The organism is Vibrio sp. 10N.222.49.C12, from assembly GCF_041475025.1.
GTDB classification, from domain to species: Bacteria; Pseudomonadota; Gammaproteobacteria; order Enterobacterales; family Vibrionaceae; genus Vibrio; species Vibrio crassostreae_C.
The window spans coordinates 128,316-185,986 of record NZ_JBFRVF010000001.1 but is presented as its reverse complement, the minus strand read 5'-3'; the positions used below and the strand labels follow the sequence as shown (position 1 = coordinate 185,986).

The window sequence follows — 57,671 nt, the reverse complement described above, 5'->3', positions numbered from 1 at the left end:
ACAGCGTTCAAAGAAGAGGTGGTTGCACCTGTATCAACACGAGCATCAAAGCTTTGCTTGATAGAGTCGATAAACACTTTTTCGATGCCGCCAAGGATAGTCGGTTGTGATATAGGAGCGATAGGAGCAACGGCAATAGCGACCGGTTCCTCTTCCTCTAGCTCTTCAATAACCTTGTGTTCCATGCTCGTTAGATGGGTATCTAATTGACTAGAAAGGGTAGTAATTTCGTCTTCTAAGCTTTCAATATAGTCACTTTGATTGCTTAGTTGCAGTTCAAGATTTTGAACCTTATTTGCGATGTTTGTCTCTGAGCGGGAAATAGCGTCGAGAGTTTCTTGGTGGTAGGTAGCACCATTTGTAAGAGTACAACCAGAGAGCAAACCAACCGCCACAATAGGCGATAATCGCTTAAACATAAAAAAACCTTTGAGAATTAGAGAATAGTTCAGACTATTTAGAAGTTTAGCCCACAAAAAAGGATGCGTGAAGCATCCTATTGTAAGAGTCTGGTCATATTGAATCGCAATGTGAGCGCTACGCCAATTATTGCTATTTGGAATAGCTCACTTATTAAACACAAGTCAATTTTTGTTCAATTATTAAGCTAAGGAAGCAAGGTTCACCGCGAAATTAACAGTGGCTTTTTGACCATGCAAGCAATTGTTTTGCTGCCTTAATAGGCTTGTGCTTTATTTACTCAATATGCCACTGCTTTGTGGGCAGTAAATCTATGGCTTTGTTGCTACCAGAATCGCACGTCTCGGTGCAGGGTGACCTTCAACCGTTTTACTTGGATCGTTCGGATCGAGGTAATCTGGAAGAGAGTTGTGTGTCATCCATTCTGTGGTGCGTTGTTCACCAATTGTCGTGACATTTTCGTCAACGATTCGTACGTCTTCAAAACCAACTTGTTCTAGCCAGCGTTTCAGTGCGCGAGCTGAAGGGAAGAAGTAGACGTTTCTCATTTGCGCGTAACGGTCAACCGGAACTAATACTGCGTTCTCATCGCCTTCAATCACCAAGGTTTCAAGAACCAGTTCACCGCCAGACACCAATTGGTCTTTCAGTTGAATCAAGTGGTCCAGTGGTGAACGACGATGGTAAAGCACGCCCATGCTGAATACCGTGTCGTAGGCTTCTAGCTTTGGGAGCTGCTCAATACCTAGAGGTAATAGGTGAGCTCGTTGGTCATCGCCCATCAACTTACGAATTGCTTCAAACTGAACCAAGAATAGGTGGGAAGGATCGATACCAACCGTTAAGCGAGCACCTTCACCCAGCATGCGCCACATGTGGTAACCATTGCCACAACCTACATCGAGAACCGAACGGTTTTTTAATGGAGATATATGTGGAAGCACACGATCCCATTTCCAGTCACTGCGCCACTCTGTATCGATATGGATGTCGTGAACCGTATAAGGACCTTTTCTCCACGGGTGGAAAGTCTTCAATAAGCTTTCTAGCTTTTTCAGTTCGCCTGTGTGGTATGGCGTAGAACTACCAATCGTCACTGAATTTTTCAGGTCAACTTGATCTGGCACGTCTTGTGGAATCTTGTTTAGTGCACGTAGCCAGCGGTCAAAGTCACCGTGCTCTGCATTTTGCCAATCGGTCAGTTGCTGTGGCAGGACATTTAGCCACGGCTGAAGGCGAGTATCTTGGGCAATAAGTTGATAAAAATTGGCAAAATTAAACATAGGTTTTCACTGAGTTGGTGGTGTAGAAATTAAATTTGTCACTCCATTAAAAGTGTGGACAAACATGCTAGGGAATCTCGTTTATCGTGTTTGATAAGAGATCCCCAATTCGTTTGTTCCTCGCTCTTGAGGATGACATTTTAGTACGTGCTAACGGTGTCGCGACGGTTACGTAATCTAAAATGTTTACTTTATCGCGAACATTGAACCAAAGTTGAAACATTGGAACCAGACTTCGCTGCTTGAGAAGCCAATCTTATCAAATCGCTCTCTGTGAACAGGGATCGAATCCGGGCGCATCACGTTTTCAATTGCGCTACGTTTCTGACTTACTTCTAGCTCGCTGTACCCGTTAGCACGTTTGAAATCATGGTGCAGGTCGATAAGCAGTTCATTTGAGCTTTCATCTTCGAATACGTATTTTTCTGACAGGATTAAGATCCCGCCTGGGCGCAGGCCAGCATGAATTTTCTCAAGCAGAGCGTATCGATCGTCTGGAGAAAGAAATTGCAGCGTAAAGTTAAGCACCACAACAGAAGCGTCTTTGATTTCCACTTCACGGATGTCGGCTTCAATCACTTCTACCGGTGTGTCACTGCGGTAAGCATTAACGTGCAATTTGCAGCGCTCAACCATGGCTTCTGAATTATCGATCGCGAAAATCGTGCAGCCTTCTTGCTGAATGTGACGACGCATAGAAAGTGTCGCAGCACCAAGCGAGCAGCCAAGGTCGTAAATATTTGAGTGTGGCTTTACAAAGCGCTCAGCCAGCATGCCGATTGCAGAGATGATATTGCTATAGCCAGGCACCGAACGTTGAATCATATCCGGAAATACTTCAGCAACCCTTGCATCAAAGGTGAAGTCTCCAATTTTATCAATAGGAGCGGAAAAGATATTGTCTGTGTTGCTCATAGCATTTTCTCTCGACAGTCAGCGTAATTGGCACAAAATTCGTACCAAATAAAAGGGGGCGTATTTTACGTAAAAAAAACGCCACTGTCACGAAAACTGAGATTTAGCTCAAGGTTCGAAGCTACTTACAAGTGAGAGGTTAAAACATCGAGATTTGGTGATTGCCTTTTTGAGCTGGAAACTGAGCCAGTTCGGGCAGTAATAATGAAGTATTTTCAGAGACTTGCTTTTGTAGCCTCTTATAAATAGCAATCGCAAGTTCAGGTGCGTGGTTATTGTCTGGGGTGTGGATCATTAAATAGGGCTGCTTGCCTTCATTAAGCCAGTTTGGGATTTTGGCAAACCAAGGCTTAAAAAACTCAATATTAGGTTCTTGGTCTGGGTGACCAATAAATCGAATCATCGGGTTATTGGCGGTAGCAATTGCATGAACAGGAACACGCGGTTTTTTCTGATGCGCATCGATCACCGCTTCTGTGGTGGGTGGCGCAGAGAAAACGGGGCGGCTGTCCATAATGATGCGATTGATGCCTTCCTCAACCAGCCATTGGTTGAAGCGTTTTTCCGCATCGCCCTTATCAAAGAAACCTAAGTGTCGAACTTCGACGCCAAGCTGCATATCTTTTGGGAATAAGGTGCAAAACTTTTGTAGGGCAGGCAGCATGCTGGGCTCAAAACTGTGCGGCAGCTGAATCGTCCATTGACCAATACGGTCATGCAGTGGCGACATCGTCATCAAGAACCCTTTGAGTTCGGCTTGGCAGTGTCTCAGTTGTTGCTGGTGGGTGATGAATTTGGGCAATTTGAAGGTGAACTTGAAATCATCGTGACTGGCGGCTTTCCAATTGTGAACGGTAGACATACTTGGCGTAGCGTAAAAGGTGGTGTTGCCCTCAACGGTATGGAAAACTTGGGTGTATTTTTCCAAGCGTTCGGCAGGCTTGGTGCCTTTACCGTAGAACTGACTTTGCCACTCAGAATGAGACCACATAGTTAATCCAAGTCTTAGAGGTAAAGTTTCTGTTGTTATTACACGATTATCCATCTATTACACCGTTATCCATCACGCCATCAGTCATTACAAAAAGTTTTTGGGTTGAAACGAAAATCTACTTTACGAGAGTTTTGCTGATTAAGGTACTTTCGAGATATAATTATCGCAATTTTTTCGGTTTTGATGAATCTTTGCGCACTTGATGGGCTAAAAAGCAGCAAAGCCAGATAAAACACAATAAATTCGAATGTGGAAGGTCGATTTTAAGCGAGTTTCCGCGTATAAATGTTCCTTTGCTCTGTTGTGTGGAATGACCACTGACAGCTTGGAAATTAGTAAATAATTAAGAGATTGGGAAATTCATTATGCGTACCCATTACTGTGGTAACCTGAACAAGTCCCTGGCGGGACAAACTGTAGAATTGTGCGGCTGGGTAAACCGTCGCCGTGATTTAGGCGGTCTTATCTTTATTGATATGCGTGATCGTGAAGGCATCGTTCAGGTTGTTGTCGATCCAGATATGAAAGATATCTTCCCGATCGCTAACCAACTGCGTAATGAATTCTGTATCAAGTTTACTGGTGAAGTACGAGTTCGTCCGGACAGCCAAGTAAATAAAGACATGGCTACTGGTGAAGTAGAACTTTACGCGACGGGTCTAGAGATCATTAACCGTTCAGAAGCGCTTCCACTAGACTTCAACCAAACGAACTCTGAAGAGCAGCGTCTTAAGTACCGTTACATCGATCTTCGTCGTCCAGAAATGAGCGACCGTATTAAGCTTCGTGCACGTGCTTCTAGCTTCGTTCGTCGTTTCCTAGATGAGAACTTATTCCTAGACATCGAAACGCCAGTACTAACGAAAGCGACACCAGAAGGTGCTCGTGACTACCTAGTACCAAGCCGTGTTCACAAAGGTAGCTTCTACGCACTTCCTCAATCTCCTCAGCTGTTCAAGCAACTGCTGATGATGTCTGGTTTTGACCGTTACTACCAAATCGTTAAATGTTTCCGTGATGAAGATTTACGTGCTGACCGTCAGCCTGAATTTACTCAAATCGATATCGAAACATCTTTCATGACTTCTCAAGAAGTACGTAACGTGACTGAGAAGCTTGTTCACGATATGTGGAAAGAACTTCTAGATGTTGAACTAGGTCAATTCCCAGTAATGCCTTTCTCTGAAGCGATTCGTCGTTTCGGTTCTGATAAGCCAGATCTACGTAACCCACTAGAGCTAGTGGACGTTGCTGACTTGGTTAAAGATGTTGAATTCAAGGTATTCTCTGGCCCAGCTAACGACGAAAAAGGTCGCGTAGCAGTTATCCGTGTTCCAGGTGGTGCTAAGCTAACTCGTAAGCAAATCGACGGCTACGCTGAACACGTAAACATCTACGGCGCGAAAGGCCTAGCTTGGATGAAGGTTAACGACCGTGCTGCAGGCATGGAAGGTATTCAATCTCCAGTTGCTAAATTCCTAAGCGAAGACGTAATCAACGGTATTCTAGATCGTACTCAAGCTGAATCTGGCGATATCATTCTGTTCGGCGCAGACAAAGCGGGCATCGTTGCTGAAGCAATGGGCGCACTTCGTCTTAAACTAGGTACGGATCTAGAGCTAACAGACACATCTGCATGGGCTCCACTGTGGGTTGTTGACTTCCCAATGTTCGAAGAAGACGGCGAAGGTAACCTACACGCAATGCACCACCCATTCACATCACCACTAGGTGTGAACGCGGAAGAGCTAAAAGCGAACCCAGCAGCAGCAAATTCTGATGCATACGACATGGTAATCAACGGCTACGAAGTAGGCGGCGGTTCTGTACGTATCCACAACGCAGAAATGCAAACAGCGGTATTTGGTATCCTAGGTATCGAAGCACAAGAGCAACAAGAGAAGTTCGGCTTCCTACTTGAAGCGCTTAAGTACGGCACGCCACCGCACGCTGGTCTAGCATTCGGTCTTGACCGTCTAGCAATGCTGCTTTGTGGTACAGAGAACATCCGTGACGTTATCGCATTTCCGAAAACAACAGCTGCAGCATGTCTACTGACAGACGCGCCAAGCCTAGCGAACCCAGCATCACTGGAAGAGCTAGCAATCGCAGTTAAATTGGCAGAGAAAAAAGAGCAAGCGTAAGCCTGTTATCTTTTCTTGTTGATGAAGAGATCCTAGTTGATAGAGAGCTCTCAATTAATTAGCCAAGACTTGCCAGTAAATTAGAGAATGCCCGTTAATTTGACGGGCATTTTTTTTTGCGTTCGATATACTAAGCTCATAAAGCATGTATAAATAATCAGTATTGAAGTTATGTCTATTATCTTAGGAATTGACCCTGGCTCGCGTATTACCGGCTATGGCGTGATTCGTCAAAATGGTCGCCATCTATATTACTTAGGTAGCGGTTGTATTCGCACCTCTGAAAAAGAACTGCCGGGCCGACTCAAACAAATCTACGCCGGTGTGAGCGAAATCATCACTCAGTTTCAACCGGATGTGTTTGCGATAGAACAGGTCTTCATGGCGAAGAATGCGGATTCTGCACTTAAGCTGGGACAAGCGCGTGGCAGTGCGATAGTGGCAGCGGTAAATGCTGATCTCCCCGTTCATGAATATGCGGCTCGTCTAATCAAACAAGCGGTGACAGGTAATGGTGGTGCAGATAAGTCGATGGTTCAGAACATGGTGATGAGCATGCTTAAGTTACCCGCTAAACCACAGGCCGATGCTGCCGATGCTCTAGGCGTAGCGATCACTCACGCCAACACCAATAAAACTTTGATAGCGCTTGCGGGTAAAGCAACAGGCGCGAGAAAAGGGCGCTACCGATAACCTAGGCTATGGCGTTTCTGAAGCCAGAATCATTCGGTTTCTCAAGCTAAGCAAGCTTAAATAAATCATCCCAATAAACACAAAGAACTGGATAAGCATCCAGTTCTTTTATATTCTGTCCCTCAAATTATATTCCATCAAGAGAGTGAATTGTGATCGGACGTCTACGCGGTACATTAATAGAAAAACAGCCACCAGAATTACTAATCGAATTGAGTGGCGTTGGCTATGAAGTTCAAATGCCAATGAGCTGTTTTTACGAATTACCAAACGTGGGCGAAGAGGCAATCATCTACACGCACTTTGTTGTACGTGAAGATGCGCAGCTACTTTATGGTTTTAACACGGTTAAAGAGCGTGCGCTGTTCCGTGAAGTGATCAAAGCGAACGGTGTGGGCCCTAAGCTAGGCCTTGGCATTCTTTCAGGCATGACGGCTAGCCAGTTTGTTCAAAGTGTTGAACGTGAAGACATCTCGACGCTGGTTAAACTTCCGGGTGTGGGTAAGAAAACCGCTGAACGTCTGGTTGTTGAAATGAAAGACCGCCTGAAAGGGTGGGGCGCGGGTGACTTGTTTACTCCAGCGACAGATGCAGCTCCGATTGATTCTATGCCAACCGTTCACGACGCGGAAGAAGAAGCGGTAAGTGCGCTACTTGCATTAGGCTACAAGCCGACTCAAGCTTCCAAGGTGGTTTCTCAAGTGGCTAAAGATGGCATGACCAGCGAACAGTTGATTCGCGAAGCTCTGAAATCGATGGTTTAATACCCAATATACTTGTTCGACAAAATAGACTCATTCACTTTGCCTTTACACAGAGTCAAGAAGCGCAGAGTCAACAAGAGCATAGTTAGGAATAGCAGAATTTATGATTGAAGCCGATCGCCTTATTGCACCGGATAACCCAGTATTCAAAGATGAAGATGTCATTGATCGTGCAATACGCCCTAAAGCACTGGCTGACTATCAAGGTCAGGATCACGTTCGTGGCCAGATGGAGATTTTCATCAAAGCGGCACAACTGCGTAACGAGGCGCTCGACCATCTGTTGATATTTGGCCCTCCAGGCTTGGGTAAAACCACGTTGGCGAACATTGTTGCCAATGAGATGGATGTCAACATTCGTACGACTTCAGGCCCTGTTCTAGAAAAAGCAGGCGACCTAGCGGCGTTACTGACCAATCTCGAAGAAAATGATGTCCTGTTCATTGATGAGATTCACCGTTTAAGCCCTGTGGTTGAAGAGGTGTTGTACCCTGCAATGGAAGACTACCAATTAGATATCATGATTGGTGAAGGCCCAGCGGCACGCTCTATCAAGATTGACCTTCCTCCTTTTACTTTGATTGGCGCAACCACTCGTGCTGGCTCACTGACATCGCCGTTACGTGACCGTTTTGGTATTACTCAGCGTCTTGAGTACTACAAGGTTGAAGATCTACAAAACATCGTTCAGCGCAGTGCAGATTGCCTTGGTCTTTCTATGGAGTCCGAAGGGGCGCTAGAAGTTGCTCGCCGAGCTCGTGGTACGCCACGTATTGCTAACCGTCTACTGCGCCGTGTTCGTGATTATGCGGAAGTAAAAGGCGACGGGCATATTTGTCCGGAGGTTGCTGACAAAGCGCTAAACATGTTGGATGTCGATGCTAAAGGTTTCGACTACATGGATAGAAAGCTTCTGCTGGCGATTATGGAGAAGTTTGGTGGTGGTCCGGTAGGTATCGACAACATGGCTGCCGCGATTGGTGAAGAGAGAGACACTATTGAAGATGTGTTAGAACCTTACTTGATTCAACAAGGTTACCTACAAAGGACGCCAAGAGGTCGAATCGCGACCGACAGAGCGTATTTACACTTTGGAATAGATAAACCCTCCAATCGTTAAATTATTCATTTTTAAAGATCCCAGTTGCATAAGCGCTGGGTTTTTTTGCTTTTTACTGAATAACAACTCTTTGAGCGAGTCGATAAAAAGATCGAAAAGGGAGCTTCAAAAATGGAAACTTTGATTTCAGGTTTGATTTAGATAACAGGAAATGAAATAAGTTGTCATATTTTTTGTTAATACTTTATAGGTAGTTGTAATTCGGATGTTGAGGCGGTGCTGAGCATTTGTCACAGATATCATGCGCTGTTATTAAGACAAGCATAATTGGTGTGATTTTAATCATAATTGTACAAAAATAACTCTAATTTGCTCGAATAAATTTGATACAAATCAACGCAGGGTTCTCCCATAAACCTTTTGAAACATACTGATTTTACCAGTAATATTAGCGCCAGCTATATTAGCTCATGCTTAACAATAATCTAACTATAACGGTACGTTTTTGCTACAAATTTCAACTTGTAATAACAATTGCATAAATTGTTTTAACATGGATTTTTGCGGTGAATAATCACACAAGTGTCATTCAGCCGACACAAAGGAGTTACCATGATTGATGTTGTTGATCTGTCGCGATTGCAGTTTGCATTTACAGCGATGTATCACTTCCTATTTGTTCCACTGACTTTAGGTATGGCATTTCTACTTGCCATTATGGAGTCAGTTTATGTAATGACTGGCAAGCAAATTTACAAGGACATGACCAAGTTCTGGGGTAAATTGTTTGGTATTAACTTTGCTCTTGGTGTAGCGACAGGCTTAACCATGGAGTTCCAGTTTGGTACTAACTGGTCTTACTATTCTCACTATGTTGGCGACATTTTTGGTGCTCCGCTAGCTATCGAAGCGCTTGTTGCATTCTTCCTAGAGTCTACTTTTGTTGGCCTATTCTTCTTCGGTTGGGACAGACTGTCAAAGCGTCAGCACTTAGCGGTAACTTGGTTAGTAGCACTTGGCTCTAACTTCTCTGCGCTTTGGATCTTGGTAGCAAACGGCTGGATGCAAAACCCAGTGGGTGCGGAATTTAACTTTGAAACTATGCGTATGGAAATGGTGAGCTTCGCTGAAGTTGTACTAAACCCAGTAGCACAAGTTAAATTCGTACACACAGTAGCGTCTGGTTACACAACGGGTGCAATGTTCATCCTTGGTATCAGCTCATACTACATTCTTAAAGGTCGTGACCTTGCCTTTGCTCGTCGTTCTTTCGCGATTGCAGCGTCTTTCGGTATGGCGGCGATCTTGTCAGTAATCGTACTAGGTGATGAATCTGGTTACGAGCTTGGTGAAGTTCAAAAAGTGAAGCTCGCTGCTGTAGAAGCGGAATGGCACACTGAAGAAGCACCAGCAGCATTTACTGTTTTTGGTATTCCGAACCAAGAGACAATGAATACTGACTACGCAATTAAAATTCCTTACGTAATGGGTATCATCGCAACGCGTTCGCTTGATACTGAAGTAACGGGCCTACGTGACCTACGTGATGACCACGTTGATCGTATCCGTACTGGTATGTACGCGTACGAGCTGCTTGAAAAGCTACGTGCAGGCGATAAGTCTGAAGAAAACATGGCTGCGTTCGACGAAGTGAAAGGTGACCTAGGTTACGGCTTGCTTCTTAAGCGCTACACAGACGACGTTGTTGATGCAACTGAAGACCAAATCCAAATGGCTGCGGATGATTCTATCCCAACAGTTTGGCCTCTATTCTGGTCATTCCGTCTGATGGTTGCTTGTGGCTTCATCATGCTGTTTGTATTCGGTGCTGCGTTTGTTCAAACGTGTCGTCAGAAAATCGAACAGAAACCATGGGTACTTAAAGCTGCGCTATTCTCAATCCCACTTCCTTGGATTGCGATTGAAGCAGGTTGGTTCGTTGCTGAGTTTGGTCGTCAACCATGGGCGGTTGGTGAAATCCTACCGGTTAACGTTGCTGCATCAGCACTGACTATTGAACAGCTTTGGACTTCTCTATTCGCTATCCTGGCACTTTACACAGTGTTCTTGATTGCTGAAGTTTACCTAATGCTGAAATTCGCACGTAAAGGTCCAAGTAGCTTGAAGACAGGCCGTTACCACTTCGAACAAAACGATAACTCTGTTGAAGACAAAGTTAGCCGTTCAGTTGAAGTATAAGTGAGGGAATATTATGTTTGATTACGAAAGCTTACGACTTATTTGGTGGGTATTGATCGGTGTTCTACTGGTTGGTTTCGCCGTAACTGATGGCTTTGATATGGGTGTTGCCGCTCTGTCACCTGTTATCGGTAAGAGCGACACTGAACGTCGTATTATGCTAAACACGATTGCCCCTCACTGGGATGGTAACCAAGTTTGGCTTATCACTGCGGGTGGTGCATTGTTTGCTGCATGGCCACTGGTTTACGCGACGTCTTTCTCTGGTTTTTACTTCGCAATGTACGTAACGCTAGCTGCACTTTGGTTACGTCCACTTGCTCTTGACTACCGTTCAAAGATCGAAGATCCAAAATGGCGCAAAACTTGGGACTACGCACTTTGCTTTAGTGGCGCAGTACCACCAATCATTTTCGGTGTGGCATTTGGTAACCTACTACAAGGTGTTCCATTTGAACTGAACGAATTTATGATGTCTAAGTACCATGGTACGTTCTTCGCTCTGCTTAACCCATTTGCATTGCTTTGTGGTGTGTTGGCTCTGATGTTGTTCGTGATGCAAGGTGCAACATGGCTTCAAATGAAGACAACAGAAGCGCTGCACGCTCGTGCTCGTAACGTTGCTCAGATCACTGGCCTAATTGCTATTGCTCTATTCGTTATTGGTGGTTTCTGGGTTCAATCTATCGAAGGCTATGTAATTACGAGCACTATCGATACGTTTGCTGACTCAAACCCACTAAACAAAGAAGTATCACTTCAAGTGGGTGCTTGGATGACAAACTTCGAAACTTATCCAGCAATGTGGGCTGCGCCGATCCTTGGTGTAGCAATGCCACTGCTTGCTGTGATTGCATCTCGCTTTGAGCGTGGTGGTTTCGCATTCTTGTTCTCAAGCCTATCGAACGCTGGTGTTATTCTAACGGCTGGTTTTGCAATGTTCCCATTCGTAATGCCATCAAGCCTGAACCCTAACCAAAGCTTGACTATGTGGGATTCAACAGCGAGTGAGCTAACGCTTGGTCTTATGACTGTCGTTGCGGCGGTAATGGTTCCTGTGATTCTTGGCTACACAACTTGGACATACTACAAAATGTTCGGTCGTCTAGATAAGAAACACATCGAAGATAACGACGTTTCAGCTTACTAAGCTAGAAGTTAAATAACTTAGGAGAAATTTTATGTGGTATTTCGCATGGATTTTGGGTGTACTTCTAGCATGTGCATTCGGCATCATCAATGCTCTATGGCTAGAGCATTCAGAAATGATGGACAAAGACAGTGAGTAATCTCGCAGAGCAAATCGCTAAGCTGCATCAACCAATGGATAAGACTCTGCTTAGAGCCTTAGCCCTAGTATTGGGTTTCATGCATGTGGGTTTAGTGATGTGGGATCCTGAAGCGTATGCGACAAGCATCGGTGGCTTTAACGCGATCATCGGGCCAATGTTCATTTGGGCAGTATGCTCAAGCATGGTTTACGGTATCGGATTTAAGCCAAGAGCTTGGATGTGGCAGCTACTGTTTAGCCCATATGTTTCACTCACAATTTTGCTCTACCTAACGACGCTGCGCCTTCTATAAAAGGCAAAGGATTTAGGTTCATAACAACGTGAGCCTTTATACTTGTTGGGTTTTCAGCCAAAAAGAGGTCATCTTATACAGATGGCCTTTTTTTTCGTCTCTCAAATCAAAAAATTCACAGCGATATACTATTAATGATAAGGAGTTAGGTTATAGTGAGATCTTTATCGTTTTGGATTGTGGTAGCAAATTGCAGGGATTATCTAAGCTATTTACGTGGCCAGTGACTGTGTATTACGAAGACACCGATGCGGGTGGCGTTGTATACCATTCAAACTATCTTAAGTTTTTCGAACGCGCTCGAACTGAGATGTTGCGCTCAATTGGCGTTTCTCAGCAAGTATTGTTAGAACAAAACATCGGTTTTGTAGTCCGACATATGGACATTGATTTTATTCAAGGCGCGCGTCTTGATGATTCTTTACAAGTCATTACAAATATTTACGAGTTGAAGCGAGCTACCTTGGTCTTCTGTCAAGAGATCGTAAATCCTGATGGCAAGGCATTGTGTAAAGCAATGGTTAAGGTAGCATGTATCGATAATCAAAAAATGAAACCCAAAGCAATGCCAACATTTATTCTCACGGAGCTAACGAATAGTGACTGCTGAAATCTCAATCTTAGGCCTAATTTTAGAAGCTAGTTTACTAGTTAAGATGGTCATGCTGACTCTTATGGGCATGTCTGTTGTTTCTTGGGCGATGATCATAAAAAGAAGTAAAGTGTTATCTCAAGCTTCTAAACAAACAGAAGTGTTTGAAGACAAATTTTGGTCAGGCGTTGATCTTGCAAAACTGTACCAAGAGAGCAACAAACGCAAAGACGAGCTTTCTGGTACTGAAGAAATTTTCTACGCAGGCTTTACTGAGTTCGCTCGCCTTCGTAAATCGAATGCAACATCACCTGACTTCATTATGGAAGGCACTGGCCGTGCGATGCGCGTTGCCGTTGCTCGTGAGGTTGATGAACTAGAAACTAACTTACCTTTCTTGGCGACCGTTGGCTCTATCAGCCCATACATCGGCCTATTTGGTACGGTTTGGGGCATCATGCACTCATTCATCGCATTAGGTGAAGTGAAGCAAGCGACGCTCGCAATGGTTGCTCCTGGTATTGCAGAAGCACTGATCGCAACAGCAATGGGTCTATTCGCTGCGATTCCAGCGGTAATGGCGTACAACCGCTTCAGCAGCCGAGTAGGCAAGCTAGAACACAACTACGCGACTTTCTCTGAAGAGTTTCACAGTATTCTTCACCGTCAAGCGATGGCTGGCAGGGAATAATAGATGGCTGGATACCAACCTAAAAAACGCAAAATGACAGCAGAGATTAACGTTGTACCTTACATCGACGTTATGCTTGTTTTGTTGATCATTTTTATGGTGACTTCGCCGTTTGTTACTCAAGGCGTTGACGTTGAATTGCCTCAGGCTTCAACGGCTAAATCGGCACAAGACCTACTGGGTGACGACAATGCAAGTTTCATCATCGTTGAAGTGAACAAAGACGGTGAACTTGGCTTGAGCGTTAATGACGAAGAAGTACAGCGTGGCTTATCAATGGAAGATATTATCGTCCGTGTGAAAGCCGAGTTGTCTCTGAAGCCAAACTCTCCAGTGGCGGTTGGTGGTGATGCCGCAACGCCATACGCTGAAGTGGTTTTATTACTTGATGAATTAAGCCGTGCAGGTGTGCCAAAGGTTGGCCTTTTAACGGATATAAGGGAATAGCTCCGTAGCATTCATGAAAGCGAATAATAAAAAATCCAATAATTTCAGATCACCGCTTCTTATTTCTCTTGGGCTGCACGTCATTTTATTCGTTGCGCTCATTTGGGGGGCGGATTTCACGATGTCAGAGCCAAAGCCTACAGGGCAGATGGTTCAAGCAGTGGTGATTGATCCTCAGTTGGTTCGCCAGCAAGCTCAACAGATTCGTCAACAAAGAGAAGCGGCAAGCAAGAAAGAGCAAGAGCGTCTTGACAAACTAAGACGTGAAAGCGAACGACTTGAAAAGAATCGTAAAGCTGAAGAAGAAAATATTCGCAAGCTAAAAGAACAGCAAGCGAAAGAAGCTAAAGCAACTCGTGAAGCTGAAAAGCGTCGAGTTGAGAAAGAGAAACAACGCAAAGCTGAAGAAGCGCGTTTACAGCAAGAGCAAAAGAAAGCCGCTAAAGCCGAAGCTGACCGTAAGCTAAAAGAAGCTGCGTTAGTGAAAGCCGAGAACGAGCGTAAAGCCAAAGAAGCGGCAATCGCAAAAGCTGAACAAGAACGCGTGGCAAAAGAAAAAGCAGCGAAAGAGGCAGCAGACAAAGCTCGTAAAGAGAAAGAAGCCGCTGAACTCGCGGAAAAGCAACGCATAGCGAAAGAGAAAGAAGCGGCAGCCGCAGCAGAGAAAGCCCGTAAGGCAAAAGAAGCTGCAGCAAAAGCAGAAAAAGAGCGTAAACAACAAGAAGCCGCATTGAACGATATCTTTGCTGGGCTTGAAACGGAAGCGACTCAAAACTCTTCAGCAAGACAGCAATTTATTACTGATGAAGCACAGCGTTACGGTGAAATCTACAAACAAATGATACAAGGCAATTTACGTGTTGAAGATAGCTTCTCAGGTAAATCATGTAGAGTTAATTTACGTCTACTTGCTACAGGTTCAAGTGCTATCGTTAAAAGCGTAAGTGTTTTGAGTGGAGATAGTCGCCTTTGTGAAGCAAGTAAACGCGCAGTTGCTCAAACGGGAACATTTCCATTGCCGTCTGACCCTGCAATCGTTGACAAACTGAAAGACATCAATTTAACCGTTGAGCTATAAAGGAATGTAGTGTGTTTAAAAAACTATTATTAACTCTGAGTATTTTACTGTTTAGCGGTGTTCAAGTCGCAAATGCAGCTCTAGAGCTTGTCATTACAGACGGTATTAACTCTGCAAGACCTATCGCTATTGTACCTTTCCGTTGGGAAGGCTCAGAGCCATTGCCACACGATGTATCAGCGGTTATCGCTTCTGACTTACAGCGCAGTGGTAAATTCAGCCCAGTTGCGACAAGCAAAATGCCTCAAACGCCTTACAGCGAAACTGAGGTTAACTTTGATGCTTGGACTAACCTAGGTGTTGACTCATTGCTTACCGGTAGTATCACTAAAAATGCCGAAGGGCAGTATGTGGTGAATTACCAATTGATCGACATTGTTCGTGGTCAACTGACCAAAGGACAAAGTCGTGCGCTGAGTGATGAAGGCCAATTAGTGCTTTCTAAAGATCACGTTCTATTCAATAAGAAGGCTACGGTTCCTGGTAATCGCTTGAGAGAGTACGCACACCGTATCTCAGACCTAGTGTATGAAGAGCTAACTGGTGAGAAAGGCGCGTTCTTAACTCGTATCTCTTACGTGGTAGTGAACGATAAAGACAAGTACCCGTATCAACTTCGTGTTGCTGACTACGATGGCTTTAACGAGCGTTTAGTACTTCGTTCTAAGCAGCCTCTCATGTCTCCAGCATGGTCACCAGACGGCAAAAAGCTAGCTTATGTGAGCTTCCAGAATGGCCAAGCTGAAATATTCATCATGAATATTTACACGGGTGAACGTGAGAAAGTGACGTCATACCCTCGTCACAATGGTGCGCCAAGATTCTCGCCAGATGGTAAAACATTGGCATTGGTATTGTCGAAAACGGGCAGCCTTCAGGTGTACACACTTGACCTTGCTAGCCGTAAGCTGACTCAAATTACCCGCGGCCGTTCGAATAATACTGAACCATTCTGGCACCCAGATGGCAAGTCTCTTATTTTCACATCGGATCGTGGTGGTAAACCACAGATTTATAATGTAAATTTGTCCAATAATTCGACTTCTCGTATTACTTGGCAAGGTAGCCAAAACTTAGGTGGCCAGATCACTCCTGATGGTCGATTCATGATCATGGTGAATCGCAGCAACTCAGGTTTTAACTTGGCTAAGCAAGATTTGGAAACCGGTGCGGTTCAGGTACTAACAAAAACATTGTTAGATGAGTCTCCAAGTATTGCACCGAATGGAGGTATGGTTATCTATAGCTCTATTTACAACAAAACAAATGTACTATCGATGGTTTCTATCGATGGACGTTTTAAAGCTAGATTACCGGCAACTAACGGACGCGTAAGAGCGCCCGCATGGTCACCGTTCCTCTAGGGAAAATTACATATTCTTTTAGCTATTGATAGTGTTAACTATTGTGGCATTTAACTATCTATAGCACTCTTAGTCGCTGTAGAAACTAAGTTTGATAACGTAAGGAAAAAAAGATGCAACTTAACAAAGTTCTTAAAGGCTTGATGATTGCACTACCAGTGATGGCAGTAACGGCATGTAGCTCAACTGATGAAGCAACATCTGCAACATCTGGTACTGAAAGCAACCAAACAACTTCAGGTTCAGAAGGCAATGTAGACACAACTGTTGTAACGCCAATTGACGCTAACGGTCAACTGTCTGAACAAGAGCTTAAAGAGCAAGCGCTACGTGAAACTCAAACAATCTACTTCGCATTCGATAACTCTACTATCGCTGGCGATTACGAAGAAATGCTAGCAGCTCACGCAGCATACCTAGTTAAGAACGTTGACATGAACGTTACTATCGAAGGTCACGCTGATGAGCGCGGTACTCCTGAGTACAACATCGCACTTGGCGAGCGTCGTGCACAAGCTGTAGCGAAATACCTACAAGCTCTAGGTGTTCAAGCTGACCAAATCTCTATCGTAAGCTACGGTGAAGAGAAGCCACTTCTTCTAGGTCAATCTGAAGATGTGTACGCTAAAAACCGTCGCGCAGTACTAGTTTACTAATTTTAGTAGACTATATAATTGAGGAATTGCCTCATGTTCAGTAACACAAAGCGAGTCATTTTGCTTTCGTTACTGGCAAGTGCAGCGAACACCGCGTTCGCTGCACCAGCTCCAGTATCCGATCTCAATAGCACCGCAACCAATTCATCATCTTCCTCTCGATCAGCATCTAACGAATCAGATATTGAGCGTTTAGAGCGCCTGCTTCAAAATCGCAATCTCGTTCAGCTTCAAATGCAACAGCAAATCGACGACATGGCACTGGAGATCAGTGAACTTCGTGGTGATCTGGAACGAAACAGCTACGATATGAAGCAAATGCTAGAGCGTCAGCGTGAACTGTTCATTGAACTGGATCGCGTAAGAGGCGAGGTGAAAGCAGCAGGAACAGCAACGGTAGCAGTGGCGGCGAGCGAAGGCTCTAAAGACGCTTCTGGTACGTTCAGTACTGATGTGGATGAGCAAACTGCTTATCAAAATGCTGTAGATATGATTCTAAAGCAACGAGACTACACGGGTGCTATCGCTGCATTCCAAAAGTTTCAAAAAGACTTCCCAGATTCTACCTTCACACCTAACTCACATTACTGGTTAGGTCAGCTTTATTTCGCTAAGAAGCAAGATAAAGAAGCCGTGAAGAGCTTCTCTGCTGTTGTGTCGTACAAAGACTCAAACAAGCGAGCAGATGCACTGGTTAAGCTTGGTGACATAGCAGCGCGCAACAACAACGCGACGCAAGCTAAGAAATATTACCAACAAGTCGTAACCGAGCACCCAAACAGTGCTTCGGCTAAAGTGGCCAAAACCCACTTATAACCAAAATAGGGGTGCTTAGGCGCCTCTTTTTTATACCTGTTCACTTCCGTTTAGTGTTTACTTCTCTTGCTAGTGATGACAACACATCGCCTTGTTTATGCGTTTTAAGCATTAGCTAGTCACCGCTTGCAACCAATCCTTTTTGATCCCAATCGCTGTCCTGTGTAGAATACTCGGATTCTCGGAAGAAGTTGCGTAGAGCAAGAGCAATGAGTCATATACTAGATAAAATCGATACAGTTTACCCGTTTCCGCCTAAGCCAGTTCCATTGAGCGACGCTCAGAAACAGGCCCACATCGCAAACATCAAAAAACTACTTCAAGAAAAAGATGCAGTTCTAATTGCACACTACTACACCGATCCTGAAATTCAGGCTCTGGCAGAAGAAACTGGTGGTTTCGTTGGCGATTCATTAGAGATGGCTAAGTTCGGTAACCGTCACTCAGCAAGCACTTTGATCATCGCTGGTGTTCGTTTCATGGGTGAGTCTGCAAAGATTCTTACTCCTGAAAAACGCATTTTAATGCCAACACTTGAAGCTGAATGTTCGCTTGATCTTGGCTGCCCAGCTGACAAATTTACAGAATTTTGTGATGCTCACCCTGACCACACTGTGGTTGTATACGCGAACACCTCTGCAGCTGTTAAAGCTCGTGCAGACTGGGTAGTTACGTCGAGCATCGCTTTAGAAATCGTTGAAAGCCTAGACGCTGAAGGCAAACCCATTATTTGGGGGCCAGACCGTCACCTAGGTTCTTACATCGCAAATCAAACTGGCGCTGACATGTTGCTTTGGCAAGGTGAGTGTATCGTTCATGATGAGTTCTCAGCTGATGCTTTGAAGAAAATGAAATCGGTATACCCAGAAGCGGCTATCTTGGTTCACCCAGAATCACCAGCAAGCGTGGTTGAACTGGCTGATGCTGTAGGCTCAACAAGCCAACTGATCAAGAAAGCAAAAGAGCTGCCTCATCCACAGATGATTGTTGCGACAGACAAAGGCATCTTCTTCAAGATGCAGCAATTGGTTCCTGAAAAAGAGCTGATTGAAGCGCCGACAGCGGGTGCTGGTGCAACGTGTCGTAGCTGCGCACACTGTCCTTGGATGGCAATGAACGGCCTTGAAGCGATTGAAAACGCGCTTGAGAATGGTGGTGAGCAACACGAAATCTTCGTTTCTGACGAATTACGCGTGAAGTCTCTTATTCCATTGAACCGCATGCTAGATTTTGCAGAGCAGTTAAATGTGCAGGTAAAAGGTAACGCGTAAGTCGTTCTTTTATCTAACCAATAAAAAAACCAGCCAATAGCGCTGGTTTTTTTGTATCTGCGTATAGGCCGCCAATATCAATCTTGTGGTCATGTATCTTTTTCTGATGATACATCTTGTTGATATCGCGTATTTTTTCTAGCATGTAAGTAAGAGGAAAAGATTAGAGGCTCGAATGATAATCTGGTTACAACTCAAACGCTGGATCAAAGCAAACATCTTTGTTTTGAATGGCAAAAACTTACTGTTCACTTTTCTTGGCTACATCGCTTTATCGTGGTCGATGCTGTATTTGGCGGGTGAAACAGATTTAACCAGTTCGGTTACCGTATTCGCTTACTACTTGGTGGTGACGGCTTCTACGGTTGGTTATGGTGATTTATCACCGACCACGGTAGCGGGGCAGTGGATCGTTATTCTATTTGTGATTCCAGGCGGGTTGAGCCTTTTTGCCGCGTTGCTCGGTAAAGTGGCGACAGAAGGTGTTGAATATTGGCGAGCGGGCTTGCTAGGAAAAAGGAGAGTTAGAGTGGACAACCACATTTTGATGTTGGGGTGGAATGAGCAAAGAACCATTCATCTCATCCGCATGCTACAACACGAAGAAACGGGTAAACGACCAATCGTGCTATGTACGCGTTCAGATATCGAGAACCCGTTACCCGGTGAAATCAATTTCGTCAAAGTAAACAGCTACACCGATGGCAAAGAGATGGAGAAAACGGGCATTGAGTCTGCAAGTTGCATCCTGATTGATAACCCAGAAGACGACATTACGTTATCTGCGGCGCTTTACTGTGCCAACCGAAACCCTAAAGCGCACCTTCTTGTTTACTTTAAAGATGAAGCGCTGAGCGATTTGTTACACAAGCATTGCCCTAACTCAGAATGTATTCCAGCGGTGGGTGCTGAGATGCTAGCAAAGGCTGCGGTAGACCCAGGTTCCAGTGCGCTTCACCAAGAATTATTGAGCTCAACAAGAGGCATGACACAGTATTCAACGTATTTCCCTGAAGACGCTGAGTCTGTCACCGTCGCGCCTATTTTCTCAGTGTTTAAAGAGAAGTATCAAGCAACTCTGATCGCCATTGATACGGGGAGCGGTATTGAACTCAACCCAGAGTTAGATCAAGTGGTCAGCAGTGGCACTAAGCTGTTTTATATTGCTGATGAGCGAATTGATGACTTCGATTGGAAAGGCTTCTAAAGCGACTATTTTATTTCGTCTGAAAACTAAAAAAGGCCTCATAATGAGGCCTTTTGGCTTGTATAAAGCTAACTGTTATTGAGCTTCAGCCAGTGCAATGCCACGCTGCGTTAGTCCGCAAAGCATCACAGGAACAGCGTTAAAGATCTCTTCGAACTGCTCTAGGCCTTCGATGCCTTGCTCTGCAAGCGTAGCAATTGACGTTTCTGGATCGTAAAGCATGCTCAGTGACAGCAGGACACCGCCAACGAGTGCGTTATCTTCGCTCTCTTCAGGCATTAGTGTTTCCCAATCGTCGCGAGCAATCTGCCAGCCTTGAAGCAAGCCTTCACAAAAATCACGAGCGGCAGTGTTCACCACTTCTTCGTCGTCTAATTGACAAGCTTCAGGCCAAACCCAAGTCCCTTCAATCAGTTCTGGGCGGGTTTTATTCCAAAGCTCGATGATAACTTCAATGTAGCTTTCTAGCTGTTCACCATCCGTAAAAGGTGCGACTTCTTCGCCACCCCATAAGAACGGTAGCCACTCATGCGGGGTTAACACATTCGGTGCCGCTGCCATTGCAGTGACAAAGCCCATTGTTTTGTGTTCTGTGATTAGCTTTCCTTCCAACTCTGGAAGCGCAAGAATATCTTGTAAAGTCAAAGTGAGGTACCGTAAAAGGGAACATATTTGCGCTTATAGTACCAATGAACTTGTGCCAATCAAGCTTCAATCTAAAAAGGCTTGATGTCATGGATGATAAACACTAGGTTTAACAGAAAAGAAAACAATAAAAGAATTATGCAGATACGGTCGTCTTTAAAGAAAAAAAGCATGGTAGCGCTTGGATTATACCTTGCGATGTTTATTGCCATTGTCGGTAGTGTGACGTATTACGTCGTAGAATCCCCTGTGCGCGCCAAATTACAACAAAACCTCGACTTGCGTACGCAACTGTTATCCGCATTGATTACAGAGCCACTCAGTAGTTCTCGAGGCTTCGTAGACAGTCTCGTTGGGTTTGCTCAAGCGCATCGTAACGGTGATGATGTTATTCCGCTCTTTAAGTCCATGTTGGCGGCGAGCGACGATACGATTGTCAGTGCCGGTATTTGGCCCGAACCTTATGCGCTTGATTCTAAAAAGCTTCTCAACAGTTACTTTTTTAATAAAGCCGACGATGGAATAATCGACCAGATATATTCTTACAACAACCCCCAAAATGCCCCTTATCAAGAAGAGTATTGGTACACATCTGTCGTCAACCAAAAACAAGGCACGATCTCTTGGAGCGATGTGTATATCGATCCATACACACACGTTCGAATGATTACGGCGTCTTCCCCTTATTATTACGACGGTACTTTTGCCGGTGTTGCCACGGTGGATCTCTCGCTCGAAGAGCTGCTTGGTTTTATCAAGAACCACGCCGAAGAATACAACCTTGGCATTACGCTCAGAGATAAGCTTAACCAAGTGTTGGTTTCGCATAACTTTAATATCGTTGAAGGCATTTACATCAGTAGCAATCAATTTGGTGATTTCGGCTGGCAAGTGGATGTGGTGAACTCCAAATCACGAGTAGAAGACGAAGTGTTTCGTCAGGTGATGAGCATTGAAGGCGGTATTGTTCCGCTATTGCTACTTTGTGTCATGGCGGGGTATTACTTATTGAACCGTTATTTGATTAGTCCAATCACAAGGATTGCAGCACAGGTTGATAGTTCGAAAGCCGGCGAAATCATTGATGTGGATTACTCGAGTGATGACGAAATCGGCCATTTGATTAAAACCTTCAACGAAAAGACCATTTATCTCGAAGCGGAAAAGGTTAAAGCTCAGGCATCCACCAATGCAAAAACCGCTTTCCTTGCGACCTTGTCACATGAAATTCGCACTCCGATGAATGGGGTATTGGGTACCGCTCAAATCCTATTAAAAACGCCTCTAAATTCTGAACAAGAGAAGCATCTTAAGAGCTTGTATGAGTCCGGCGATCATATGATGACTCTACTCAACGAGATCTTAGACTTCTCGAAGATCGAGCAGGGCAGGTTGGATCTTGATGAAACGCGTTTCCCGCTTGATTCGATCATCGGCAGTATTAACAGTGTTTACTACACATTGTCTTCCGAGAAAGGGCTTCAATTCAAAGTGTACTCTGAGGTGACTTCGGGTCGTTGGTACTTCTCAGATAAAGCTCGCCTTCGCCAAATTTTGTTTAATCTATTGAACAACGCGGTGAAGTTCACCTCCAGAGGCTTTGTTGAGGTGTACCTGAAAGAAGTTGTAGAGGGGAGTGACACCTATCTGAGCATTCGAGTTCGTGATACCGGAATTGGTATTTCTAAAGAAGCTCAGAAGCGTATTTTTAAACCGTTTGAACAAGCGGAGTCTTCGACCACAAGGCGTTTTGGCGGTACTGGCCTTGGCCTCGCGATTGTGAAGAAAATTGCCCAGTTGATGGATGGCAGTATTACCGTCACCAGTGAAGAAGGGATAGGCACGAGTTTTGATGTTCGCTTGAAGATTCAGCCATGTCAGCCAGGAGAAATCGAGAGTTTGCCACATAAGAAGTTGGACTACTCTGGCTTAAAGGTACTGATCGTCGAGGACAACCGAACTAACACGGTGATCATTGAAGCCTTCATGAGCAGTAAAGGCTTTACCTGTAAGAGCGTCGAAAACGGTGAACTTGCGATACAAGCCGTGGTTGCTGAGCGCTTTGATTTGGTGCTCATGGATAACCATATGCCTGTGATGGATGGCGTTGAATCAACCACTGCTATTCGTGCTTTGATAGGCGATGTGTCATCGGTATTGGTGTTTGGTTGTACGGCTGATGTCTTTAAAGAGACTCGTGAGCGTATGTTGGGGGCAGGTGTGGATTATATTATTGCTAAGCCGATTGACGAGCGTGAACTGGATGATGCCTTGTTCCGCTATTCAAATAAGCTTTATCAATACCATGAAGTAAAAGCGGATGAGCTCGAAAGCCAAGACGTAAAACCACACGATTCGAAAAGTAAAAGCGAGTCACTGCCTAAACCTGATCTTCGCAACAAAGATAACACTGAAGAGCTGTTAGTGACGTTGTATGTGGCGCTAGAAGACAACAACCTAGAACTGATTCAATTTGCACTAGAGAGCCTACGTGTCCACGTTGAAGCTATGAACAACGCGGAACTTACTGAACAAGTCGATAAAGCGTTAGAGCAGGTTGCTTTAGGATCACCACCTACACAAGATGTCATTAATATCATTACTGTAAATCTACCTATGGCTTAAATGTTGTTTAATTACGGTTAGTAAATGACGAACTGTCCAATATTTGACCTTGGTTGGATTTTTTGGTGAAAGTGACTGCTTTTAAAGTGGTTTTTGGTTGTTAATTTACAACTTGATTTTTAATTTGGAGTGTATGACTACTAATCTTGTGATTTAATAGCGACATTATCTGGTGAGGTGCAAATGTGCCTTGTTTATATGTTACTAAATCACTAATTAAGCAGTGATATATTTTAGGTTTGTCGTCAATGAAGTCTCGTGGTCCATTTTGTATTCGAAACGCAGCTGCGGATACATTTGCTATGGTCGTTTTCTGTTTTATTTCTGGCATGATCGTAGAAGTGTTTATTTCTGGTATGACGTTTGAGCAATCTCTTGCTTCTCGAACGTTATCTATTCCTGTAAACATTGCTATCGCTTGGCCTTATGGCGTTTTTCGTGATTGGTTCTTACGCAATGGTGCAAAACTTTCAGAAAGCTCATTGATGAAAAACTTGTCTGATTTGATGGCATACGTGTTATTCCAGTCTCCAGTGTATGCGGGTATTTTGTTGGCAGTGGGTGCTTCAGGCGACCAAATCGTTACGGCTGTAACCAGTAATGCAGTTATCTCGTGCGGTATGGGCGTACTTTACGGCTACTTCCTCGATATGTGTCGTAAATGGTTTCGAGTTCCTGGCTACTATCAACAAGCTTAAGAAAAGCAACAAGCGTAAGTGCAGCGAAAGAATGAAATTTGGTTTGTTTTTGATCTAATGAGTTAATTTGTAATCGAACAAACCGAAAAAGGCACTTTTTTTGAGAATGCCCCTTGACCAAAGCAAGCAGAATCAATAAAGTAGCGCCTCGTTGAGTGACATGCTCAACACACAATTTGTGGAAGGATGGCTGAGTGGCTTAAGGCGCTCGCCTGGAAAGCGAGTATACGTTTATAGCGTATCTGGGGTTCAAATCCCCATCCTTCCACCACTATTCAAAACCCTAGCAGAAATGCTGGGGTTTTCTCGTTTTAGAGCCTCTATATCCCACCTCATCTGTATACCTCCCTAATATCCGTTCCTTTAATCATTGCTTTATAGTTATAATCTCTATTAATACCGTCACAGAATTAACCATATTAGGTGTTTTTATCATAGATAATCGCTTGATTTTTTGGCGTGAACCTAGATTATTAATAGTACGCAATATTATGAATAATCTAACTATTAGGAATCCATAACCTCATGACAGAAACCCTAGTTTCTCCAATGCTCTCTTTTACGATCGCGATTTCATTACTGTTTATCGGTAAAGGTTTGATCGAGCGATCTGAAGTATTAAGAAAGTATTCACTGCCAGAGCCTGTGATTGGTGGCTTTGTCTGCGCAGCGACCGTAGCGGCGCTTTACTATATTTTTGAAATCCAAATCACTTTTAGCCTAGATGTCAGAGACTTTTTGCTTGTCTACTTTTTTGCTGGCATCGGGCTCCAAGCGGATATTAAAACACTGATTAAAGGCGGGCGACCGTTGTTCATCCTACTGTGTCTTGCTGCCATTTTTATCGTGTTGCAAAACGTAGTCGGAATGGCAGTCGCTTCTGGCTTTGGAATGGATGCGAAAGCAGGCTTGCTATCTGGGTCTGTTAGCTTGATAGGCGGCGTAGGCACAACGTTAGCTTGGGCGCCAATGTTTGTGGAAGAGTTTGGTATTGCTAACGCGCTCGAACTTGGTGTCGCTTCAAACACGGTTGGTTTAATTGCAGCGTGTGTGATTGGTGGTCCGATTGCGAACTACCTGCTCAATAAACACAAAGTAAGCCCTTCTAATGAAGAAGAGGTTACGGTTGGTGCATTCCAAGAGAGTGAAACAAAAACAGAGCTTAGCCACTACGGCGTTCTGTGGGCGTGGTTGATTCTTAACTTAACACTAATGCTGGGTTACAGCTTGAGTGAAGTTATCGACTCGATGGGCCTAAAACTGCCGTTATTCGTTAGCTGTTTGATCGCAGGTATCCTAATCGGAAACGTTGGTCGCGCACTGTTTAAGAAACGTCGTACACAAGAGAAAATCGCTCAAGGCCGCAAAGGCTTAGCGATGATCTCTGATATTTGTTTAGGCATGTTCTTGACCATGGCATTGATGGGGTTGCGTATCTGGGATCTCGATGGACTGTTTGGCTATATCTCTGTTGTCATGAGTATCCAGATCTTGCTTTCCCTGTTGTTTACTGTGTTTGTCGTTTATTACTTGATGGGAAGAAACTACGATTCTGTGGTGATATGTTCAGGCTTCGGTGGTATCACTCTAGGCTCGACCGCAACAGCAATTGTGAACATGACCGCAGTAACTCACCGCTATGGCGCAAGCCCACAAGCGTTCATTGTGGTGCCATTAGTGTGTGGTTTCTTTGTTGATTTGATTAATGCGCTAGTGATCAGTTTCTTTGTTGGTCTGTAGTGAAGTGACCGGTTATTGACTGCTTGAGGTTTACATCGGGATAATGACCACAAAGGCGATGACGAAAGTTGTCGCCTTTGTGTTATCTACAGCAAAAAATACACGTATATCAACCTTTGATGTAATGCCTTGAAGTGACTCGGTGCACAAGTTAGAAAGTGCAATTACAATCTTGATAAATTGGGATATATGTTCGTAGTAAAATTGTGAGACGCTTGATCAAGTGTTAGTCGAATCACAAGGAAGTTGAATGCACCACTTTAATATCCGTGCTCTTGAGTATTTAAATGCGTTGTCAAAATATGGGTCGTTACGTAAGGCATCTAAGATGATGAACGTTGACCCTGCCGCGATGAGTCGGATGTTGACACAGTTAGAAGCGCAAGCGGAAATGAAAGTATGGGAGCGCAACAACCGCCAATCACTGTTAACCGAAGCGGGTAATGAACTGCTGAATTACTACCGTTCCATTGTTCGTGGAGAGGCCGCTGTACTTGCTCGACTAACTAAGCTTAAAAACCTCAAAGGAGGCAATGTCAGCATTGCTATCGGTGAAGGATTTATTACCAACTTGGTGTCAAAACCGATGCAAACCTTCATGACTCGTTATCCTGATATCAATCTTTCTATTGAGATCGCAGGGGCATTGGATGCAGTCAAGATGTTGGAAGATCAACAGATAGACTTTGCGATAACCTATGCGTCTGCACCGCACCCTAAACTGCACTCCCACGTTGAACGCAGCCATCCGCTCGAATTGATTGCTCCGAAGGGGCACTTCCTTACGATGAAAGAAGCACCAGTGGTAATGCAAGATATTCAAGACGCTTCTCTCGCCTTGATCGATAACTCGACCGGTATGGGGAGGCTAGTAAAGCAGGCTGAACAAATTTCCCATCTTACCTTGCAGCCAAAACTTCAAACTAACTCAGTCACGGCACTGACTAACTTCGTTTCAGCAGGGTTGGGCGTCACCTTTATGCCTAAGCTCACTGTGATCGATGAAATAAAGTCAGGGCAGATTGAAGTGGTTGCGACCGAGTTGGAGATGCTATCGAAGGCGACGGTTAAGGTTCAATCTTTGAAAGGCCTTGCACTTACGCTACAAGCCGCAACCTTGTTGGATTTCTTACTCGAGAACGCCACTTTCTTAAGCCATGACGCTTACAATATCTAGGCTTAGTTGATTTACTTAGCGACTCCTACCTAAGCTTTCAAATACCACCAATATCACACTTTCAAACTGCCGAATTCGTTTTTAAGTCGAATTGAGTTTTTGTCAACGCTCTCTCTATTGTTAAGTCAACACGTGCGGAATAAGTTACAAACCATTAACGAAACGAGTTTTACACTGACAGTTGTGTTCGGCTGGTTTTGGCTTTGTCGGGCATTAGGGGAAGAGAATGGAAGTAATTGTAATTGGCAGCGGTGTGATTGGCTTGACCAGTGCTTGGTATCTGGCGAAAGAGGGCCACTCGGTGACGGTTATCGATCGTCAAGATAGCAGTGGCAAAGAAACCAGTTTTGCGAATGCCGGGCAAATTTCTTACGGTTATTCATCACCATGGGCGGCACCGGGCATCCCTTTGAAAGCGATGAAATGGCTTACCCAAGAACATGCTCCCCTAAAAGTGAAGCCTTCTCTTTCTCCAGAGTTAATGTCTTGGGCGACTAAGATGCTTGCCAACTGTAATGAAGCCAAGTACGCACAGAATAAATCGCGGATGTTGCGAGTCGCTAACTACAGCCGAGAGTGTCTGACTCATCTAAGAATCAGTGAAGATTTGGCTTATGAGGGCCGGCAGAAAGGCACCTTGCAAGTATTCAGAAGCGAAAAACAATTGGACGCTATTCAGCAGGATATGAAGCTATTAACAGAGAGTGGAATCGAACACTCGCTGTTTGATGTTGAACAGTGTCTGTCAGTGGAGTCTGGTTTAGCAGACGTTAAAGACAAGCTGGTGGGCGGCCTGTATTTACCACACGATGAAACCGGTGATTGTCATCAGTTCTGTTTAACCTTGACCGAAAAAGCCAAGCAACTCGGCGTTCAGTTCGTGTTTAATACCGAAGTGGTTAGGCTCAATCATCAGAATCAAACCATTGAGAGTATTACAACGACTCAAGGCGAGTTCAAAGCGGATGCTTACGTGGTCGCTTCAGGAAGCTATTCTCGAGAACTGTTGAAGCAAGTCGATTTGTCGATCCCGGTTTATCCAGTGAAAGGCTATTCGCTAACACTGCCGATCGTGAATGCAGATAAGTCACCAACCTCGACTGTGATGGATGAAACTTACAAGGTAGCGATGACGCGATTTGATGATCGTATTCGCATTGCAGGGACGGCAGAACTTGCGGGGTTTAATTACCTTATCCCTGAAAAACGCAAAGCCACGATTGATATGGTGATTAAAGATCTTTTCCCACAAGCGGGTGACTTTTCTAAGGCTGAATACTGGACTGGGTTAAGACCAATGACGCCGGATGGTACGCCTATTATCGGTAAGACGCCTATCAAGAACCTATTTACAAATACTGGACATGGGACATTAGGTTGGACAATGGCATGTGGCTCAGGAAAGATCTTGGCAAGCGTGGTCAGTGGCTCTGATTGCGATATAAAAGCAGACGACTTGAGCATCCATCGTTACATGTAGTTCATCCAAATCCTTGGTCATACGAATTAGCCCATGTTTATTAAGCATGGGCTAATTTGGTTTGAGTGTCGCGGCTTATCGGGTGGTGGTTTCTAACACATGAGTGAATCGTTCCCACGATTTTTGGTCAGCTTCATGTTGATAGTTATTCGATCCGAATACTGTGAAGGCGTGTGGCGCACCACTATAAGTGATCATTTCATGCGGAACTTTGGTTGATTCAAGTTGAGCGGCGAGGCTTCCAAAGTCGTGCATTGAAATCATGGCATCAGCCGTGCCGTGGAACACGACTACGGGAGCTTTAGTCTGCGAGTAGTCTTGGCCTTTTGGTGTTGATAAACCGCCATGGAAGGTGACATAAGCCTTCGAAGGAATGCCCGCACGAGCGGCTTCCAATACAGCTGCTCCGCCGAAACAGTATCCCATCATTACGTTGTTATCTAAGTTGCCGCCAAGTCTTTTCGCTTCCATGGCACCAGCTTTGAGCAACGTACGCATTTTTTCTCTGTCTTTATACAGCTCGCCTGTATGTTGCTTTTTATCTTTCACTTCCGTAGGGCGAATGCCTTTACCAAATAGGTCGATGGCGAACACGTTGTAACCGAGTTCGTTGAGCATCTCAGAACGTTTCTTTTCGTAATCGGTTAAGCCATCCCAATCGTGTATTAGCAGTACCAAAGGCGCTTGGTCACTGGCTTCACTCCAATAACCTTCGTAATCCATCCCATCGACTTGGTAAGTGACGTTTTCTCCTGATATCGCAGAGAAGGGCAGTAAAACTGAAAACAGGCCGAGCGTAGTGAGTTTTCGCATGCGTAATTCCTTTCGATGACAATTGACGTTCCAATCGAAAGTATAGATAACGCGATGATTCTCGCCAGATTTCTGTCTCTAACTTGAAATGTCTGGCAGGGATAGCAGGTGGCTATTACTGATAAACAGCCATCGAAAGGGAGTGCGATGGCTGTTCATGATGCGCTGAGAAATTCTCAGTTCGCAGAAACGCGGGGCATTAGAGTAGAAAAGAACGGATTACTACCAAGTAGCGTTATCAGCGGTGTGGCTACTTCGAAGTTCTGGGTACTTACGTTGATAGCGCGGCAACATCGACTCATTACCTAAGATGCCACCTTGATGGATATAGATGACGGTTTTGGTTGGGTTCTCTTCTTGCCATTGCTCTAAGCATTGCCACATTAATGGGTCGTAGAGCAGGTCGAATTCAATATCAGTTTGTTCTTGTAGATCCAACCAAGTTTGATAGTCCTGCTGGTACAACTTACCAAAGTGGTGTTTGGCTTTAAGCGGTAATATCTGCGGGTGATCGGTTTCGCCAAGCTCGTTGAACTGTTGCGTTAGGTAATCACTGCCGCCAACACATGCACAGGTTAATACCGGGATGTTGTGTAGTTTTAAATGCTTATGTAGATACAGAGCCGTGCTGCCTGTGCCTGCTGGCAGTGCCACCACGAAATCGTGTTTGCTTTCGAAACGCGTCCAGCTGAGTATTTCAATGGCTAGTTGTTTCACGCCGTATTCAGAAAGCTGAGAGCGTCCACCTTCTGGTAACACAATGCATTGTGAGTCAGGTTGTCTTACTTGCTCAATATACTCTTGTGGATGAAGATCAGAGCCTGTTTCTTTGACTGAAATAACCTCAGCCCCGAGATCGATAGCGCCACGGTAGTTGCCGAGTGGGCGTTCTTGTAGCCATCGAGGTAGGTGATCAACGTAAAACTCAAGCGTCCAACCTTTGATTTTTGCAAGTGCGGCTAGCGAGAACAATGAGTTGGCTTGAGCGGAACCATAGCTTATTAGGGTGGTAGTGCTTGGGTGCTCGTCTTCCAGTAGCTTCATGAACTTTCTGGCTTTGTTGCCGCAAAAGTGGGAATGAAGCTGATCGTCACGCTTTAAGAAAAAGGTGTGGTCGTTGTATTGATGTTGAGTTACAGGGCTATTATTTAGTTTCATCGCACTTAGACAAAATGCTGACTCAAGAGCCAGCATTTATAGTTCAAATAGGACTAGCGAGTATCTAGTAGCTAGGGACCGCTGTAAACCAACTAAATCAAGTTTTCGTTCGATATTGAGCCGTGATCTACGAATTCATTTGCTCTGGGATTGATGAGGATAGATCGGTTTGAAAGGTGATTTTAGCGGTACATCCACCACAGCTGCGATTGACCAATTCAAAGCCCCACTGGAAGCGTTGACACAAGTCCTCGACAATCAATAAACCTAATCCATGACCATTCGGATTGTATTGTTCCTGAAGGCCTTCACCTTGGTCTTCAATCACAATACTCTGTTCGGACAGGGTAACCGTGACAGTGCCACTATTGGTCGCTGCAATGGCATTCCTCAATAAATTGCCGACCAACATATTCATGATCGCGCTGGTGGCTTGAATGGTCGGCTCTGATTGAATGTGTAAGGATATCTCGACTTGCTTCTCATCCGCCTGTAATGAATTCTTGGAAACGATAGCTTCTAACTCTTGCTGACTAAACAAGCGCAGCGGTGCATCGTCACTGTTTCTTTCATAACGAACCAGACCAAGCAGGGCATCGACCATTTCAGACATTTGAACAATGGCTTCATCAATACGTTCAACCTGACGAGATTGAAATTCGGTTGTTTCGCTTCTCAGTAACAGTTTGTTGGCACCACGAGCAACAGTCAACGGAGTTCTTAGTTCATGACTTGAGTAGCGTGCGAAAGCTTGCTCGCGTTTTACTAGAGAATTGATTTCTCTTCTGTATTGATTGAGTTGATCCGTCAACTGACGAAACTCCACCGCCGCATCGTCATTCACTCCAAATTCTTCGTTTAGATTGAGCTTATTGGATTCAAGCTGTTCAGACAGGGAGTTGAAGGGCTCAATCAGCCGTTTAGACAACCGATAGAGCAGAGCTCCGAAGCTGAATATTAGAATAGAGAGAAGGGCTAATACAAATGTGGTGGCATAAACGAGCTCAAAGACACTAAGCTCGACACGGTCTATTTCAGAAAGCAGAACAATAGGGTGAGTTCTACCTTCATGAGTATACTCGCCTACATAGACCATGCGAGATTCTGGATCTTCACCGACCTCACCAATGAAATTTTCTTTGCCTTCAATATACTTTAAATACTTTTTCGGTAGATAGGAAAGATCGTTGTAAGCGATAGTCAGGTCATCAATACGAAGCTCTCCACTTTCACCTGACTGGAATAACCCGACTGCATAGTTGCGGTCAATTAGGATGCGTCTTTCACCCACGCGGTCTTCCGACAAGTACAGGGCTGTGATAAATACCACATAGACAAATGCCGACACAATTACGGCCATTAACCCAAAGAAAACCGCTAAGCGGCCCGTTAGGGTTTTTGTGCTTGTAAGAACATTTGAAATCAATTCGATGGCTCCAATCGGAAGCCAACTTTAGGCACCGTAATTAACATCTGAGTGTCGAAAGGCTTGTCGAGTTGATTACGTAACTGATAAATGTGACTGCGCAACACATCATTGTTGGGTTCGTTTTCTTCCCATAACTTGTAGGAAATAGCTTCACGAGTGACTACTTCAGGTGCGCTTTGGCACAGCATCTCAAGTATGGTGTAAGTGGTTGGGTTGAGCGCTAGTAGTTTATCTTGGCGGTAAGCTTTACGGGTTTTTTGGTCGATGGTGAGTTCATCGAACTGAAGTTTTGAAGAGGCGACTTTTCCGCGGTAACGACGGACTAACGCGTTCATTCTTGCTTCTAGAATATCCAAATCAAATGGCTTGGTGAGGTAATCATCGGCACCGTGTTCAAAGCCTTTCAGCATATCTTCTCGGCTATCTAAGGCGGTCAGCATCAAAATAGGTGTCGCGTTACCTTGGTCTCGCAGTTTATTACAAACCGTTAGGCCGTCCATTCTCGGTAACATTAGATCCAATATGATGATATCAAATGAGTTTTCCAACGCGAGTTGTAGGCCAAGTTCACCGTTGTCTGCGTAATCGAGTTCCATGCCAATACACTCAAAATAATCAAACAAGACACCTGCAATTTCACGGTTATCTTCGACTAATAGAACTCGTTTCATTTTGATTCTCATACAGAAATAGACAGTAACATTATCCTGAGTGAGCGTGAAAAATATGTCAATAACATAACTTTCACTTATGGGAGGGTAGATTGGCTTCAGATTAAAAAATAGAAGAACGTATTATGTCTGAACTTCATATTAGCCGCCCTAAGATATCTACATCGCAGATCAATCCTGCGGTCTCTTTGTCTATCATTGTGCCTTTTTACGATGAACAAGAGGTATTGGAAGAGTTCCACTCTCGCCTTACCAAGGTGCTTGATAGCTTACCGATCACGAGTGAGATTGTTTATGTCGACGATGGCAGCAAAGACAACAGCTTGGACTTGGTGAGTTCATTCACTTCAATCAACAGCTCAATCTCGGTGATTGGTTTAAGCCGTAACTTTGGTAAAGAGTCAGCGATGAGTGCTGGTCTTGAGCATTGCCGAGGACAAGCGGTGATCTTGTTAGACGCAGACCTGCAAGATCCGCCGGAGCTGATCCCACAAATGGTTGCCAAGTGGCGCGAAGGCTATGACGTTGTGAATATGCAGCGCAGCCAGCGTGATGGTGAAACGTGGTTTAAGAAGTTTTCAGCAGCAAGCTTTTACAAAGTCATGAACGTGGCAGCGAAGATCGATGTTCCTGAAAATGTCGGTGATTTCAGACTGTTGAGCCGTGAAGTCGTCGACCATATCAATCAACTTCCTGAACGTAATCGCTACATGAAAGGTATTTTCTCATGGCCGGGTTTTAGGCAAGCAACGATTCAGTTTAAGCGCGATGCTCGCTTCTGTGGCGAGACGAAATGGAACTACCTGAAACTCATCGGATTGGCGATGGATGGCATCACATCATTTTCTATCCGCCCACTGCGTATTGCGACGGCCGTTGGTGGATTAGTGGCGCTTACCGCTTTTGTGTATGGCGTCTTCATCGTGTTCAAAACCATGATGTTTGGTGAGCCTATTACGGGCTACCCGTCAATGATGGTGGTTCAACTTGCCCTTGGCGGCATTCAACTTCTGAGTATTGGTTTAATGGGGGAATACATAGGTCGTATTTTCATCGAAACCAAGAACCGTCCTTTGTATCTGATCCAATCGGTGGTCGATACCCCTGCATTAAAAACGCATTTTAAATTAGAGGAGTCAGCATGAGCCTGAACCGAACGCACCTATGGTATTTGTTGGCTTTTGCATTGGTTCTAAGGCTCTTATCTCTGGCGACATACCCTTTAATGGACACTACGGAAGCGCGCTACGGTGAGATGGCTCGCTTGATGGTAGAAACCGGCAATTGGTTAACCCCTCAATTTGATTACGGCATCCCTTTCTGGGGTAAGCCTCCGATGTTTACCTGGATGAGCGCGATTGGCATTGAGCTGTTTGGTTTGAGTGAGTTTGCTGTGCGTGCGCCACACTGGTTAGCAGGTTTTGCGACGATTTTGTTGGTTGCGTACATGGCTAAGCGCACCGGACAAAGTGCCTTGGTGGCGGCCGTGGTATTGGCGACATGTGGGATTTTCTCTATCGCGGCGGGTGCTGTTATGACTGACATGGCATTAACGTTAGCGATGACCATAGCCATGTTAGGTTTCTACCTATGTTGGTTAGGAGGAGAGGGTTCGAAGGGAGAAGGGAGCGCGAAGACTAATCGGTCTTGGGGCTATGTCGGTTTCATTGGCTTAGCACTAGGCTTGCTGGCAAAAGGGCCGGTAGCGATTGTGATTATGGGTATCGCCGTTTTCCCTTGGTTAGTATTGCAACATGGATTTTTTGGCGCTTTTAAAGTGTTATGGCAACGCTTTCCACTGTTGTCAGGCTTAGGCGTGATGCTAGCGATTGCTTTGCCGTGGTACATCATGGCTGAAATGGCAACACCGGGTTTTATTGATTACTTTATTGTTGGCGAGCACTTTAAGCGTTTTGTTGTGAGTGGTTGGGAGGGCGATTTATACGGTTCTGCCCATGACCAAGCAAGAGGCATGATTTGGATTTTCTGGATTCAAGCGGCTGCGCCGTGGTCGATTGTGTTGCCTATTTTGACTTTTGCTCGTCGTAAGAAAATCGCAGAAGTTAACGCTGAACATAATGGGTTATTTTCATTCCTTGTGTGTTGGTTGGTCTCTCCTCTAATTCTTTTCACTATGGCGGGTAATATTCTTCCAGCTTACGTCCTACCGGGTATTCCGGCGCTTGGTTTGCTGGTGGCAATGCTTGTGGTAGAAAAAGATAAGAAGTGGTTCTCGAGTGTGGCTTTAGTGTTACCTGTGTTGCTAATGATTGCGATGGTCTACCTCAACCTAGGCAAAGCGAACGAGAAAAGTGACCGTATTATCTTCGAGCAGATCACGGATGAAGCGCCGAGCTTTTACATCGGTAAACGACCGTTCTCCGGGCAGTTTTACAGTCATGGACAAGCGAAAAAGCTACTTGATGTTAAGCAGTTAGATGGTATCGACAAGTTCTATCTGATTGGTAAAAGAGCGGAAGTGGAAACCAAGATTAAAGACAATGCGTTGACCTGTATTTTAGAGCCGACGGTGAAGATCAAGCGCGCTCTATTTAGTTGTCATAGCCAAAACATCAAACCAAATCTATCGTTGAGCCATATTCGAAGTGATGGCGATGTTCAATTTTAACTCGTCATCGAGACTGTTTAGCCACAAGTTCGACGTGCTAAACCAAAAACTACAACCTCATCATAAGATGATTAAATTCGCTATGGTGGGGTCGGGTGGCTTTGTTGTCGATTGTGCCGTGTTTGCGTTGCTGCATTACGTTATTGGGCTGCCGTTAATGAGTGCTCGAATTGGCTCTTTCATCGTTGCAGCAACGACAACTTGGTTTGGAAATCGAGTGTTGACCTTTGAATTCAAAGGGCAGGGGAATTGGTCCGAAAAGCTGATTCAATGGCAAAAGTTCATGTTCTCTGCATCAATATCGGCGATACCTAATTTGCTGTGCTTTAAGTTGATGACTGAATTGCTGCCTGCATTTACAGGGGCAGTGTTTATCGCAATGGCGGTTGGCATCTTGGTGGGCATGGTCAGTAACTATTTGCTTAGTCAGTATTGGGTGTTTGCTCGTTAGGCTATCTTGTAACAGACACAAAAAAGCGCAGCTAAATAGCTGCGCTTTGTGTTTTTACGATAGCGAAGTAAATTGGCTCGCGATATTAGCGTTGTGCTGCGCGCTGGCGGTTCTTGCCGTTACCCGCAGGTTTGCCACCTTGACCATTGCCCGTTTTGTTACGGTTTGGTTTGCCATTTCCGCCGCCATTACCTTGCGATTGCTGACCTCCAGGGCCTTTCTTAATAAAGCCAGCCGCTGGTTTACGACCATTGCCATTACCGCCACCTTGGTTAGCATTGCCTTGGCTACCGTTGCCGTTACCAGTCGGCTTCTTGCCACCCGGTTTCTTACCAGAGTGGTTACGTGGGCTTTCGCCACCAAGACCTGGCTGAGACTTGCTGTGCTTGGTAGCAAAGCGCTGTGAACCGTGACGACCAGACTTACGACGTTGTGCTGGTGTTTGTGCATCAAAGTCTTCTGCTGGTACTAGGCAGTTTGCTTTGTCACCAATTAGGTGCTGTTTACCCATGCTGATCAGTGCTTCACGGATGATTTTCCAGTTTTCAGGATCGTGGTAACGAAGCAGTGCTTTATGCAGACGACGTTGACGATCACCTTTCGGCACAGGAACATCTTCACGCTTCTTATATTTCACGCGTTTCAGAGGGTTAGTCTCTGAGTAGTACATCGACGTTGCATTACACATTGGCGATGGGTAGAAGTTCTGTACTTGGTCACACTCGTAGTTGTGCTTTTTCAGCCACATTGCTAGGTTAAGCATGTCTTCATCTTCTGTGCCCGGGTGAGCAGAGATAAAGTAAGGAATTAAGTACTGTTTCTTACCGGCTTCAGCGCTGTACTTCTCGAACATCTCTTTGAAACGATCGTAAGTGCCCATGCCCGGCTTCATCATCAGATCCAGTGGGCCTTTTTCAGTATGCTCTGGAGCAATCTTCAAGTAACCACCAACGTGGTGAGTCACAAGCTCACGAACGTATTCTGGAGATTCAATCGCTAAGTCGTAACGTACACCAGAAGCGATCATGATCTTCTTAACACCCGGTACTTTTCTCGCAGAGCGGTACAGGTCGATAGTGTGTTGATGGTCTGTGTTTAGCTTTTCACAGATTTTCGGGAACACACATGATGGACGACGACAGTTAATTTCAGCTTTTGGATCTGAACAACCTAAACGGTACATGTTCGCCGTTGGGCCGCCCAAGTCAGAAATAGTACCTGTGAAGCCCGGTACTTTATCTTTAATGTCTTCGATCTCATCCAAGATAGATTCTTTCGAACGGTTCTGAATGATGCGACCTTCGTGCTCTGTGATTGAACAGAAAGAACAACCACCAAAACAACCACGCATGATGTTAACCGAGGTTTTGATCATGTCGTATGCTGGGATTTTCGCTTTGCCGTACATCGGGTGCGGAACACGCTTGTACGCAAGGCCAAACACGTAGTCCATCTCTTCTGTCGTCAATGGAATGGGTGCTTGGTTAACCCAAAGTTCGCGATCACCGTGACGTTGAATCAGAGCACGGCCTGAGTACGGGTTTGTCTCTAGGTGTAAGATACGGCTTGCGTGAGCGTAAAGAATACGGTCGTTGTTAAGCTTTTCGAACGCAGGTATACGAACCGCTGTTGTTTTCGCATCGTGACGAGAAGGGCGAACAGTAATTGGCTGTGCTTTGACTTCTTCTTTCTCATCTTTCTTAGTATCACATTGCGTTTCCACTTCGTACGGGTTTACTGGTACGTAAGCTTTATTTGGCTTTTCGATACGAGAAGAGTCAATGATCTTGAAGCCTTCAGGGGCCGCAGGAAGATTGATAGCAGTACCGCGGATATTGGTCAGCGTAGACATGTCTTCACCATCGGCAATGCGGTGTGCTACTTCAACCAGTGCACGCTCAGCGTTACCAAAAAGAAGAATGTCAGCTTTTGCATCAAACAATACAGAGCGGCGAACTTTATCTGACCAGTAGTCGTAGTGAGCTACACGACGTAAGCTCGCTTCAATACCACCAAGCACGATTGGCGTGCCTTTGTAAGCTTCACGACAACGTTGAGAATAAACCAGAGTTGCACGATCAGGACGCTTGCCACCTTCATTGTTCGGAGTATAAGCATCATCGTGACGTAATTTGCGATCAGAGGTGTAGCGGTTGATCATGGAGTCCATGTTACCCGCTGTGATGCCGAAGAATAGGTTAGGTTTACCTAGCTTCATGAAGGCATCTTTATTGTCCCACTTTGGTTGAGCAATAATGCCCACGCGGAAACCTTGAGCTTCAAGCAGACGGCCGATGATAGCCATACCAAAGCTCGGGTGATCGACATAAGCGTCACCAGTTACAATAATAATATCACAGCTATCCCATCCAAGAGCATCCATCTCCTTTCTACTGGTAGGCAAAAAGGGTGCAGTTCCGTAGCACTCGGCCCAGTATTTTTTGTGTTCGTGAATAGGAGTGATATCGCTGTACATATTTCAACCTCTGATTTTTGAGGCGGGAATTATAGCGGCATGAGCCTAGACTAGCCAGTAGAACATGCCCCTGTTAGTTCTGGTGTCTTTCGTCTTTTTACGGTAAATGGCGATAAAAGAGCCATACAACAGCATAGTTGAAGCCTTGAATAACGTCGCTAATTTGTGATTTTGATTAGTGTTCGCAGCAGTTTTTGATATTATTCGCGAAAATAAGTCTGAAGAAGTAGATCCACAATGGTCGAAACGTTATTAGTACAATTTGCTCCGATGCTTTTAGGAGCCCAACTGATCTTAACCCTCATCTTGGTGAAAGGGGATATTTGTCCGGGGCAGCGTGGTCGGATCCACAAGATGTTACCTGCGATTGGCGTGCTGTGGCTTGCCGTCGCTTCAGTAAAAATTGAAGCCTTTCTGGTCGTGTTTGCGATCTTTTATTTCTATTCTCAAGTTCAAACCAAGAAGACACGTGATTCCGGCCCTATTTGGGTGATGTACTTAGCTTGTGGTTTGGCATTGTCTTACGTGGCTATTCAAGCGACTGAACAAGCAACTACTGTCGGCATCATAACTACTGTATTGCTAGTGGCACTGTTAGGCTCAGCGTTTGGCCATTTACTGCTGACGATTGCAAGAACACGCTTACAGGCATTTCACCGTGTTCTGCCTGTTGTTGGTGTTTTGACGGGCATGTTGGTGGTTTTGGCAACAGTCGTGAGTGTCTATTCTTTGTCTGAAGCTCAACTAGAACCAGTGATTTCAACGCTACTGTTCAGCTTTGCTTTGCTAATCTCAGCTATCGTGGTGTGGTGTTGGCATCTACTGTTCGTTAAAACCCCGGAAAAACTTCAACTGACGGTTTCGTTACTGATGTTATTGGCTGCGGCTGTGGGTTTAACGCCAGTGTGGGCACTTTAATCGCGCACTTTCATTAATTACGTGCGCTCATTAATCACGCATTCTCTTTAAGAAGTGTGATCAGTTTTTTAGCATGGCCTTGGTAAGCGTTCTAAACTTAATTCTAGTCGGTGTGTTCGTAAGGAGTACGAGATGGATTTAAGCAACGTAAAAGGTTTCGATAGCATTATCTTGCTGGGAATCGTTAATGAAAAACTTCGCCTAGAGTGCGATAGCTTTGAAGAGCTGATCAGTATGTATGAAATGGATATAGAAAGTGTTGTGGGTAAGCTGGATATGCTTGGCTATCAATACGACCCATTGACTAACCAGTTTAAGTCTTATCCAAGATAGTCTATTTTCGCGAATCAACAGATATCGAAAATCATCGGTACTGAAACTAAAAAGTCACAGATTATCTGTGACTTTTTTTGTTTCTGGCGTTTGTCTATCCGATTTAACAAAGGCTTAAGCGAGCCCAATAATGAACCTCTTAAACGACCTCAATGCCATCTAAGTGACTCTTACTTTGCTGTCTTGCTGTGCTAAAGAAAGCCTGCAGGTAACGTTTGTCTTTTTCTGAGTTTCTTACTGCGGCAAACAGTCTTCTTGAAAGCCCTTTACCTAACGGCTTGCTGGCTATCAAACCTTGTCTTGAGAACTCACTGATCGCCCAGTTTGGCAATGCCGCCACACCTAAACCCGCCGATACCATTTGCACCAACATCAAGGTGTTGTCTGCTTGTTTCCACTTCTTAGGTTCTACGCCTGCAGGCTGCAAAAAGTGTTTCACGACGTCTAAACGCTGCTTTTGAACTGGGTAGGAGAGCATGGTGAGATCGCTAAGATCTTGTGGATCTATACTTGGCTTCTCAGCCAAAGGTGAGTTAATTGCAGTGATCAATCGCATCTCGAAATCGAAAAGTGGCTCATAGTGGATCTCGGAGCGAGGCTGAATATCTGAGGTGATCACTAGGTCCAACTCGCCAGCCATTAGCGCAGGTAGCGGCTCAAACCCAAAGCCTGACGAGAAATCTAGCGTTACGCTTGGCCAAGCCACTTGATATTCCTTCAAAGCAGGCATTAACCATTGGAAGCATGAGTGACATTCAATCGCCATGTGCAAACGACCATTCACATCCTCTTTCAGGCTCGCGAGTTCGTTCTCCGCTTTAGCTATTCTTGGCTGTATCTCATCGGCAAGCCTAAGCAAAATCTCACCTTCAGAGGTGAACTTAACTGGTCTAGTTTTACGTAGGAAAAGCTGACCACCGATACGCGCCTCAAGGTCTTTCAGTTGGTGAGAAAGCGCCGACTGAGTCAAGTGAAGAGAAGTTGCCGTCGCTGTTAGCGAGCCGCTGTCTCTTAAGGTAGTCAATGTTCGAAGGTGTTTAAGCTCTATCATGAGTTTTCCTCATATTCCCTAAGCCAATTCAATATTTCTTAATAATCACCCTACGGGGTTTTCTTTCATTTGTAAACGTCTAGATGTCCAGATGGATTTAATTTTTCAGCTTTAGATTATTCAAGATGAATATTTTTAATAAACAAGATGAATATTTGGACGTTGTTCATCGTTCAGATTAGGGAGATAGTTTAGCCATCTAGACGCCTTGTAAAGAACTTAAACCATAAGCTAGGCAGTTTGATCGAACACTAAAAATTATTGAATAAGGAACAGGTTCATGACTACGACAACGCATATTTTAGGCTACCCACGTATCGGCGAAAAACGCGAACTCAAATTCACTTTAGAAAAATACTGGCGTGGTGAAATCAACCAATCAGAACTCAAACAGTTAGGTAGCGAGCTTAGAAATCGTAACTGGAATGTACAAGCTGATGCGAATCTAAGCTTTGCAACTGCGGGTGACTTCGCATGGTACGACCATGTTCTAACAACGACGTTACTTCTAGGTCATGTACCTGAGCGTCACGCTGGTGGATCAGAAGGTGAAAAAGCCTTCCCAGATTTAGATACCTTGTTCCGCGTTGGTCGCGGTCAATCTCAAACTCAAATACAATCTCAAAGGCAGCCAACTTGTTGTGGCGCTAAGCACGGCTCTGAAAGCGCTAAAGATGGTGCAGCAGCATCAGATATGACGAAGTGGTTCAACACTAACTATCACTACATTGTTCCTGAGTTCAGTAAAGACGACACCTTTGAAGTGAGTTGGCCACAACTGTTTGACGAAGTGAGTGAAGCGATTAAAGCGGGGCATAAGGTGAAGCCAGTTCTTCTAGGTCCATTATCTTATTTATATCTCGGCAAGGAAGTAGAAGAGGGCTTTGACCGTTTAACTTTGCTTCCACGCTTGCTTACCGCTTACCAAGCGATTCTGGCAAAACTGGCCAAGTTGGGGGTTGAGTGGGTTCAAATTGATGAGCCAATTCTTGCCCTCGAGCTTGAAAAACAATGGGCTGATTCATTTAAATTGGCATACCAAGTTATTCAAGGGGAAGTGAAACTGCTATTAACCACGTACTTCGATTCGGTGACAGATACCTTAGACAAAATCGTCAAACTACCGGTTAACGGGCTGCATATCGATCTAGCTGCAGCGCCACAGCAGCTTGATGAAGTCGTTAGTCAATTACCGGCGGAGTGGGTGTTGTCTGCTGGTGTGATCAACGGACGCAATGTTTGGCGAGCTGACTTAGCCGCGCAGCTTGAGTTGCTGCAACCTGTGAAAGACAAGCTAGGCGATAAACTATGGGTCGCAAGTTCATGTTCACTGCTGCATAGCCCGGTTGACCTTGAGTTAGAAGAGACGCTTAGCGAAGAAGTGAAGAGTTGGTTTGCCTTTGCAAAACAGAAAGTCACTGAGGTGAGCTTATTGGGTGCGGCGTTAGACGGCGACCAAAATGCCATTTTAGCGTGTGAGACGTATAGCCACCCGATTGTTGCACGCAAGAGTGCAACTCATGTGAATAAGCCGCAAGTTCAAGCTCGTATTAACACGATAACTAAAGCGCTAGCAGAGCGCACTGCTCCATACGCAGAACGTGCCGCGCACCAGTCTGAGGTGTTAGGCTTACCGCTGTTACCAACCACAACCATTGGTTCATTCCCACAGACAGGCGAGATCCGTGTTCAACGTAGCGCTTACCGCACTGGCAAACTGAGTGAAGCGGAATATAACACTGCATTGAAAGGCCATATTGCGGATGCCGTTAAACGTCAAGAAGCACTGGATTTGGATGTGCTTGTTCATGGCGAAGCTGAACGTAACGACATGGTGGAGTACTTTGCAGAAAACCTAGCAGGCTTTCAAACCACTAAGTTTGGTTGGGTACAAAGCTATGGCTCACGCTGCGTGAAGCCGGCGATTGTGGTCGCGGATATAGAGCGTGAGAAGCCGATGACCGTAGAATGGTCGACCTATGCCCAATCTCTGACCTCGAAGCAGATGAAAGGGATGCTGACAGGCCCAGTCACTATCTTATGTTGGACATTCCCACGTGAAGACATTTCACGCAAAGAGATCACTAATCAATTGGCATTTGCGCTGCGAGATGAAGTGTCTGATTTGCAAGACGCGGGCATCAACATTATCCAAATCGATGAACCAGCGATTCGTGAAGGTTTACCATTGAAAAAACGTGACCACGCAGAATATTTAGAATGGGCCGTCGATGCCTTTAAGATCTCGGCCGCGAGTGCTAAACCAGAGACGCAAATTCATACTCACATGTGCTACAGCGAGTTCAACGAAATCATTGATTCAGTGGCCGCATTAGACGCCGATGTGATTACCATTGAAACCTCTCGTTCAAATATGGAACTATTGAAAGCGTTTGAAGAGTTTAACTATCCGAATGCGATAGGCCCGGGTGTTTACGATATTCACTCGCCAAACATTCCTTCAGAGGAGTGGATTGTGGATTTACTTAAGAAAGCGGCAGAAAGAATCCCAGCAGAACGTTTGTGGGCGAACCCAGATTGTGGATTAAAGACTCGTAACTGGGCAGAAACAGAAGCCGCACTGACAAACCTTGTGTCGGCAACTAAAGCACTGCGTAAAGAGTGGGGATCAACCGAGGCATAATTCAGCTTAGGATTTTGATTGCTTCATAAAACAAAGGCCTCGCATTTGCGAGGCCTTCTGGTTTTATACTTGTTCGAATCTCGAGCTAGAATCTAGCTGCTGCTCTGACACGTCTCTTTGCTGATCAACTTCTCAACCATCAGTTGTCCGCGAGTGTTGCGAATCTTGATGTTGTAAGCCAAGCCCATATCAAGGTTTGCTCTCACTTCAGAGTTGGTGCAGTAGCTATTCACACTCATGTCTACAACTTGGTTTAAAGGCTTAGCACCTTTTGCATCTTGGTTGTAGATCATCATGATTTCGATAACCGTGTTTTTTGCTAGCACGCGCATGACCGACAGTGGGCCATACTCAATCGGCAGGCCTGCAGATAAAACGCCAGCTCGGTGCTGCGCCATCATCTCTAGCTGTCTTTGTTCGTCTTGCTCACTTGAAGCACAGCCTGCAAGCAGAGCTAAAGCCAGTGAGCCAATAATCCATTTTTTCACGTTAAAATACTTTCTTGAATGGTTTTACAATCACATTTTGGTAAACGCCAGCATCAATGTACGGGTCAGCGTCTGCCCATGCTTGTGCATCTTCCAAAGAGTTAAATTCAGCAATCACAGTTGAACCTGTAAAGCCGGCTTCACCAGGGTTGTCTGAATCAATCGCAGGCATTGGGCCAGCAGTCAAAAGTCGGCCTTCATCGTGAAGTGTTTGCAGGCGTTCTAGATGTTGTGGGCGAACACTTAGGCGCTTTTCTAATGAATTTTCGACGTCTTGAGAAAAAATCACGTACCACATATTGGTATATCCTTATTTTACTTCACTGAATTGGGGGCGTTTAAATTCGCTATCTTGCTAATTTACGCGAACTAATTGGTATTGGAAGAGCTAATGATAAGAAATTGTGAAATGGTGCGAGAGAGAAGTATGGTCTTTAGCGATTTCATTCGTTGAAACTAAAGACCGTCTACATTAGCAGCTTGGTGAAAAGTACTATTTATTGATTGGGCGAGGCTTACCACTTTCATCAACCGCAACGTAGTTGAATGTCGCGCCACAAACCTTGTAGCGGTCGCCGATACCGTGATCAAGTACAGGCTTAACCCAGACTTCTAGGTCGATATTCATCGAGCTACGGCCAATCTTGGTGCAGTCACCATAAACACACACAACATCACCCACTGAAACCGGCTGTTTGAACTCGATACTCGATACTGAAACCGTGACTATCTTGCCGTTAGATATCTCTTTTGCCAGTATGCCGCCAGCAAGGTCAAGCTGTGACATTATCCAACCACCGAAAATCTGGCCTGCTGCATTTGTATCAGAAGGCATCGCTAATGTGCGAAGAAGTAAAGAACCAATCGGGTTCAAAGTTGATTGAATAGTCATTGTCGTACTCTTAATGGTATTGATTGTTTTATATAAAAATAGATGTGTTTACGAGACTCGTGGTGGTCTAATTTTTAACGTCTTCACCGAACACAAATAATCAGCGGCCAATGATCACGAGTATCATTGGCCAATCGCATATTGATAATAATTGTATCAAATAGGGTATGAGGACTCATCCCTAAGGGCTATTTCTCGTCGGTATTTTTATCCGTTAACTCTTTCTGCTGGTCTTTTGGTAGATGCTTATAGATATAAACACCAGTGAGCAAGGTGAAGAGCAAGGTCGCGATGAGTAGACCAAACACTTTGAAGTTGACCCACACATCCAATGGTAGGCTGAAAGCAACGTAAACGTTGAGAATGGCACATAGGGTAAAAAATAGAGTCCAAGCCCAGTTGATCTTGCCCCATATGGCATCAGGCAGTGTGATCTCTTTACCCAACATGCCTTTAATTGCTGATTTTCCCATAAGGTGGCTGGCTGTCAGGCCAATAGCGAATAGAGCGTAAACGATCGTCACTTTCCATTTTATGAAGTTGTCGTCGTGCAAGAAGATGGTCATGCCACCAAATACGGCAACCATAAGGAACGTGATGATCTGCATTTTTTCTACTTTCTTGTAGAGGAAGTACGTCAAAATAATTTGAACTGCAGATGCAACGATCAAAGCACCAGTCGCCGTATAGATGTCATACATCTTATACAGCGCAAAGAAAATAATGAGAGGAATGAAATCAAGAATTTGTTTCATGAGGCACTGACTATCCAGTTAATTGAGTTGCAGACAGTCTAACGAAAACTGTCTCGATGCTAAATAGCCCGAGACAATTGGGTACTAATTAATTCAATCTAACCGCTCATCGTGTTTAACGAGTTTTAACAGATTATCTCATTGACGAGGTTTGGTAGCGAGGTATCAGCTTCTTGATGTCTTCAAGGTAGCCTTCGCTCTTCAAGCTATCTAAGGTATTTTCGAGTTCTTGCTCACTCATAGCAAAACACGTCGATTTGCCTGTCGTTAGGTCGAGATACTCGTGATATTCACGCTCTGTGAAGTGGCCAATTCGATCCATTAGCAGGGTTTTAATTCCATGGTGAATTAAGCCGTAATACGTATGTCTTTGTAAGGTCATAGCCTATCCTCCGTGACAAGCTGCAGTTCAAATGGTGCAACCTGCTGTATATTGGTTGGGTTATCTATGACAAAGCAATTCGAATGCCATTTTTTCCAATTGAATAGAGCGTCTCCCCAATCAAATAGAATTGAACTTCTTTTCAATTAGTTAAAGGAAGGTACGTTCTATTCTCTGACAATCAATACGAAACAGACATCAAATAGTTTCATTTTGAGAACGGAAAAATTCTCATTATGACGCTCTCCTGCCGCTTATAAAGAGGCCTACCAACAATGATTGCCGCTAATCGACGAGCCAATCAACAAGCGTAGATAAGGATGTATTTTGTCGATTCTTGGGTTGCAGCAAGAAGTAACCATTTCCAGAGAAAACACTGCCTTCACTCACTTTTACCAATCTACCTAAATCAATATCTTGCTTGGCCAGTGTGATGTCGCCTATGGCAATGCCAAACCCTTGAATGGCGGCGTTCATAGCTTGATCGAGTGTTGCGAATTGTTGGTTGTTCTTGCTTGAAAGGTCGTGGCTGCCTATGTGCTCTAACCAAAGTCGCCAATCACTTTGCTCATTGTTGGCGTGTAGCCAAGTGTATTGGGCAAGCTTGTGTGGCTTGATGATGGTCGATGCGTCGTCGACAAGATGGCTCTGTGTAATGCTTTGTGCTTGGCAAACGGGCGCTAGCTGCTCGTTAAACAATAATTGGCTGATAATCGATTGTTGGTTTGGCTTCTTACCATAGGTAATTACGGCGTCAAACGGATCAAAGCTTGGTTCGAAGACGTGCTTGATGGTCGACGTCAGTTCGACATCAATTTCAGGATAGGCTTGCTGAAAAGACATCAACTTAGGTAGTAGCCAAGAGGTAATACAGCTCGGTGCGTTGAGTTTGATCTTAGACGGAGAGCTAGCCACTTGATTTAGAGCCGATTGCAGCTGATGAATCGTTCCTTGTATCAGGGGAACCAGTTCTTCTCCTTTCGGCGTTAAAGACAATCCGCGAGCATGGCGATAGAAGAGATCACAGCCAAGGCTTTCTTCAAACGACAATACCTGACGACTCACTGCACCTTGCGTAACATTGAGCTCATGTGCCGCGCGTGTAAAGTTGAGGTGCCTTGCCGTAGACAAAAACGCGAGCAAGGTTTTGGTTGAAGGAAGTGTGCGATTCATATCTTTACCTATGACTTTTTATCATGGCTATTATGTGATTATTTCGATTCATTTATCAATAGTGTTCTGTTTGAATGTAAATACTTAATCATCATTTGTGATTCAATATGTGTATAAGTCACATTTTTTGAATATGAAGGCAATGATGAAGACATTGTGATTTTGTGAAAGGGATAGCTTCTTGACATCTTTTATTGATAGCTTAGTGCCTCAGGCTGTAAAAAAATTAATACCTTATCAATCGGCAAGAAGAATTGGTGGTGATGGACGTGTCTGGCTAAACGCCAATGAATTGGAAAGCTCGCTGTTTCAAGGAGAAGCAAGTCACAACCGATACCCAGACTTCTTACCACAAGATATTGCTAAGGCTTATCAAGATTACTGTAGTACCGATGCCGCGACTGTGGCTGTTCGTGGTGCAGATGAAGCGATTGATTTGCTGATCAGAACATTCTGTAAACCGGCGTGCGACAACATACTTATCTGCTCTCCAACGTATGCGATGTATGAGTTTTGCGCTGATGCATTGGCGATTAATACCTTGGACTCTCCATTGCAGGAAGACTTTAGCCTGAACGTCGCTGATATTGTGAATAAGGCAAAACTGGCGAATATCGTGTTTCTTTGCTCACCAAACAATCCAACGGGCAATGTGATTCCTAAATCGGATTTGATTCAGGTACTGGAAGGCACGACTGGAAAATCTCTAGTGGTCGTCGATGAAGCGTATATCGAATTTGAACCACAAACGTCAGCCGTTAGCCTTATTGAGCGTTATCCGCACTTGGTTGTGATTCGCACTTTGTCTAAGGCATTTGGACTGGCTGCAGTTCGTTGTGGTTTTATCTTAGCGAGTCAAAATGTGATGCAGTATGTCGCGAAGCTGATTCCACCTTATCCGATGCCAGATTGCTCATCTCAAATTGTATTAGACGCGTTGTCTGATGAACGAGTCTCAGTGATGCAAGATGCGACGCAGAATCTGGTTGAGCTGCGTAACTTGTTTGCTTGTGAGTTAACGCAGTTTGATTTCATCGAGTCTGTTTACCCTTCATCGACAAACTTCATTTTGCTGCGTCAAAAATCCGGGCATCAAGTGTTCAGTGTCTTGGCGAAGGACGGCATTGTGACAAGGAACCAAAACCATGAACCGGCTTTGCGTAACTGTGTTCGAATCAGTATTGGTAGCCAAGAGAGCATGCTAGAAGTGATAACGTCACTAACACGTTACCAAACCGAATTAGAACAGAGTCAACAAGGCAAACACATTCAACAAGCTCAACATAAAGAAACTCAATCTCAACTCGATAAAGATCATATCTAGGATGGCAATGATGAAAAAGATAATACTAGGACTCGCTTGTGCGGTCGCTTTACTTGGTACAACGGTACAGGCGAAAGAAATCCGTTTGGCGTCGGACTTTACGTATCCGCCATTCAACTATAAAAACAGCGACGGTGTGCCTGTCGGGTTTGATATTGAGATAGCTGATGCTTTGTGTGAGCAAGCTAAACTCGATTGTACTTGGGTTTCACAAAGCTGGGACTCGCTAATTCCAAGTTTGTTGGCAAGAAAGTCAGATGTGATCATGGCGTCAATGCGTATCATCGAAGAGCGTAAGCGTAAGATCTTGTTTACTGATAAGTACTACCAAACACCAGCCGTGTTTGTTGCTGCTAAAAGCGCGGAGTTCAGCGTCGATGAGGCAGGCTTAGTGGGCAAAACCATCGGTGTTCAGCAAGGTACGATTCACGATCGCTACGTAACCGACGAGTTTGGCGATGTGGCAAACATTAAGCGTTATACCGGCCAAGATGAAGTTTATCTGGATCTGCAAAACGGTCGTCTAGATCTAACCTTCGGCAACTCAGATCAACTGTCATTAGCTTTCTTAGATAAAAAAGAAGGTGAGGGCTTTGAATTTAAAGGTAAAGCAGTAACCGACAAAGCCTACATTGGCGAGGGTACGGCGTTAGCACTAAGAAAGCAGGATTCAAAACTGGCGAAACAATTCAATGCTGCGATTGAAGAGATCAGAGCGAACGGTATTTACGACAAGATCGCCGCTAAGTACTTCACGTTTGATATCTATGGCGCTGATTTGTAATTCGTCTAACGCCTAAAAAACTAGAACACCAAAAACAAAAATCCGAGAGCTGTGAGGCTCTCGGATTTTTGTTACAAACAATTCATCCTCTCAAGCTTCTCTATATTGCCTTTATCTATTCTTGTTACCTAAATCCAACCGAAAACCTTGCCTTCATCACCTCACAAAGCACTGTTCACGACTCGCGTTTTCGATCGAGGAGACCTTCTTTGTCGTGCTCCATAACTGAATTTAATGTCTTAAAATAACATAAATAGATCGATACTCTTTTACTAAGAGATTGTTCTTAAAGCAGTTGAAAGTAATCGAAATTACAAAAAATCCAAAGTAGAACTGATTAATGGTCTAATTAGTCCCAAATATGATTGGTATCACAATCAATTAGGTTCTCAGGCCAATAGATAAACCTTAGTTCACAAAATATACATATAGTATTGTAATACAAAATTCATAGGGTAAGAATATTGTAATGAAACGTTACTGCTATGAGCGATGTGCAATTGAACGTTAGATTTCAAACTTAGCTATAGCGTTGCATATAAAAACTGTACCTCTTACAAAATGGATTCTGGAGAAGAACATGAAAAAACACCTACTGACGATTGCAGCGGCTTCAATTCTTATGGCATTTGGCGCTCAAGCAAAAACTTTGACGTTAGGGCATGCAATGTCATTAGAAAGCGCAGCTCACCAAGGCATGGTGATCATGGCTGATAAAGTTAAAGAAAAATCGAATGGTGAACTTACGATTAAGATCTTTCCAAACGGTCAATTAGGCTCTGAACGTGACCAAGCGGAGCAAGTTGTTACTGGCGCGATTGATATGGCCAAAATCAATGGTGGGTTAGCCGAATCTTTTGAACCAACGTTTAAGGTTAATGCACTGCCTTTCTTATTCCGTGACGTTCCACATATGAGAACCTTCATGCGAAGTGAAGCTGCACAAGAGATGCTGCTTTCAAGCGAAGGTAAAGGTTTCATCGGTCTTACATTCTATGATTCAGGCACACGTAGCTTCTACGCTAAGAAAGCCATCAACTCACCAGCAGATCTAGCTGGCATGAAAGTTCGAGTTCCTGGTTCTCCAACCATGATGGAAATGGTTAACTTACTTGGTGGTAAAGCAACGCCTGTACCTTTCAATGAGGTATACACGGCTCTGCAACAAGGTGTAATTGATGGTGCTGAGAATAATATTTCTAGCTTAGTTGAAATGAAACACAGTGAAGTTGCCAAATTTTACTCTATGGACCAGCACATGATGACGCCTGACGTGATCATCATTTCTGAATACAAATGGGGTACTTTAACGGCTAACGAGCAAAAAATCTTAAAAGAAGCTGCAGCTGAGTCTCTTGAAGAGCAGATCAAAATCTGGGACGCAACAGATGAAATGAACAAAGAGAAAGGAATGAAAGCAGGCGTAACGTTTGTTGATGTTGATAAAGCCCCGTTCCGTGCCGCTGTTAAACCTATGATTGATGAAGCCAAAAAAGACCCTAAATTAGCTTCATTCATTGAAAAAATTGAAGTTCTGTAATCAGTCTTAGTGAAAATATAATTTTGCCTTGGCTTTGCTAAGGCAAAATTTTTTGAGGTATCACACCATGTTAGCAACTTTCAGAAACCTACTTGATAGGTTGATTCTTTTTGTCTCTTCTTTTGCATTAATGTTACTTGTCGTTACTGTCACTTGGCAGGTTTTTAGTCGCTATGTTTTGAATGACCCAAGTAACTGGACTGATGAACTTGCTCGTTATGCGATGGTATGGCTTGGATTATTAGGAGCAAGCTACTTATTCGGTATCAAAGGGCATTTAGCTATAACGTTATTGGATGGTTATCTTAAGGGTAAAGCGCACATAGCATTACATCTACTCATCAATATCATTTCTGGCGCATTTGTATTTCTGGCAATGCTTCAAGGTGGCATCGCCTTAATGGGAAGAACCACACAACAACTCTCTCCAGCACTGCAATTACCGATGTCGACAGTGTATTCAATCTTGCCGATTTCAGCCGTTATTATCCTCATCTATTTGGTCATGAATACGTTTGATCTTTTTTGTGAACCCAACAAAAAGTAAGTTTTAAAAGGATTCTATATTATGGATTTGTCCATTGGTGTTTGGCTGCTAGGCCTATTCTTATTCATGATCGCGATAAGCATGCCGATTGCGATTGCAATTGCCATGTCATCTTTAACCATCATGTATTTCATCTTACCGTTTGAAGTCGCGAGTATTACTGCGGGTCAAAAAATCATTACCGGTATCGATAGTTTCAGTTTATTAGCTATCCCTTTCTTTATCCTCGCGGGGAATATAATGAATGTGGGTGGCATTGCGAGTCGACTCATCAACCTTGCAAAGCTCTTGGTTGGTTGGATTCCGGGCTCACTTTTTCACGTCAACATCTTCGCCAATATGATGTTTGGCGCGGTTTCAGGATCAGCCGTTGCAGCAGCGGCTGCGGTTGGTAAAACCTTAGGTCCTGAATTAGAAAAAGATGGTTATGATAAAAACTTAGCAACAGCAGTAAACGTTGCATCCTGCCCAGCAGGCTTACTAATACCGCCGAGTAATTCACTGATCGTATTTTCAGTAGTATCGGGCGGAACATCCGTTGCGGCGTTGTTTATCGCAGGTTATGTCCCAGGTATTCTAATGGGCTTAAGTTGTATGGTCGTCGCCTATTTCATCGCTAAAAAGAAAGGCTATAAAACAAGTGCCAATGACGGCTTCACAGCGAAAGATGTGCTGAATATTGTTTGGCAAGCAACGCCCAGCTTAGGGCTTATTGTAGTGGTTATTGGCGGTATTATTGGTGGTGTTTTCACTGCAACAGAAGGGGCATGTATAGCGGTTCTTTACTCTTTTATACTGTCACTCTGTTACCGAACCCTCAAATGGGCACACTTCCCGATAATTTGTAGAGAAACCGTTCAGGTCACTGGCATTATGCTGTTTTTGATTGGTGCTTCTACCATCATGTCATGGGCTATGGCGTTTACCGGTCTACCAACCATGATCAGCGATTGGATGCTCTCTATTTCAGACAATCCAATTATCATCTTTATTCTGATGAACCTGATTCTACTGATTGTGGGTATGTTTATGGACCTTACGCCAGCCGTATTGATCTTTACCCCTATCTTTATGCCGATTGCTGAGCACTTAGGCATGCATCCAATTCACTTTGCGATGATGATTATCTTCAACTTATGTATTGGTATTGCAACGCCACCCGTTGGCACGGCGCTATTTGTGGGTTGTAGTGTCAGTGGCTCTAAGATTGAGAATGTTATAAGAAGTATCATGCCGTTTTGTGCCGTACTGATCGTCACACTGTTGGCTATTACTTTTATTCCTGAAATTAGTTTGGCTCTGCCTCGTGCGTTTGGACTCATCAATTAGCCTGACAAGGGTAAGATTTACCGAATCAATATCGATCATTACCTAATAAAAAAACCGCCTCATGAAGGCGGTTTTATTTATCAATCAAACTGAAGCTTAATATTACGCTTGTTGTTTTTGTAGCTCAGCTTCTTTCGCTTCGTCTTCAATTAGAGAGTCAACGATCACTGCACATGCTGCATCACCAGTGATGTTCAGTGCTGTACGAATCATGTCGAAGATACGGTCTAGAGCGAACAACAGAGGTAGACCTTCGATAGGGATACCAGCCGCCAGAAGAACAGCAACAACTAGGAAAGAAGGACCAGGAACACCTGCTTGGCCAACTGCGCCTAGTGTTGATGTTACGATGATAGCAACGTAAGCACCCATAGATAGGTCGATGTTGAACAGCTGTGCGAAGAAGATAGCCACTAGGCCGTAGTAAATCGCGTTACCAGACATGTTGATCGTTGCACCTAGAGGTAGAACGAACGAAGCCGTAGAGTTGCGTACACCAAGCTCGTTTTCTACAGTGTCCATGGTAACAGGCAGTGTCGCCATTGAAGATGCTGTTGAAAGAGCAACCGCTTGAGGCTTCTTCATTGCAACTAGGAACTTCTTAGCTGAAGTCTTAGTGAAGATTTGAATCATTAGCGGGTAAGCAACAAAGCCGAAGATCAGGATAGCGGCGATGTAAACAACAAACAGCTTGAACACTACCATTAGTGCGCCAAAACCGAATGTACCTACTGCTTCAGCCATTAGGCCAAATACACCAAGTGGTGCAATGATCATAACCTTGTTGATCATCCAAACCATAGCGTCAACAATCGCGTTTACGCCATTGATGATAGGGTCACGTTTCTCTTTCGCTTGTTTAGAAATCGCAATACCGAAGAATAAGCAGAAAACTAGAATTTGCAGAATGTTTGCTTCATTCAGTGATTGGAAAACGTTGGTCGGGATCATGCCTGTGATGGTTGCCCAGAACGTTGGAAGTTCACCTTTCGCAGCGTATTCAGAAGAGAACATGCCTTCAACGCCAGAAACATCGATACCACGACCTGGTTCGAATATTTCACCCATTACTAGCGCTAGTGCTACAGCAAGTGCAGACGTTAGTGCAAAGTAACCTAGAGTGGTCACGCCCACTTTACCTGCTGATGAGCTGTTGCCTAGACCAGCAGCACCTGAAATTAGGGCAACCGCGACTAGAGGGATAACCAGCATCTTGATCAAATTGATGAAGATAGCACCCAGTGGAGCGAACATAGTTGCGCTGTCACCCATCATCGCACCGACTAGGGTACCGATGATCATTGCAATAACGACTTGAACGCCGATGTTGCTTAGTAAACTCTTTTCTTTTAACACTTCCATAACCTCTGTGCTACTAAATATAAAAATCCCAGAACTACTCACCAATGTACGATGTACCATTGGATTAATATTTCGCGAGAAGTTTTACACGTATCCTTTACATTTATCAATATGAGCAGAGATGAAAGAACACCAAAAAGCAGTAATCAAATGTCACTTGATGATTTTTCACACTAAAGCAAACGATTGCTTTTTGATTTGTCATTATTTTTATAAATGATAGTGATGTTTTGGTGGGGTATTATAGATGTGCTACAGGTTTGTATGAGGTGTTGTTTTTATCAGAAATTTAACAATTGAGAGGGTTTGGACGTGTTCTCGGAGAAAAACTCCCACAGCGCAAATTATCGCACTAGTGGGAGCCTATTTATTATTTTTGCGTCGCCGCTTTCATTGGCGTAACAAACTCAGCAAGTGCTTTAAGCATTGCTTCTGGTTGCTCAACGTTGTTTTCAATGATTTTCACAACTGCTGAGCCAGAGATAGCACCAGCAGCGCCAGCTACAATTGCTTCTTTCACTTGTTCAGGAGCCGAGATACCGAAACCAAGCAGTGCTGGTGGCGCATCAAACTTGTTCAAACGGTCAAGTAGGGCTGTCACAGGCATGTTTGCTTTGGTTTCTGCACCCGTTACGCCAGCACGAGAAAGTAGGTAAGTGTAACCACCACCTAGCTCAGAAACCGATTGAAGCGTCTCATCACTTGCTGTTGGTGGAGCAATAAAGATTGGGTGAATACCAAACTTCTTAGCTGCAGCAACAAACTCGCCACTCTCGTTGGTTGGTACATCAGCAATCAATACTGAATCGATACCTGCATTCGCACAACGCTCGTAGAAGTTCTCGATACCACGTGCGTACACCAAGTTTGCGTACATCAGTAGGCCGATTGGCAGATCTGGGTATTTAGCACGAATTTGACCAATAAGATCAAAACACACATCTGGCGTTACTTTTGAATCTAACGCGCGAATATTTGCGCCTTGGATTGTCGGGCCATCTGCAAGCGGATCGGAGAATGGAATACCAAGTTCAAGCGCATCAGCCCCCGCTTCAACCAAAGTTTCCATGATCTTAAGCGATTGCTCAGGGTTAGGATCGCCAACTGTTACGAATGGTACGAATGCGCCCTGATTCTTTTCAGCTAAGCGAGTGAAGAGTGATTGATAGCGATCCATTATAATGCTCCTTTCTCTTTAAGAATGTCGTGTACAGAGAAAATGTCTTTGTCACCACGGCCAGATAAGTTAACTACCAATAGTTGTTCTTTCTCTGGGTCGTCATGAGCCATTTTAACAGCATGAGCCAAAGCATGAGATGACTCTAGCGCTGCGATAATACCTTCTTTACGTGCAATCAATTGGAACGCTTCTAGCGCTTCGTCATCGGTTACGTTGTCGTATTCAGCACGGCCAATAGCATTTAGGTGCGCGTGTTGAGGGCCAACTGATGGGAAGTCTAGACCCGCAGATACAGAGTAAGACTCTTCTACTTGACCATTCTCATCTTGCATCAGTGGTGCTTTCATACCGAAGAAGATACCAGTTTTACCGTGTTTAAGCGGCGCGCCGTGTTGGTCGGTATCAATACCTTTACCAGCAGGCTCTACACCGATTAGGCGTACAGACTCTTCTTCAATGAAATCCGCGAACATACCGATAGCGTTTGAACCACCGCCGACACACGCGATAACTGCATCAGGAAGGCGACCTTCACGAGCTAGAATTTGGTTCTTCGTTTCTTCACCAATCATGCGTTGGAAATCACGAACAATCGTTGGGAATGGGTGAGGGCCCGCTGCAGTACCCAATAGGTAGTGCGCGTCTTCATAAGTTGCCGACCAGTCACGTAGCGCTTCGTTACATGCATCTTTTAGCGTTGAAGAGCCAGAATGAACAGGGATAACCTCTGCGCCCATTAGCTTCATACGGAACACGTTCGGGCTTTGACGTTCAACGTCTTTTGCACCCATGTATACACGACACTTAAGACCTAGTAGAGCACACGCTAGAGCCGTTGCCACACCGTGTTGGCCTGCCCCAGTTTCAGCGATGATTTCCTGCTTACCCATACGTTTTGCTAGCAATGCCTGACCAAGAACTTGGTTTGTCTTGTGAGCACCGCCGTGAAGTAGATCTTCACGCTTTAGGTACAGTTTGGTTTTTGTACCTTTTGTTAGGTTGCGTGCTAGCGTTAGCGCCGTTGGACGACCAGCGTACTCTTGAAGAAGCGTCATGAATTCGCTGCGGAACTCAGGATCGGCTTGTGCATCGATAAATGCTTGTTCAAGTTGGTCTAGTGCTGGCACTAGGATCTGCGGTACGTATTGACCACCGTATTCACCAAAGTAGGCATCGAGTTTAGCCATTGTGTTATTCCTTCAATTCTACTGATGTGTATTCACACCAAGTCATTTAATCTTGTTTGAGCTTCGCAAAAGGCAAAGCTCACAAATATGTTTTTAGTTTCTGCTTTCTAATTTCTAGCGCCGAGTTTGGACTAGTAATTGCGAATCGCTGCAAAAGCACGTTGCAGTTTGTCTGCGTCTTTTTTTCCTGGAGCGGATTCAACGCCAGAGTTTAGGTCTAATCCTAAGCAACCCAACTTAGCGGCTTGGTTAGCATTTTCTGGGTTTAGGCCACCCGCCAACATGATTGCGCTTTGGTTGTTGATTAGGTTCCAATCGAACACTTGGCCTGTGCCACCAGTTTGAGAACCCACTTTAGTATCTAGCAGGTGACGAGTCACGTTGCTTTCCAGTAATTCTGGTAGCGAGCTCTCAGCATCGGGAGAAACACCGTAAGCTTTCCAAATCTCAACGCTTTCAGGTAGTGACTGTTTTAGCTCATCGACAAACGCTTGAGACTCATCACCGTGCAATTGCACAGCGAACAGGCCTAGCTCAGAAACCGTTTTCGCAACGTCAGTAACGCTGTGGTTTTGGAACACACCCACGTAGTTCAAAGGTGCGCCGCTCATAGTCAAACGAGCCGCTTCGATATCCACATGACGCTTAGATGCTTCAACGAATATCAGACCACCGAATACCGCACCAGCTTGATAAGCCTTTGCTGCATCGTCAGAGTGAGTTAAACCACACACCTTGTTTTCACCCAGTGTTACTTTGCGTACCGCAAGCTCGAGGTTCTTCTCTGCCATTAGAGAGCTACCGATTAGGAAGCCATCTGCAAACGTTGAAAGGTCACGAACTTGTTGATGTGTGTAGATGCCAGACTCTGAAATCACAACTGCGTTTGGAGCCAGTTCGCGAATCAGCGGCGCCAACTCTTTAGTACGGTTCAAATCAGTCGAAAGGTCACGAAGATTACGGTTGTTAATGCCGATCACCTTAGCGTTTAGAGCGACTGCACGGTGAAGCTCTTCTTCGTTGCTGACTTCGGTCAATACACCCATGTTGAGTGAGTGAGCGACTTCCGCCAGCGCTTTGTACTCTTCGTCATCTAATACCGATAGCATTAACAAGATAGCATCAGCTGAGTAATGACGAGCTAGATACACTTGGTAGGTATCAACCATGAAGTCTTTACACAGGATAGGCTGCTTAGCAATGCTGCGAACTTTAGGTAAAAACTCAAAGTCACCTTGGAAGTACTTCTCGTCTGTCAGCACAGAAATCGCGTTTGCGTGGTTGTTGTAAACAGAAGCAATGTAGTCGAGGTCAAACTCGTCACGGATTAAACCTTTTGACGGAGAGGCCTTTTTACATTCAGTGATGAAAACCGTTTGTTCTCCGCTCAGAGCGTCATAAAAGCTGCGGTCTGTTGCAGTTAGTGACGCTTTAAACTCGTCTAATGGTTGAGTCTGCTTACGCGCTTCAACCCATTGGTATTTATCACGAACGATTTTTGCTAATACTTCCGCCATTTCAGCTTCTTTGACTGAAACGTGGGTCGACAGTTTATCGGTAGTCTGTGTCATGTTCTTTGTCTCAATTCGTCGTTCGTTAGGCGTGTGCAGCA

55 protein-coding genes and 1 tRNA gene (2 of these 56 cut by a window edge) are annotated in these 57,671 nt (G+C 44.6%); 34 read left to right on the top strand and 22 right to left on the bottom strand.

Going from position 1 to position 57,671, the window contains the following annotated elements; translation table 11 throughout:
• The 4 genes from AB4583_RS00815 to AB4583_RS00800 all read right to left on the bottom strand — a co-directional run.
• Window positions 1–419: the 5' portion of an ATP-dependent zinc protease gene (locus tag AB4583_RS00815; protein WP_017062085.1), read on the bottom strand. It extends 322 nt beyond the left edge of the window; the window shows 419 of its 741 coding nt (coding positions 1–419); the start codon lies at window positions 417–419; its stop codon lies off the left edge, out of view.
• A gap of 312 nt (window positions 420–731) precedes the next feature.
• Entirely contained in the window at window positions 732–1,703 is a 972-nt protein-coding gene (gene cmoB, locus AB4583_RS00810; RefSeq protein ID WP_017062084.1) for a tRNA 5-methoxyuridine(34)/uridine 5-oxyacetic acid(34) synthase CmoB, read from the bottom strand.
• A 186-nt stretch (window positions 1,704–1,889) separates the two neighbouring features.
• The gene (gene cmoA / locus AB4583_RS00805) at window positions 1,890–2,618 is read right to left on the bottom strand and encodes a carboxy-S-adenosyl-L-methionine synthase CmoA (RefSeq protein WP_017062083.1); all 729 of its coding nucleotides are present in this window, start codon (window positions 2,616–2,618) and stop codon (window positions 1,890–1,892) included.
• 139 nt (window positions 2,619–2,757) lie between these two features.
• Entirely contained in the window at window positions 2,758–3,663 is a 906-nt protein-coding gene (locus AB4583_RS00800; RefSeq protein ID WP_372116037.1) for a DUF72 domain-containing protein, read from the bottom strand.
• Window positions 3,664–3,977: 314 nt separating this feature from the next.
• On the opposite strand from AB4583_RS00800, the gene aspS reads away from it, so the two are divergent.
• From aspS to AB4583_RS00715, 17 genes are all read left to right on the top strand, one after another.
• On the top strand, window positions 3,978–5,756 hold the full coding sequence (gene aspS / locus AB4583_RS00795) for an aspartate--tRNA ligase (protein WP_017062081.1): 1,779 nt from the start codon (window positions 3,978–3,980) through the stop codon (window positions 5,754–5,756).
• A 171-nt stretch (window positions 5,757–5,927) separates the two neighbouring features.
• Window positions 5,928–6,449 (top strand): crossover junction endodeoxyribonuclease RuvC, encoded by a 522-nt coding sequence (ruvC, locus tag AB4583_RS00790; protein WP_008219936.1) that lies wholly within the window; start codon window positions 5,928–5,930, stop codon window positions 6,447–6,449.
• A 152-nt stretch (window positions 6,450–6,601) separates the two neighbouring features.
• Complete coding sequence (ruvA, locus tag AB4583_RS00785) at window positions 6,602–7,213, top strand: Holliday junction branch migration protein RuvA (protein WP_372116036.1); 612 nt, start codon at window positions 6,602–6,604, stop codon at window positions 7,211–7,213.
• A gap of 103 nt (window positions 7,214–7,316) precedes the next feature.
• Window positions 7,317–8,333 (top strand): Holliday junction branch migration DNA helicase RuvB, encoded by a 1,017-nt coding sequence (ruvB, locus tag AB4583_RS00780; RefSeq protein ID WP_017062078.1) that lies wholly within the window; start codon window positions 7,317–7,319, stop codon window positions 8,331–8,333.
• Between the two features lie 552 nt (window positions 8,334–8,885).
• A complete protein-coding gene (gene cydA, locus AB4583_RS00775) occupies window positions 8,886–10,472 on the top strand; it encodes a cytochrome ubiquinol oxidase subunit I (protein WP_017062077.1) in 1,587 nt (528 codons plus the stop codon).
• Window positions 10,473–10,485: 13 nt separating this feature from the next.
• A complete protein-coding gene (gene cydB, locus AB4583_RS00770; RefSeq protein ID WP_017062076.1) occupies window positions 10,486–11,622 on the top strand; it encodes a cytochrome d ubiquinol oxidase subunit II in 1,137 nt (378 codons plus the stop codon).
• Window positions 11,623–11,653: 31 nt separating this feature from the next.
• The gene (gene cydX / locus AB4583_RS00765) at window positions 11,654–11,761 is read left to right on the top strand and encodes a cytochrome bd-I oxidase subunit CydX (protein WP_000270284.1); all 108 of its coding nucleotides are present in this window, start codon (window positions 11,654–11,656) and stop codon (window positions 11,759–11,761) included.
• Complete coding sequence (ybgE, locus tag AB4583_RS00760; RefSeq protein WP_017070009.1) at window positions 11,754–12,056, top strand: cyd operon protein YbgE; 303 nt, start codon at window positions 11,754–11,756, stop codon at window positions 12,054–12,056. Before cydX ends, ybgE begins: the two co-directional genes overlap by 8 nt.
• 172 nt (window positions 12,057–12,228) lie before the next feature.
• Window positions 12,229–12,666 (top strand): tol-pal system-associated acyl-CoA thioesterase, encoded by a 438-nt coding sequence (ybgC, locus tag AB4583_RS00755; protein ID WP_017062074.1) that lies wholly within the window; start codon window positions 12,229–12,231, stop codon window positions 12,664–12,666.
• Complete coding sequence (tolQ, locus tag AB4583_RS00750; RefSeq protein ID WP_017062073.1) at window positions 12,656–13,339, top strand: protein TolQ; 684 nt, start codon at window positions 12,656–12,658, stop codon at window positions 13,337–13,339. The genes ybgC and tolQ overlap by 11 nt, the downstream gene beginning before the upstream one ends.
• Before the next feature lie 3 nt (window positions 13,340–13,342).
• Window positions 13,343–13,786: a protein TolR gene (gene tolR, locus AB4583_RS00745; protein ID WP_017062072.1), complete on the top strand. Its 444-nt coding sequence runs from the start codon at window positions 13,343–13,345 to the stop codon at window positions 13,784–13,786.
• Between the two features lie 13 nt (window positions 13,787–13,799).
• On the top strand, window positions 13,800–14,864 hold the full coding sequence (gene tolA / locus AB4583_RS00740; RefSeq protein ID WP_017070008.1) for a cell envelope integrity protein TolA: 1,065 nt from the start codon (window positions 13,800–13,802) through the stop codon (window positions 14,862–14,864).
• Window positions 14,865–14,875: 11 nt separating this feature from the next.
• On the top strand, window positions 14,876–16,228 hold the full coding sequence (tolB, locus tag AB4583_RS00735) for a Tol-Pal system beta propeller repeat protein TolB (protein ID WP_017070007.1): 1,353 nt from the start codon (window positions 14,876–14,878) through the stop codon (window positions 16,226–16,228).
• Between the two features lie 113 nt (window positions 16,229–16,341).
• Window positions 16,342–16,884 (top strand): peptidoglycan-associated lipoprotein Pal, encoded by a 543-nt coding sequence (gene pal, locus AB4583_RS00730; RefSeq protein ID WP_017062069.1) that lies wholly within the window; start codon window positions 16,342–16,344, stop codon window positions 16,882–16,884.
• A gap of 33 nt (window positions 16,885–16,917) precedes the next feature.
• Window positions 16,918–17,700, top strand: a complete 783-nt coding sequence (gene ybgF / locus AB4583_RS00725) for a tol-pal system protein YbgF (RefSeq protein WP_017070006.1) — start codon at window positions 16,918–16,920, stop codon at window positions 17,698–17,700.
• A 209-nt stretch (window positions 17,701–17,909) separates the two neighbouring features.
• Complete coding sequence (nadA, locus tag AB4583_RS00720; protein WP_017062067.1) at window positions 17,910–18,971, top strand: quinolinate synthase NadA; 1,062 nt, start codon at window positions 17,910–17,912, stop codon at window positions 18,969–18,971.
• A 175-nt stretch (window positions 18,972–19,146) separates the two neighbouring features.
• Entirely contained in the window at window positions 19,147–20,178 is a 1,032-nt protein-coding gene (locus tag AB4583_RS00715; RefSeq protein ID WP_017063519.1) for a potassium channel family protein, read from the top strand.
• A gap of 75 nt (window positions 20,179–20,253) precedes the next feature.
• On the opposite strand, the gene AB4583_RS00710 is transcribed toward AB4583_RS00715, so the two are convergent.
• Window positions 20,254–20,823, bottom strand: a complete 570-nt coding sequence (locus AB4583_RS00710) for a UPF0149 family protein (RefSeq protein WP_017062064.1) — start codon at window positions 20,821–20,823, stop codon at window positions 20,254–20,256.
• 171 nt (window positions 20,824–20,994) lie between these two features.
• Between AB4583_RS00710 and AB4583_RS00705 the strand changes: the two genes are divergently transcribed.
• The 6 genes from AB4583_RS00705 (at window position 20,995) to AB4583_RS00680 (ending at window position 28,543) form a co-directional block, all read left to right on the top strand.
• Window positions 20,995–23,448, top strand: a complete 2,454-nt coding sequence (locus AB4583_RS00705; RefSeq protein WP_372116035.1) for an ATP-binding protein — start codon at window positions 20,995–20,997, stop codon at window positions 23,446–23,448.
• A 248-nt stretch (window positions 23,449–23,696) separates the two neighbouring features.
• Window positions 23,697–24,146: an L-alanine exporter AlaE gene (locus tag AB4583_RS00700; RefSeq protein WP_017062062.1), complete on the top strand. Its 450-nt coding sequence runs from the start codon at window positions 23,697–23,699 to the stop codon at window positions 24,144–24,146.
• A 180-nt stretch (window positions 24,147–24,326) separates the two neighbouring features.
• Window positions 24,327–24,417, top strand: a tRNA-Ser gene (locus AB4583_RS00695).
• A 254-nt stretch (window positions 24,418–24,671) separates the two neighbouring features.
• The gene (gene gltS, locus AB4583_RS00690) at window positions 24,672–25,886 is read left to right on the top strand and encodes a sodium/glutamate symporter (RefSeq protein WP_017070004.1); all 1,215 of its coding nucleotides are present in this window, start codon (window positions 24,672–24,674) and stop codon (window positions 25,884–25,886) included.
• A 250-nt stretch (window positions 25,887–26,136) separates the two neighbouring features.
• Window positions 26,137–27,063: a LysR family transcriptional regulator gene (locus tag AB4583_RS00685; RefSeq protein ID WP_372116034.1), complete on the top strand. Its 927-nt coding sequence runs from the start codon at window positions 26,137–26,139 to the stop codon at window positions 27,061–27,063.
• 226 nt (window positions 27,064–27,289) lie between these two features.
• Window positions 27,290–28,543 carry a D-amino acid dehydrogenase gene (locus AB4583_RS00680; protein WP_372116033.1) on the top strand — a complete coding sequence of 418 codons (1,254 nt, stop codon included), beginning with the start codon at window positions 27,290–27,292 and terminating at the stop codon, window positions 28,541–28,543.
• 75 nt (window positions 28,544–28,618) lie between these two features.
• Here AB4583_RS00680 and AB4583_RS00675 read toward each other — a convergent pair whose 3' ends face one another.
• The 4 genes from AB4583_RS00675 to AB4583_RS00660 form a co-directional block, all read right to left on the bottom strand.
• On the bottom strand, window positions 28,619–29,356 hold the full coding sequence (locus tag AB4583_RS00675; protein ID WP_372116032.1) for a dienelactone hydrolase family protein: 738 nt from the start codon (window positions 29,354–29,356) through the stop codon (window positions 28,619–28,621).
• A 222-nt stretch (window positions 29,357–29,578) separates the two neighbouring features.
• Window positions 29,579–30,514 carry a pyridoxal-phosphate dependent enzyme gene (locus tag AB4583_RS00670; RefSeq protein WP_372116031.1) on the bottom strand — a complete coding sequence of 312 codons (936 nt, stop codon included), beginning with the start codon at window positions 30,512–30,514 and terminating at the stop codon, window positions 29,579–29,581.
• Between the two features lie 127 nt (window positions 30,515–30,641).
• Window positions 30,642–31,940 (bottom strand): sensor histidine kinase, encoded by a 1,299-nt coding sequence (locus tag AB4583_RS00665; protein ID WP_372051885.1) that lies wholly within the window; start codon window positions 31,938–31,940, stop codon window positions 30,642–30,644.
• Entirely contained in the window at window positions 31,937–32,614 is a 678-nt protein-coding gene (locus AB4583_RS00660) for a response regulator transcription factor (protein ID WP_017062034.1), read from the bottom strand. Before AB4583_RS00660 ends, AB4583_RS00665 begins: the two co-directional genes overlap by 4 nt.
• A 125-nt stretch (window positions 32,615–32,739) precedes the next feature.
• On the opposite strand from AB4583_RS00660, the gene AB4583_RS00655 reads away from it, so the two are divergent.
• Genes AB4583_RS00655 through AB4583_RS00645 form a run of 3 tightly spaced genes read left to right on the top strand, consistent with a single transcriptional unit; the run spans window position 32,740 to window position 35,694 of the window.
• Complete coding sequence (locus AB4583_RS00655) at window positions 32,740–33,759, top strand: glycosyltransferase family 2 protein (RefSeq protein WP_017062033.1); 1,020 nt, start codon at window positions 32,740–32,742, stop codon at window positions 33,757–33,759.
• On the top strand, window positions 33,756–35,243 hold the full coding sequence (locus tag AB4583_RS00650; protein ID WP_372116030.1) for an ArnT family glycosyltransferase: 1,488 nt from the start codon (window positions 33,756–33,758) through the stop codon (window positions 35,241–35,243). Before AB4583_RS00655 ends, AB4583_RS00650 begins: the two co-directional genes overlap by 4 nt.
• A complete protein-coding gene (locus AB4583_RS00645; RefSeq protein WP_017062031.1) occupies window positions 35,230–35,694 on the top strand; it encodes a GtrA family protein in 465 nt (154 codons plus the stop codon). Before AB4583_RS00650 ends, AB4583_RS00645 begins: the two co-directional genes overlap by 14 nt.
• A gap of 85 nt (window positions 35,695–35,779) precedes the next feature.
• Here AB4583_RS00645 and AB4583_RS00640 read toward each other — a convergent pair whose 3' ends face one another.
• Window positions 35,780–38,170 (bottom strand): YgiQ family radical SAM protein, encoded by a 2,391-nt coding sequence (locus AB4583_RS00640; RefSeq protein WP_372116029.1) that lies wholly within the window; start codon window positions 38,168–38,170, stop codon window positions 35,780–35,782.
• A 237-nt stretch (window positions 38,171–38,407) separates the two neighbouring features.
• Between AB4583_RS00640 and AB4583_RS00635 the strand changes: the two genes are divergently transcribed.
• Together AB4583_RS00635 and AB4583_RS00630 are read left to right on the top strand one after the other, a co-directional pair.
• Entirely contained in the window at window positions 38,408–39,088 is a 681-nt protein-coding gene (locus AB4583_RS00635; RefSeq protein ID WP_017062029.1) for a hypothetical protein, read from the top strand.
• 132 nt (window positions 39,089–39,220) lie between these two features.
• Complete coding sequence (locus AB4583_RS00630; protein ID WP_004736508.1) at window positions 39,221–39,421, top strand: DUF4250 domain-containing protein; 201 nt, start codon at window positions 39,221–39,223, stop codon at window positions 39,419–39,421.
• Window positions 39,422–39,560: 139 nt separating this feature from the next.
• Here the strand turns inward: AB4583_RS00630 and AB4583_RS00625 are convergent, their stop codons facing one another.
• Window positions 39,561–40,472, bottom strand: coding sequence for a LysR substrate-binding domain-containing protein (locus tag AB4583_RS00625; protein WP_372116028.1), 912 nt, complete (start codon window positions 40,470–40,472; stop codon window positions 39,561–39,563).
• A 280-nt stretch (window positions 40,473–40,752) separates the two neighbouring features.
• Between AB4583_RS00625 and metE the strand changes: the two genes are divergently transcribed.
• A complete protein-coding gene (gene metE / locus AB4583_RS00620) occupies window positions 40,753–43,116 on the top strand; it encodes a 5-methyltetrahydropteroyltriglutamate--homocysteine S-methyltransferase (protein WP_372116027.1) in 2,364 nt (787 codons plus the stop codon).
• A 92-nt stretch (window positions 43,117–43,208) separates the two neighbouring features.
• On the opposite strand, the gene AB4583_RS00615 is transcribed toward metE, so the two are convergent.
• The 6 genes from AB4583_RS00615 to AB4583_RS00590 form a co-directional block, all read right to left on the bottom strand.
• Window positions 43,209–43,604 (bottom strand): GspS/AspS pilotin family protein, encoded by a 396-nt coding sequence (locus AB4583_RS00615; RefSeq protein WP_017062026.1) that lies wholly within the window; start codon window positions 43,602–43,604, stop codon window positions 43,209–43,211.
• A 1-nt stretch (window position 43,605) separates the two neighbouring features.
• Complete coding sequence (locus AB4583_RS00610; RefSeq protein ID WP_004741234.1) at window positions 43,606–43,902, bottom strand: YciI family protein; 297 nt, start codon at window positions 43,900–43,902, stop codon at window positions 43,606–43,608.
• 195 nt (window positions 43,903–44,097) lie between these two features.
• A complete protein-coding gene (gene yciA, locus AB4583_RS00605; RefSeq protein WP_017061510.1) occupies window positions 44,098–44,496 on the bottom strand; it encodes an acyl-CoA thioester hydrolase YciA in 399 nt (132 codons plus the stop codon).
• A 188-nt stretch (window positions 44,497–44,684) separates the two neighbouring features.
• Complete coding sequence (locus AB4583_RS00600; RefSeq protein ID WP_372116026.1) at window positions 44,685–45,251, bottom strand: septation protein A; 567 nt, start codon at window positions 45,249–45,251, stop codon at window positions 44,685–44,687.
• A gap of 133 nt (window positions 45,252–45,384) precedes the next feature.
• On the bottom strand, window positions 45,385–45,633 hold the full coding sequence (locus AB4583_RS00595) for a hypothetical protein (RefSeq protein ID WP_017069991.1): 249 nt from the start codon (window positions 45,631–45,633) through the stop codon (window positions 45,385–45,387).
• Window positions 45,634–45,918: 285 nt separating this feature from the next.
• Window positions 45,919–46,806 (bottom strand): LysR substrate-binding domain-containing protein, encoded by an 888-nt coding sequence (locus tag AB4583_RS00590; RefSeq protein ID WP_017063534.1) that lies wholly within the window; start codon window positions 46,804–46,806, stop codon window positions 45,919–45,921.
• Window positions 46,807–46,987: 181 nt separating this feature from the next.
• On the opposite strand from AB4583_RS00590, the gene hisC reads away from it, so the two are divergent.
• The 5 genes from hisC to AB4583_RS00565 all read left to right on the top strand — a co-directional run bounded on the left by hisC (window position 46,988) and on the right by AB4583_RS00565 (window position 52,330).
• Complete coding sequence (gene hisC / locus AB4583_RS00585) at window positions 46,988–48,130, top strand: histidinol-phosphate transaminase (protein ID WP_372116025.1); 1,143 nt, start codon at window positions 46,988–46,990, stop codon at window positions 48,128–48,130.
• A 10-nt stretch (window positions 48,131–48,140) separates the two neighbouring features.
• Entirely contained in the window at window positions 48,141–48,914 is a 774-nt protein-coding gene (locus AB4583_RS00580) for an ABC transporter substrate-binding protein (RefSeq protein ID WP_372116024.1), read from the top strand.
• 580 nt (window positions 48,915–49,494) lie between these two features.
• A complete protein-coding gene (locus AB4583_RS00575) occupies window positions 49,495–50,454 on the top strand; it encodes a TRAP transporter substrate-binding protein (RefSeq protein WP_017061504.1) in 960 nt (319 codons plus the stop codon).
• 67 nt (window positions 50,455–50,521) lie between these two features.
• A complete protein-coding gene (locus AB4583_RS00570) occupies window positions 50,522–51,001 on the top strand; it encodes a TRAP transporter small permease (RefSeq protein WP_017061503.1) in 480 nt (159 codons plus the stop codon).
• A gap of 21 nt (window positions 51,002–51,022) precedes the next feature.
• Window positions 51,023–52,330 carry a TRAP transporter large permease gene (locus AB4583_RS00565; RefSeq protein ID WP_017083908.1) on the top strand — a complete coding sequence of 436 codons (1,308 nt, stop codon included), beginning with the start codon at window positions 51,023–51,025 and terminating at the stop codon, window positions 52,328–52,330.
• Window positions 52,331–52,432: 102 nt separating this feature from the next.
• Here AB4583_RS00565 and AB4583_RS00560 read toward each other — a convergent pair whose 3' ends face one another.
• The 5 genes from AB4583_RS00560 to trpD form a co-directional block, all read right to left on the bottom strand.
• Entirely contained in the window at window positions 52,433–53,752 is a 1,320-nt protein-coding gene (locus AB4583_RS00560) for a dicarboxylate/amino acid:cation symporter (protein WP_372116023.1), read from the bottom strand.
• A gap of 310 nt (window positions 53,753–54,062) precedes the next feature.
• Complete coding sequence (trpA, locus tag AB4583_RS00555) at window positions 54,063–54,869, bottom strand: tryptophan synthase subunit alpha (protein WP_372116022.1); 807 nt, start codon at window positions 54,867–54,869, stop codon at window positions 54,063–54,065.
• The gene (gene trpB / locus AB4583_RS00550) at window positions 54,869–56,059 is read right to left on the bottom strand and encodes a tryptophan synthase subunit beta (protein ID WP_017067402.1); all 1,191 of its coding nucleotides are present in this window, start codon (window positions 56,057–56,059) and stop codon (window positions 54,869–54,871) included. Before trpB ends, trpA begins: the two co-directional genes overlap by 1 nt.
• A 131-nt stretch (window positions 56,060–56,190) precedes the next feature.
• Entirely contained in the window at window positions 56,191–57,630 is a 1,440-nt protein-coding gene (gene trpCF, locus AB4583_RS00545) for a bifunctional indole-3-glycerol-phosphate synthase TrpC/phosphoribosylanthranilate isomerase TrpF (RefSeq protein WP_017067403.1), read from the bottom strand.
• 25 nt (window positions 57,631–57,655) lie between these two features.
• On the bottom strand, window positions 57,656–57,671 hold the end of the coding sequence (gene trpD / locus AB4583_RS00540) for an anthranilate phosphoribosyltransferase (RefSeq protein ID WP_372116021.1). 980 nt of this gene lie beyond the right edge of the window; 16 of the gene's 996 nt are visible here — the last part of the coding sequence; its start codon lies beyond the right edge, outside the window; it ends in the stop codon at window positions 57,656–57,658.

What these genes read in the sequence shown, in the direction of transcription:
- cmoB (WP_017062084.1), bottom strand. Translation starts at nt 1,703, where the DNA reads ATGTTTAATTTTGCCAATTTTTATCAACTTATTGCCCAAGATACTCGC.
- cmoA (WP_017062083.1), bottom strand. Translation starts at nt 2,618, where the DNA reads ATGAGCAACACAGACAATATCTTTTCCGCTCCTATTGATAAAATTGGA.
- AB4583_RS00800 (WP_372116037.1), bottom strand. Translation starts at nt 3,663, where the DNA reads ATGGATAATCGTGTAATAACAACAGAAACTTTACCTCTAAGACTTGGA.
- aspS (WP_017062081.1), top strand. Translation starts at nt 3,978, where the DNA reads ATGCGTACCCATTACTGTGGTAACCTGAACAAGTCCCTGGCGGGACAA.
- ruvC (WP_008219936.1), top strand. Translation starts at nt 5,928, where the DNA reads ATGTCTATTATCTTAGGAATTGACCCTGGCTCGCGTATTACCGGCTAT.
- ruvB (WP_017062078.1), top strand. Translation starts at nt 7,317, where the DNA reads ATGATTGAAGCCGATCGCCTTATTGCACCGGATAACCCAGTATTCAAA.
- cydA (WP_017062077.1), top strand. Translation starts at nt 8,886, where the DNA reads ATGATTGATGTTGTTGATCTGTCGCGATTGCAGTTTGCATTTACAGCG.
- cydB (WP_017062076.1), top strand. Translation starts at nt 10,486, where the DNA reads ATGTTTGATTACGAAAGCTTACGACTTATTTGGTGGGTATTGATCGGT.
- cydX (WP_000270284.1), top strand. Translation starts at nt 11,654, where the DNA reads ATGTGGTATTTCGCATGGATTTTGGGTGTACTTCTAGCATGTGCATTC.
- tolR (WP_017062072.1), top strand. Translation starts at nt 13,343, where the DNA reads ATGGCTGGATACCAACCTAAAAAACGCAAAATGACAGCAGAGATTAAC.
- tolA (WP_017070008.1), top strand. Translation starts at nt 13,800, where the DNA reads ATGAAAGCGAATAATAAAAAATCCAATAATTTCAGATCACCGCTTCTT.
- pal (WP_017062069.1), top strand. Translation starts at nt 16,342, where the DNA reads ATGCAACTTAACAAAGTTCTTAAAGGCTTGATGATTGCACTACCAGTG.
- ybgF (WP_017070006.1), top strand. Translation starts at nt 16,918, where the DNA reads ATGTTCAGTAACACAAAGCGAGTCATTTTGCTTTCGTTACTGGCAAGT.
- nadA (WP_017062067.1), top strand. Translation starts at nt 17,910, where the DNA reads ATGAGTCATATACTAGATAAAATCGATACAGTTTACCCGTTTCCGCCT.
- AB4583_RS00715 (WP_017063519.1), top strand. Translation starts at nt 19,147, where the DNA reads ATGATAATCTGGTTACAACTCAAACGCTGGATCAAAGCAAACATCTTT.
- AB4583_RS00705 (WP_372116035.1), top strand. Translation starts at nt 20,995, where the DNA reads ATGGTAGCGCTTGGATTATACCTTGCGATGTTTATTGCCATTGTCGGT.
- AB4583_RS00700 (WP_017062062.1), top strand. Translation starts at nt 23,697, where the DNA reads ATGAAGTCTCGTGGTCCATTTTGTATTCGAAACGCAGCTGCGGATACA.
- gltS (WP_017070004.1), top strand. Translation starts at nt 24,672, where the DNA reads ATGACAGAAACCCTAGTTTCTCCAATGCTCTCTTTTACGATCGCGATT.
- AB4583_RS00685 (WP_372116034.1), top strand. Translation starts at nt 26,137, where the DNA reads ATGCACCACTTTAATATCCGTGCTCTTGAGTATTTAAATGCGTTGTCA.
- AB4583_RS00680 (WP_372116033.1), top strand. Translation starts at nt 27,290, where the DNA reads ATGGAAGTAATTGTAATTGGCAGCGGTGTGATTGGCTTGACCAGTGCT.
- AB4583_RS00675 (WP_372116032.1), bottom strand. Translation starts at nt 29,356, where the DNA reads ATGCGAAAACTCACTACGCTCGGCCTGTTTTCAGTTTTACTGCCCTTC.
- AB4583_RS00670 (WP_372116031.1), bottom strand. Translation starts at nt 30,514, where the DNA reads ATGAAACTAAATAATAGCCCTGTAACTCAACATCAATACAACGACCAC.
- AB4583_RS00660 (WP_017062034.1), bottom strand. Translation starts at nt 32,614, where the DNA reads ATGAAACGAGTTCTATTAGTCGAAGATAACCGTGAAATTGCAGGTGTC.
- AB4583_RS00655 (WP_017062033.1), top strand. Translation starts at nt 32,740, where the DNA reads ATGTCTGAACTTCATATTAGCCGCCCTAAGATATCTACATCGCAGATC.
- AB4583_RS00650 (WP_372116030.1), top strand. Translation starts at nt 33,756, where the DNA reads ATGAGCCTGAACCGAACGCACCTATGGTATTTGTTGGCTTTTGCATTG.
- AB4583_RS00645 (WP_017062031.1), top strand. Translation starts at nt 35,230, where the DNA reads ATGTTCAATTTTAACTCGTCATCGAGACTGTTTAGCCACAAGTTCGAC.
- AB4583_RS00640 (WP_372116029.1), bottom strand. Translation starts at nt 38,170, where the DNA reads ATGTACAGCGATATCACTCCTATTCACGAACACAAAAAATACTGGGCC.
- AB4583_RS00635 (WP_017062029.1), top strand. Translation starts at nt 38,408, where the DNA reads ATGGTCGAAACGTTATTAGTACAATTTGCTCCGATGCTTTTAGGAGCC.
- AB4583_RS00630 (WP_004736508.1), top strand. Translation starts at nt 39,221, where the DNA reads ATGGATTTAAGCAACGTAAAAGGTTTCGATAGCATTATCTTGCTGGGA.
- AB4583_RS00625 (WP_372116028.1), bottom strand. Translation starts at nt 40,472, where the DNA reads ATGATAGAGCTTAAACACCTTCGAACATTGACTACCTTAAGAGACAGC.
- metE (WP_372116027.1), top strand. Translation starts at nt 40,753, where the DNA reads ATGACTACGACAACGCATATTTTAGGCTACCCACGTATCGGCGAAAAA.
- AB4583_RS00610 (WP_004741234.1), bottom strand. Translation starts at nt 43,902, where the DNA reads ATGTGGTACGTGATTTTTTCTCAAGACGTCGAAAATTCATTAGAAAAG.
- yciA (WP_017061510.1), bottom strand. Translation starts at nt 44,496, where the DNA reads ATGACTATTCAATCAACTTTGAACCCGATTGGTTCTTTACTTCTTCGC.
- AB4583_RS00600 (WP_372116026.1), bottom strand. Translation starts at nt 45,251, where the DNA reads ATGAAACAAATTCTTGATTTCATTCCTCTCATTATTTTCTTTGCGCTG.
- AB4583_RS00595 (WP_017069991.1), bottom strand. Translation starts at nt 45,633, where the DNA reads ATGACCTTACAAAGACATACGTATTACGGCTTAATTCACCATGGAATT.
- AB4583_RS00590 (WP_017063534.1), bottom strand. Translation starts at nt 46,806, where the DNA reads ATGAATCGCACACTTCCTTCAACCAAAACCTTGCTCGCGTTTTTGTCT.
- AB4583_RS00580 (WP_372116024.1), top strand. Translation starts at nt 48,141, where the DNA reads ATGAAAAAGATAATACTAGGACTCGCTTGTGCGGTCGCTTTACTTGGT.
- AB4583_RS00575 (WP_017061504.1), top strand. Translation starts at nt 49,495, where the DNA reads ATGAAAAAACACCTACTGACGATTGCAGCGGCTTCAATTCTTATGGCA.
- AB4583_RS00570 (WP_017061503.1), top strand. Translation starts at nt 50,522, where the DNA reads ATGTTAGCAACTTTCAGAAACCTACTTGATAGGTTGATTCTTTTTGTC.
- AB4583_RS00565 (WP_017083908.1), top strand. Translation starts at nt 51,023, where the DNA reads ATGGATTTGTCCATTGGTGTTTGGCTGCTAGGCCTATTCTTATTCATG.
- AB4583_RS00560 (WP_372116023.1), bottom strand. Translation starts at nt 53,752, where the DNA reads ATGGTACATCGTACATTGGTGAGTAGTTCTGGGATTTTTATATTTAGT.
- trpA (WP_372116022.1), bottom strand. Translation starts at nt 54,869, where the DNA reads ATGGATCGCTATCAATCACTCTTCACTCGCTTAGCTGAAAAGAATCAG.
- trpB (WP_017067402.1), bottom strand. Translation starts at nt 56,059, where the DNA reads ATGGCTAAACTCGATGCCTACTTTGGTGAATACGGTGGTCAATACGTA.
- trpCF (WP_017067403.1), bottom strand. Translation starts at nt 57,630, where the DNA reads ATGACACAGACTACCGATAAACTGTCGACCCACGTTTCAGTCAAAGAA.